At 57.5% G+C, this 57499-nt stretch carries 53 protein-coding genes; 34 read left to right on the top strand and 19 right to left on the bottom strand.

Annotation, left to right across the window (positions count from 1 at the left end):
• Nucleotides 1-24 precede the first annotated feature (24 nt).
• The 23 genes from GXP58_02515 (at nucleotide 25) to GXP58_02405 (ending at nucleotide 23382) form a co-directional block, all read left to right on the top strand.
• The gene (locus GXP58_02515; protein ID NOY52475.1) at nucleotides 25-468 is read left to right on the top strand and encodes an STAS domain-containing protein; all 444 of its coding nucleotides are present in this window, start codon (nucleotides 25-27) and stop codon (nucleotides 466-468) included.
• Between the two features lie 63 nt (nucleotides 469-531).
• Nucleotides 532-1479: a 16S rRNA (cytosine(1402)-N(4))-methyltransferase RsmH gene (rsmH, locus tag GXP58_02510; GenBank protein NOY52474.1), complete on the top strand. Its 948-nt coding sequence runs from the start codon at nucleotides 532-534 to the stop codon at nucleotides 1477-1479.
• Entirely contained in the window at nucleotides 1476-1811 is a 336-nt protein-coding gene (ftsL, locus tag GXP58_02505; GenBank protein NOY52473.1) for a cell division protein FtsL, read from the top strand. Before rsmH ends, ftsL begins: the two co-directional genes overlap by 4 nt.
• Nucleotides 1812-1847: 36 nt before the next feature.
• Complete coding sequence (locus GXP58_02500; GenBank protein NOY52472.1) at nucleotides 1848-3620, top strand: penicillin-binding protein 2; 1773 nt, start codon at nucleotides 1848-1850, stop codon at nucleotides 3618-3620.
• Complete coding sequence (locus tag GXP58_02495) at nucleotides 3620-5101, top strand: UDP-N-acetylmuramoyl-L-alanyl-D-glutamate--2,6-diaminopimelate ligase (protein ID NOY52471.1); 1482 nt, start codon at nucleotides 3620-3622, stop codon at nucleotides 5099-5101. Before GXP58_02500 ends, GXP58_02495 begins: the two co-directional genes overlap by 1 nt.
• Before the next feature lie 10 nt (nucleotides 5102-5111).
• A complete protein-coding gene (locus GXP58_02490; protein NOY52470.1) occupies nucleotides 5112-6515 on the top strand; it encodes a UDP-N-acetylmuramoyl-tripeptide--D-alanyl-D-alanine ligase in 1404 nt (467 codons plus the stop codon).
• Between the two features lie 89 nt (nucleotides 6516-6604).
• Nucleotides 6605-7687, top strand: a complete 1083-nt coding sequence (locus GXP58_02485; GenBank protein NOY52469.1) for a phospho-N-acetylmuramoyl-pentapeptide-transferase — start codon at nucleotides 6605-6607, stop codon at nucleotides 7685-7687.
• 27 nt (nucleotides 7688-7714) lie between these two features.
• Entirely contained in the window at nucleotides 7715-9103 is a 1389-nt protein-coding gene (murD, locus tag GXP58_02480; protein ID NOY52468.1) for a UDP-N-acetylmuramoyl-L-alanine--D-glutamate ligase, read from the top strand.
• The gene (gene ftsW / locus GXP58_02475) at nucleotides 9100-10194 is read left to right on the top strand and encodes a putative lipid II flippase FtsW (protein NOY52467.1); all 1095 of its coding nucleotides are present in this window, start codon (nucleotides 9100-9102) and stop codon (nucleotides 10192-10194) included. Before murD ends, ftsW begins: the two co-directional genes overlap by 4 nt.
• Nucleotides 10191-11291, top strand: coding sequence for an undecaprenyldiphospho-muramoylpentapeptide beta-N-acetylglucosaminyltransferase (gene murG / locus GXP58_02470; protein NOY52466.1), 1101 nt, complete (start codon nucleotides 10191-10193; stop codon nucleotides 11289-11291). Before ftsW ends, murG begins: the two co-directional genes overlap by 4 nt.
• 59 nt (nucleotides 11292-11350) lie before the next feature.
• Nucleotides 11351-12730, top strand: a complete 1380-nt coding sequence (locus GXP58_02465; protein NOY52465.1) for a UDP-N-acetylmuramate--L-alanine ligase — start codon at nucleotides 11351-11353, stop codon at nucleotides 12728-12730.
• 26 nt (nucleotides 12731-12756) lie between these two features.
• Entirely contained in the window at nucleotides 12757-13614 is an 858-nt protein-coding gene (gene murB / locus GXP58_02460; GenBank protein ID NOY52464.1) for a UDP-N-acetylmuramate dehydrogenase, read from the top strand.
• A 46-nt stretch (nucleotides 13615-13660) separates the two neighbouring features.
• A complete protein-coding gene (locus GXP58_02455; protein ID NOY52463.1) occupies nucleotides 13661-14581 on the top strand; it encodes a D-alanine--D-alanine ligase in 921 nt (306 codons plus the stop codon).
• Nucleotides 14582-14691: 110 nt separating this feature from the next.
• Nucleotides 14692-15537 (top strand): FtsQ-type POTRA domain-containing protein, encoded by an 846-nt coding sequence (locus tag GXP58_02450; protein ID NOY52462.1) that lies wholly within the window; start codon nucleotides 14692-14694, stop codon nucleotides 15535-15537.
• Between the two features lie 69 nt (nucleotides 15538-15606).
• Complete coding sequence (ftsA, locus tag GXP58_02445) at nucleotides 15607-16836, top strand: cell division protein FtsA (GenBank protein NOY52461.1); 1230 nt, start codon at nucleotides 15607-15609, stop codon at nucleotides 16834-16836.
• A gap of 81 nt (nucleotides 16837-16917) precedes the next feature.
• Nucleotides 16918-18063 carry a cell division protein FtsZ gene (ftsZ, locus tag GXP58_02440; GenBank protein NOY52460.1) on the top strand — a complete coding sequence of 382 codons (1146 nt, stop codon included), beginning with the start codon at nucleotides 16918-16920 and terminating at the stop codon, nucleotides 18061-18063.
• Between the two features lie 37 nt (nucleotides 18064-18100).
• On the top strand, nucleotides 18101-19876 hold the full coding sequence (locus GXP58_02435) for a radical SAM protein (GenBank protein NOY52459.1): 1776 nt from the start codon (nucleotides 18101-18103) through the stop codon (nucleotides 19874-19876).
• Complete coding sequence (gene pgeF, locus GXP58_02430) at nucleotides 19873-20688, top strand: peptidoglycan editing factor PgeF (GenBank protein NOY52458.1); 816 nt, start codon at nucleotides 19873-19875, stop codon at nucleotides 20686-20688. The genes GXP58_02435 and pgeF overlap by 4 nt, the downstream gene beginning before the upstream one ends.
• Nucleotides 20689-20719: 31 nt before the next feature.
• Entirely contained in the window at nucleotides 20720-21406 is a 687-nt protein-coding gene (locus GXP58_02425; protein NOY52457.1) for a YggS family pyridoxal phosphate-dependent enzyme, read from the top strand.
• A gap of 39 nt (nucleotides 21407-21445) precedes the next feature.
• Nucleotides 21446-22264, top strand: coding sequence for a pyrroline-5-carboxylate reductase (locus GXP58_02420; GenBank protein ID NOY52456.1), 819 nt, complete (start codon nucleotides 21446-21448; stop codon nucleotides 22262-22264).
• A complete protein-coding gene (locus tag GXP58_02415; protein ID NOY52455.1) occupies nucleotides 22265-22561 on the top strand; it encodes a YggT family protein in 297 nt (98 codons plus the stop codon).
• Nucleotides 22562-22582: 21 nt separating this feature from the next.
• Nucleotides 22583-23092, top strand: a complete 510-nt coding sequence (locus tag GXP58_02410; GenBank protein ID NOY52454.1) for a DivIVA domain-containing protein — start codon at nucleotides 22583-22585, stop codon at nucleotides 23090-23092.
• On the top strand, nucleotides 23092-23382 hold the full coding sequence (locus GXP58_02405; GenBank protein NOY52453.1) for a YggU family protein: 291 nt from the start codon (nucleotides 23092-23094) through the stop codon (nucleotides 23380-23382). Before GXP58_02410 ends, GXP58_02405 begins: the two co-directional genes overlap by 1 nt.
• 19 nt (nucleotides 23383-23401) lie before the next feature.
• On the opposite strand, the gene GXP58_02400 is transcribed toward GXP58_02405, so the two are convergent.
• The 15 genes from GXP58_02400 to ychF all read right to left on the bottom strand — a co-directional run bounded on the left by GXP58_02400 (nucleotide 23402) and on the right by ychF (nucleotide 42028).
• A complete protein-coding gene (locus tag GXP58_02400) occupies nucleotides 23402-24649 on the bottom strand; it encodes a transcription termination factor Rho (GenBank protein ID NOY52452.1) in 1248 nt (415 codons plus the stop codon).
• A gap of 503 nt (nucleotides 24650-25152) precedes the next feature.
• The gene (locus GXP58_02395) at nucleotides 25153-25875 is read right to left on the bottom strand and encodes a UPF0280 family protein (protein NOY52451.1); all 723 of its coding nucleotides are present in this window, start codon (nucleotides 25873-25875) and stop codon (nucleotides 25153-25155) included.
• A 36-nt stretch (nucleotides 25876-25911) separates the two neighbouring features.
• Nucleotides 25912-27612 carry a DNA repair protein RecN gene (recN, locus tag GXP58_02390; protein NOY52450.1) on the bottom strand — a complete coding sequence of 567 codons (1701 nt, stop codon included), beginning with the start codon at nucleotides 27610-27612 and terminating at the stop codon, nucleotides 25912-25914.
• 42 nt (nucleotides 27613-27654) lie between these two features.
• Nucleotides 27655-29022, bottom strand: a complete 1368-nt coding sequence (gene radA / locus GXP58_02385; protein NOY52449.1) for a DNA repair protein RadA — start codon at nucleotides 29020-29022, stop codon at nucleotides 27655-27657.
• A gap of 160 nt (nucleotides 29023-29182) precedes the next feature.
• Nucleotides 29183-30100, bottom strand: coding sequence for a site-specific DNA-methyltransferase (locus tag GXP58_02380; protein ID NOY52448.1), 918 nt, complete (start codon nucleotides 30098-30100; stop codon nucleotides 29183-29185).
• Nucleotides 30101-30112: 12 nt separating this feature from the next.
• Nucleotides 30113-31528 (bottom strand): MCE family protein, encoded by a 1416-nt coding sequence (locus GXP58_02375; protein ID NOY52447.1) that lies wholly within the window; start codon nucleotides 31526-31528, stop codon nucleotides 30113-30115.
• A complete protein-coding gene (locus tag GXP58_02370) occupies nucleotides 31525-32304 on the bottom strand; it encodes an ABC transporter ATP-binding protein (GenBank protein ID NOY52446.1) in 780 nt (259 codons plus the stop codon). The genes GXP58_02375 and GXP58_02370 overlap by 4 nt, the downstream gene beginning before the upstream one ends.
• 28 nt (nucleotides 32305-32332) lie before the next feature.
• On the bottom strand, nucleotides 32333-33085 hold the full coding sequence (locus GXP58_02365) for an ABC transporter permease (protein ID NOY52445.1): 753 nt from the start codon (nucleotides 33083-33085) through the stop codon (nucleotides 32333-32335).
• 29 nt (nucleotides 33086-33114) lie between these two features.
• The gene (gene alr, locus GXP58_02360; protein ID NOY52444.1) at nucleotides 33115-34257 is read right to left on the bottom strand and encodes an alanine racemase; all 1143 of its coding nucleotides are present in this window, start codon (nucleotides 34255-34257) and stop codon (nucleotides 33115-33117) included.
• A complete protein-coding gene (locus GXP58_02355; GenBank protein ID NOY52443.1) occupies nucleotides 34229-36874 on the bottom strand; it encodes a replicative DNA helicase in 2646 nt (881 codons plus the stop codon). Before GXP58_02355 ends, alr begins: the two co-directional genes overlap by 29 nt.
• Before the next feature lie 201 nt (nucleotides 36875-37075).
• Nucleotides 37076-37522 carry a 50S ribosomal protein L9 gene (locus GXP58_02350; GenBank protein NOY52442.1) on the bottom strand — a complete coding sequence of 149 codons (447 nt, stop codon included), beginning with the start codon at nucleotides 37520-37522 and terminating at the stop codon, nucleotides 37076-37078.
• Between the two features lie 66 nt (nucleotides 37523-37588).
• A complete protein-coding gene (locus tag GXP58_02345) occupies nucleotides 37589-38584 on the bottom strand; it encodes an RluA family pseudouridine synthase (GenBank protein ID NOY52441.1) in 996 nt (331 codons plus the stop codon).
• Nucleotides 38581-39087: an NYN domain-containing protein gene (locus GXP58_02340; GenBank protein NOY52440.1), complete on the bottom strand. Its 507-nt coding sequence runs from the start codon at nucleotides 39085-39087 to the stop codon at nucleotides 38581-38583. Before GXP58_02340 ends, GXP58_02345 begins: the two co-directional genes overlap by 4 nt.
• A gap of 31 nt (nucleotides 39088-39118) precedes the next feature.
• A complete protein-coding gene (locus tag GXP58_02335) occupies nucleotides 39119-40909 on the bottom strand; it encodes a M3 family oligoendopeptidase (GenBank protein ID NOY52439.1) in 1791 nt (596 codons plus the stop codon).
• A gap of 18 nt (nucleotides 40910-40927) precedes the next feature.
• Nucleotides 40928-42028: a redox-regulated ATPase YchF gene (gene ychF / locus GXP58_02330; GenBank protein ID NOY52438.1), complete on the bottom strand. Its 1101-nt coding sequence runs from the start codon at nucleotides 42026-42028 to the stop codon at nucleotides 40928-40930.
• A gap of 205 nt (nucleotides 42029-42233) precedes the next feature.
• Between ychF and GXP58_02325 the strand changes: the two genes are divergently transcribed.
• The 5 genes from GXP58_02325 to GXP58_02305 all read left to right on the top strand — a co-directional run bounded on the left by GXP58_02325 (nucleotide 42234) and on the right by GXP58_02305 (nucleotide 48083).
• Nucleotides 42234-44162 carry a PAS domain-containing protein gene (locus tag GXP58_02325; protein NOY52437.1) on the top strand — a complete coding sequence of 643 codons (1929 nt, stop codon included), beginning with the start codon at nucleotides 42234-42236 and terminating at the stop codon, nucleotides 44160-44162.
• A gap of 142 nt (nucleotides 44163-44304) precedes the next feature.
• A complete protein-coding gene (locus GXP58_02320) occupies nucleotides 44305-45108 on the top strand; it encodes a fumarylacetoacetate hydrolase family protein (GenBank protein ID NOY52436.1) in 804 nt (267 codons plus the stop codon).
• Nucleotides 45105-45707 (top strand): hypothetical protein, encoded by a 603-nt coding sequence (locus tag GXP58_02315; protein NOY52435.1) that lies wholly within the window; start codon nucleotides 45105-45107, stop codon nucleotides 45705-45707. Before GXP58_02320 ends, GXP58_02315 begins: the two co-directional genes overlap by 4 nt.
• A gap of 13 nt (nucleotides 45708-45720) precedes the next feature.
• On the top strand, nucleotides 45721-46848 hold the full coding sequence (locus tag GXP58_02310; protein ID NOY52434.1) for an AI-2E family transporter: 1128 nt from the start codon (nucleotides 45721-45723) through the stop codon (nucleotides 46846-46848).
• Nucleotides 46845-48083: a DNA helicase UvrD gene (locus GXP58_02305; protein NOY52433.1), complete on the top strand. Its 1239-nt coding sequence runs from the start codon at nucleotides 46845-46847 to the stop codon at nucleotides 48081-48083. Before GXP58_02310 ends, GXP58_02305 begins: the two co-directional genes overlap by 4 nt.
• 7 nt (nucleotides 48084-48090) lie before the next feature.
• Here the strand turns inward: GXP58_02305 and GXP58_02300 are convergent, their stop codons facing one another.
• On the bottom strand, nucleotides 48091-49305 hold the full coding sequence (locus GXP58_02300) for a class I SAM-dependent RNA methyltransferase (GenBank protein NOY52432.1): 1215 nt from the start codon (nucleotides 49303-49305) through the stop codon (nucleotides 48091-48093).
• Nucleotides 49305-49955: a methyltransferase domain-containing protein gene (locus GXP58_02295; GenBank protein NOY52431.1), complete on the bottom strand. Its 651-nt coding sequence runs from the start codon at nucleotides 49953-49955 to the stop codon at nucleotides 49305-49307. The genes GXP58_02300 and GXP58_02295 overlap by 1 nt, the downstream gene beginning before the upstream one ends.
• Before the next feature lie 137 nt (nucleotides 49956-50092).
• On the opposite strand from GXP58_02295, the gene GXP58_02290 reads away from it, so the two are divergent.
• Nucleotides 50093-50356, top strand: coding sequence for a zf-TFIIB domain-containing protein (locus GXP58_02290; protein ID NOY52430.1), 264 nt, complete (start codon nucleotides 50093-50095; stop codon nucleotides 50354-50356).
• Here GXP58_02290 and GXP58_02285 read toward each other — a convergent pair.
• Together GXP58_02285 and GXP58_02280 are read right to left on the bottom strand one after the other, a co-directional pair.
• Nucleotides 50351-50896, bottom strand: a complete 546-nt coding sequence (locus GXP58_02285; GenBank protein NOY52429.1) for an arginine decarboxylase, pyruvoyl-dependent — start codon at nucleotides 50894-50896, stop codon at nucleotides 50351-50353. The genes GXP58_02290 and GXP58_02285 overlap by 6 nt on opposite strands.
• Before the next feature lie 180 nt (nucleotides 50897-51076).
• Nucleotides 51077-51910, bottom strand: coding sequence for a menaquinone biosynthesis protein (locus GXP58_02280; GenBank protein ID NOY52428.1), 834 nt, complete (start codon nucleotides 51908-51910; stop codon nucleotides 51077-51079).
• A 147-nt stretch (nucleotides 51911-52057) separates the two neighbouring features.
• Between GXP58_02280 and GXP58_02275 the strand changes: the two genes are divergently transcribed.
• From GXP58_02275 to GXP58_02255, 5 genes are all read left to right on the top strand, one after another.
• The gene (locus GXP58_02275; GenBank protein ID NOY52427.1) at nucleotides 52058-53437 is read left to right on the top strand and encodes a hypothetical protein; all 1380 of its coding nucleotides are present in this window, start codon (nucleotides 52058-52060) and stop codon (nucleotides 53435-53437) included.
• A gap of 74 nt (nucleotides 53438-53511) precedes the next feature.
• Nucleotides 53512-54168: a TrkA family potassium uptake protein gene (locus GXP58_02270; protein NOY52426.1), complete on the top strand. Its 657-nt coding sequence runs from the start codon at nucleotides 53512-53514 to the stop codon at nucleotides 54166-54168.
• A gap of 229 nt (nucleotides 54169-54397) precedes the next feature.
• Entirely contained in the window at nucleotides 54398-54616 is a 219-nt protein-coding gene (locus tag GXP58_02265; protein ID NOY52425.1) for a hypothetical protein, read from the top strand.
• Between the two features lie 265 nt (nucleotides 54617-54881).
• Nucleotides 54882-55304: a response regulator gene (locus GXP58_02260; GenBank protein ID NOY52424.1), complete on the top strand. Its 423-nt coding sequence runs from the start codon at nucleotides 54882-54884 to the stop codon at nucleotides 55302-55304.
• Between the two features lie 250 nt (nucleotides 55305-55554).
• Complete coding sequence (locus GXP58_02255; GenBank protein NOY52423.1) at nucleotides 55555-57378, top strand: Dynamin family protein; 1824 nt, start codon at nucleotides 55555-55557, stop codon at nucleotides 57376-57378.
• Nucleotides 57379-57499 lie beyond the last annotated feature (121 nt).

Here is a 57499-nt window from a genome sequence, read left to right as displayed (position 1 = left end):
GTTTCTTGCGGAATGGAACGATGAATGGTCCGGTTCGGAAAGCATCCGGGCAGGGAGGGCGATGGAATGGGAAGCCTGAATCAGGACAAGGTGAAGGTCATGGTCCTCAAGCTCGATCGTGATATCGACGTAGAGGACATGAAGAGGATTTGCTCCATTATTGATCGTTACCGTTTGAGGGGGTATGCCTTTTCCATTCTCGATCTCGGGGCTGTGAGCCATGTGAATTTCCTGAGTCTGAAGCAATTGTCGCAGACCGCCGGCAAGCAGAAGGATGCCGGCGGGGGTCTTGCTCTTTCCGGTATGAGTGGATACCTGAAGAATATCTTCCAGATCGTCGGTGTTTACAGCGACTTCAAATACTTCTCCAACTGCAGCCGGGGTATCCAGGCGATCCAAAAAGAGCGACTGGCAACGGATCTTGATGTAGCCGTCATCCATGGCAAAAACCTGCAAACGATCTATTAGTCCGGTAAACCGATCGTTCCTGGCGGTCCTTATGATACAGGGAGCGAAAACGTTTCATGCCGAATGCCCATGAAGCATCTGCCGGTGTTGTGGAAGGAGTCGATCGAGGGCTTGCGGATCGATCCGGACGGGATCTATGTCGACTGCACCCTGGGGGGCGGGGGCCATGCAGAGAGAATTCTCAACCGGCTCTCCCCGGAGGGACGGCTGGTCGGTTTCGACAGCGATTCCGAGGCGGTTGTCCGGGTTGCGGAACGACTTGCCCCGTTCGGTTCTCAATTTACGCCGGTTCAGGGAAATTTCCGGGAGATTCGCTCCCGGATGGAGACCCTGGGTATCGAAGTTGTCGACGGGATCCTGATGGACCTCGGTGTTTCCACCTTTCAGTTGGCTTCGCCGGAACGGGGGTTCAGCTTCCTTCACGATGCGCCTCTCGATATGCGGATGGACCAGCAGGCCGAAATCCCTACCGCCTGCGATCTGGTGAATCGGGAGGATCGGGATACGCTGAAGGGGATTCTCATCCGTTTCGGTGAGGAGAGACGGTGGCGTCCCATCGTGGATGCTATCTGCCGGGTCCGGGAGGATCATCCCATCCGGACCACAAAGGAGCTGGCGGACCTGGTGGAGAAGGCGCTGCCCGGGGCGCGTCGGTTCAGGATTCATCCGGCGACCCGGACCTTTCAGGCCCTGCGGATTGCCGTCAATGGAGAGCTTGCGGCGCTGGAGGAGGGTTTGGCCGGGGCCGTCGATCTCCTTCGGGAGGGTGGAAGGCTCTGTGTTATTTCCTTTCATTCTCTTGAGGACCGGATTGTAAAACGGTTTTTTCATCGGCTGGCGAAGGGGTGTGTCTGTCCCCCCGATTTTCCGGTCTGTGTCTGTAAGGAAGAGCCGGTCCTGCGGCGGGTCACAAGGCGACCGATCCTCCCCACCGAGGAAGAGGTGCGGGAGAACCTTTCCGCTCGTAGCGCGAAGCTCCGGATTGCAGAAAAAAGAGGGAAGAAAAAATGAATTATGCCCCCAGGGTTTTCACGGGGACCCAGAAAATCGACATCCTTTCCAAGCGGGACCGTACCCCGCTCCGGGTGCGCCTTCCCATTCTCTTCGTGGTATTTTTCTGTGTTCTGGTCGGGGTTTGTTCCGTCTGGGAACGGACGCAGTATGTCCGGGTTGGTTATGAGATTGCCTGTCTGAAAGAGCAGAACCGGAAGTTGAAACAGGAGAAGCGCAATCTGCTTCTGGAATATGCGACTTCGATCTCACTCGATCGGGTGGAGAGTCGTGCCCGAAAGAAATTGCATCTGCACCTGCCCGAAGAGGGGCAGATCCTGTATGTCAAGTAGCCGCACCCCCGATCGTATCCCGTGGGGAGAGTCAGGATGAGAAAAAAAGCCTCGAAAGATTATTTTCCAGTCAAGGCGTATCTCGTGATGGCTCTCTTTGCCGTCGGATATGCCCTGGTGGTCTATCGTCTTTACGCTCTCCAGATTCGCGATCACCGGAAGTTACGGGAACGGGCGGAGAAACAGCAGATGCGAATTGTCAAGATCATGCCCAAGCGGGGTACGATCTACGACCGGGAGATGCGGGAACTGGCCATCAGTGTGGATACGGTTTCCCTCTATGCCGTTCCATCGCAGGTCGGGAACAAGCCGGCCGCCGCCCGGATCCTGGCGCGTATGACCGGGAAGCGCCGCCGTCGGATCCTGAAAAGCCTGATGAAGAAGAAACAGTTTGTATGGATCGCCCGGAAATGTAACCCCTCCATTCTGAAAAGATTGGGGCAGGCCGGCCTCAACGGAATTCATGCCCTCTATGAAAGCAAGCGGTTTTATCCCAACCGCACGATGGCCGCAGGCGTCCTCGGGATTGTCGGGATGGACAATGAAGGTCTCGAAGGGATCGAATACAAGTATGATGCCCTTCTCAAGGGGAAACCGGGATACTTTCTGGCCAGTGTGGATGCCAAGCGGCGGAAGATCATGGATGAAGGGGAAGGATTTATCAAACCTGCAGGGGCGAATCACCTGGTCCTGACCCTCGACCGGGTGATCCAGCACATTGCGGAGGAGGAACTGAAAAATGCCGTCGAAGAGAACCAGGCCCTCTCCGGGACGGCGGTGATGATCCGTCCGCAAACCGGCGAGATCCTCGCCATGGCGAGCTATCCCGGGTTCGACCCGAACAAGTTTTGTGAAGCTTCTGCCCGGGATCGCAGAAATCTGGCGATCCAGGAAAACTTCGAGCCCGGTTCCACCTTTAAACTTGTGACACTGGCTGCCGCTCTCGACCGGGGTGTGATTCATCCGAAGGATATCTTTTACTGCGAAAACGGCGCCTATCGGTTCCGTACCACCATCTATCATGATACCCATGAATATGGATGGCTCACCGTCCGGCAGATCCTCCAGCGGAGCAGTAACATCGGAGCGATCAAGATCGGAGAACATCTTGATGAAAAGGATTTTTACCGTTACATCACCGACTTCGGTTTCGGGAAGAAGACCGGGATCGATCTCCCCGGCGAGGCAAACGGCATGGTGCGTCCCACGAAAGAGTGGTCGGGACTCTCCGAGGCCTCGCTTTCCATGGGGCAGGAGCTTTCGGTGACGGCGCTCCAGGTTGTTTCCGCCGTGGCCACCATTGCCAACGAAGGGGTCCGGATGCAGCCCTATGTGGTTTCACGGGTGATCGACGAGGACCGAAACGTCGTGCGGAAATTCCCTCCCCAGGTTCGTCGGCGGGTGATCTCGCGTCAGACGGCGGATTTCCTCATCCGGTGTATGGAGGCGGTGGTCTCGGAAGGGGGGACGGCGCCGAAAGCCGGGGTTCCGGGATTCCGGGTGGCCGGGAAGACGGGGACGGCCCAGAAATTCGATCCCGAACTGGGACGGTATTCCCGGAAGGATTATATCGGCTCCTTTGTCGGTTTTGTCCCGGTCGACCGGCCGGAATTCGCACTGATCGTCGTGGTGAATGAACCTCATGGAAGATACTACTACGGCGGCCTTGTGGCGGCGCCGGCTTTTCGGCGGATTGCGGAACGGACCCTCCGTTACCTCCGGGTGGTCCCGCCGCAATCACCGGAATGGGTCCTGACTCGGTGCAACAACCGGAAGGCAACCTTGGCACAGGTCAATGGGAGCGGGTGATGCTGTTAGTGGATCTTCTGCAGGCGCTTCCGGGTGCGGAGGTTCAGGGCGAAGCGGAGGGCATTGAGATCTCTTCCATCCGGGATGACTCCCGGCAGGTGGAGCCGGGCGATCTCTTTGTGGCGGTGAAAGGGGAGCATACCGATGGACATGCACATATCGGGGAAGCGATTGAAAGAGGGGCTGTGGCGGTGATCCTGCAAGAAGCGAAACCTTTAGAGCGCGTTGCCGCCGTCCGTGTCCCTGATACGGTCGATGCCCTGGCCCGGGTTTCCGCGGCTTTCTGGGGATATCCTTCCCGGGAATTGACCACCGTCGGGATTACCGGGACCAACGGGAAAACGACGGTCTCTCTCTTGATCCAGAGCATTCTGAAGGCCGCCGGTCGTCCGGCGGGGTTGATCGGGACGCTTCGTTACGAGGTGGGTGGTAAGACCCTGCCGGCCCCCAATACCACGCCCCGGTCGTTACAGGTGCAGCAGTTGCTCCACCGGATGAAGGAAACGGGGATGACGGCGGCTGTTCTGGAGGTCTCCTCCCATGCCCTGGCGATCGGACGGGTGCGGGAATGTTGTTTTGATCTTCGGGTCTTCACGAACCTGACCCGGGACCACCTGGACTTTCATGAAACCATGGAGAACTACTATCATGCCAAGGCTGAACTTTTCACGGAAACCTATGTCAAGGAAGAGACGGTCTCCCTGATCAATGTTGATGATCCCTGGGGACGTCGGCTGGTGCAGGAGACGAAAGGAGAGGTCCGGACCTTTGCCTTGTACGAGAAGGCGGATTTCCAGGTTGAGCAGTTTCACAATACCATCGATGGCCTGACCCTGACGGTCAAAACGCCGGTCGGTACGATCGCAATCGAATCGACTCTGAGCGGGAGTTACAATGTTGCCAACCTGTTGGCTGCGGTGGCAGCCGGTGTGACTCTCGGTCTTCCGGCGAAGATCCTGCAGGAAGGGATTGCCGGTCTTTCCGTCGTGCCGGGGAGGTTTGAAAAGATTTCCGGGGCGGGTTTTACGGTGGTGGTGGACTATGCCCATACCGACGATGCCCTGCGGAATTTGTTGAAGACGGTTCGGGAAGTCTGCCGGGGTCGGGTGATTACCGTCTTCGGGTGCGGCGGGGACCGGGACCGGGGGAAGCGGCCTCTCATGGGAGCGGTAGCCGCCCGGCTCTCCGACCGGGTGATCGTGACGTCCGATAATCCGAGGACCGAGGACCCCGGCGCCATTCTTGGGGAGATCCTCACCGGGATCGGAGAAGATCGACGATCTGCCGTGGAGGTGATCGGGGACCGTCGGGAGGCGATTCGGCAGGGAGTCTCGTCGGCGGAAGCGGGGGACATCGTGGTCGTGGCCGGGAAGGGGCATGAAGACTACCAGATTATCGGGGAGAAGCGGTTTCATTTTGACGATCGGGAAGAGGTGAGAAAAGTCATTGCACAAGATTACGGATGCAGGTTTACGTTATGAGGAACGAAAGTTGCTGACGACGGCGGATGTCCTGAAGGCGACGGGCGGAAAGCTCCTCCGGGGAGGGAAGGATCTCCGTTTCACCGGCGTGGAGATCAACTCGAGGACCATCCGGGGCGGTGAACTCTTCGTCGCGATTCGCGGGGAACGTTTTGACGGCCATGATTTTTCCGGGGAGGCCCTGAAGAAGGGGGCACTGGGCCGGATCGTGCGGGAGGGGTGGGCGCCGGAGGCGCCGGACCCGGAGCATGCCTCCCTCAGCGAAGCGAGCCTGATTGCCGTTCCCGACACGCTGCGGGCGCTGCAGGACCTGGCCCATTATCACCGGATGCAGTTTTCGCTCCCCTTGGTGGCGGTCACGGGGACCAACGGCAAGACCTCAACCAAAGAGATGATCTACTCCATCCTCAGGATCGGCCGTAAGACCCACCGTTCCCTGGGGAACCTGAACAATCATATCGGGGTTCCCTTGAGTCTTTTCGGCCTCGGGCCGGAAACCCGGGCGGCGGTAGTGGAATTCGGGATGAGCGGGAGCGGAGAGATTACTCGTCTTCGGGAGATCGCCCGGCCCAACATTGTGGTGATTACCAACGTTTCGGCGGCGCACCTGATGATCCTGAAAAACGTTGAGGAGATTGCCCGGGCCAAGGCGGAGATCCTCGATGATCTTCCCGAAGATGGCTGGGCGGTCCTGAACCGGGACGATCCCAGGGTTTATGCCCTGGCGGAGAAGGTTCGGGGACGGGTGATCACTTTCGGGATCCATCCTTCATCGGATGTAAGGGCGGCGGAGATTACCTCCGGAGAGGGAGGGGCGGTTCATTTTCGACTCTCTTATCAAGGGGAAGAGGTTGCCGTTCGGCTGTCGAAACCGGGACGGCACCAGGTCGGTAACGCTCTGGCTGCGGCCGCCGCCTCGCTGGTTGCAGGAGTCCCACTTCCCGAGATCCAACAAGGGCTTGCTGACTGTACTCTCCCCGGGATGCGGTGGGAATCCTTCCTCCTGCCCGGAGGAACCGAAGTGATCAACGATGCCTACAATGCCAATCCGGCTTCGGTGACGGCGGCCCTGCAGACCGTGGCGGACCTTGGCGGGAACCGGAGAAATATCGCCGTCTTGGGCGACATGCTGGAATTAGGTGACTTCAGTGAAACGGCACACCGGACGGTCGGCCGGATGATCGCCGAAGGTCCGATTGCCCGTCTCATTGCCGTGGGGACGCAGGCCCGATGGATTGCCGACGAGGCGCAACGCTGCGGGATGGATGAACATCATGTGGCATGCTGTGCGGATGCACGGGAAGCCTTTGATAATCTGGTGAAGATCCTGGAAACCCGGGACCGGGTCCTGATCAAGGCCTCCCGGGGAGTGGGGTTGGAAAAGATTGTGGAAGAATTGAGAAATACGGAGTAAGGCAATTGTTCGGGAACCGGGAGGGGCAGCGCCGGGAGGCGGTGTTTTGTCCTCTTTTTGTGTGCATCCGGAAGGGTTGAGAAACAGAAATGCTCTATCATCTCCTCTATCCATTACATGAATCGATTAAGATTTTCAACGTCTTCCGGTATATCACCTTCCGGACCGTTGTTGCGGCCCTGACCTCTCTGCTGGTCAGCCTGGCCGTCGGTCCCTTCCTGATCAATCGTCTGAAACAGTATCATGTCGGGCAGAAGATCCGGATGCTCGGTCCGCAGAACCATCAGAAAAAATCGGGGACCCCGACCATGGGGGGACTGCTGATCCTGATCTCCATTTTTGTCTCGATGCTCCTCTGGGCGGATCTGACCAACCGGTATGTCTGGTTGGTCCTGACGGCCACTCTCGGATTCGGGCTGATCGGTTTACTCGACGATTCCATCAAACTTGCGAAGAATCGTTCCGAAGGTCTTCGCCCCCGGGAGAAGTTCGCCCTTCAGATTGTTCTCTCCTTTGTGATCTGCCTGATCCTGATCCTTTATCCGGAGGACTCCATTACCACCAGCCTGCCTCTTCCGTTTTTCAAGAAGGCGATGCCCGACCTGGGATGGTTCTATCTTCCCTTTGCCATGTTCGTTATTGTGGGAACGTCCAACGCCGTGAATCTTACCGACGGACTTGACGGACTTGCCATCGGGCCGGTGATGATCGCCTCTCTCGTCTATGCCGTCATCGTCTATGCCACCGGGAATGTGAAGTTCGCCAATTATCTCCAGATCCCCTATGTCAAGGGGGTGGGGGAACTCACCCTCTTCTGCTTTTCCATGACCGGCGCCAGTCTCGGTTTTCTCTGGTTCAATACCTATCCCGCCTCGGTTTTTATGGGGGATATCGGGTCCCTTGCGTTGGGCGCGGCGATCGGTACGGTGGCGGTGATCAGCAAGCATGAGATCCTGTTGATCCTGATCGGCGGGATCTTTGTGATCGAGGCATTATCGGTGATCATCCAGGTGGCCAGTTTTAAGCTGACGGGCAGGCGGGTCTTCAAAATGGCGCCGATCCATCACCACTATGAACTGAAGGGATGGGCGGAGCCGAAAATCATTGTGCGGTTCTGGATCATTTCGATCATCCTGGCCCTCATGGCCCTGGGAACACTGAAGCTGCGATAACCGCCGGAATAAGGAAGACGAACCGAAGTGCAGACCTTAAACGTGGAAGGCCGATTGGAGATGGACGTCCGGGAAAAGAAGATCGTTGTGGTGGGGCTGGCCCGTTCCGGGATTGCCGCGGCCAACGTCCTTCTGGATCGAGGTGCGCACGTCCGGGTGACCGATGCCAAACCGAGGGATCTTCTTTCGTCCGCTCTGGCGCAACTTTCTCCGGGTATTTCCGTGGAGACGGGCGGCCACGGAGAGACGGACTTCATGGATGCGGACCTGATCGTGGTAAGTCCCGGCGTTCCCCTGTCAACCGGCCCTCTCATGGAAGCCCGAAAGAAAGGGGTGGAGATCATCAGCGAGGTTGAGCTTGGCTATCGTCTCCTTCCGGGAACCTACATCGGGGTGACCGGCACGAACGGAAAATCGACGACGACCTCGCTGATCGGCGCCATGCTGCGGGCGGATGGACGCGAAGTCGACGTTTGCGGGAACATCGGGACCCCCCTGACGAGTCTTGTCGGGAACGAGGGAGCGCCTCCCGACCGGGTGGTTGAACTGAGCAGTTTTCAGTTGGAAGGGATCGCCTCCTTCCGTTCCCATGTGGCGGTCCTGTTGAACCTGTCGCCGGACCATCTCAATCGTTATCCAGGGATGGAAGAGTATGCCGCCGCCAAGGCCCGCATCTTCAGGAATCAGGGGGAAGGTGACTTTGCCGTGATGAATTTTGATGACGACCGCTGTGTCGCTCTGGCCGGAGACCTTCGGGCACAGGTTGTGCCGGTGAGCCGGCAGCGGGAAGTTGCCGGGGGAGTTTATGCCGCAGGAGGCAAAATGATCTCCGAACTTCCGCTGTTCCGGGGAGAGATCCTTCCCGTTGAGGCGATCCGGATCCCCGGTCTCCATAACCTGGAGAATGCCCTGGCCGCTTCCGCCGCGGCCCTGGTCTCCGGCTGCACGCTTTCGGCGGTCCGGTCGGCTTTGCAGGAATTTCCGGGTCTGCCCCACCGGATGGAGTCGGTCGGGGAAGTGGCGGGGGTCCGGTTCATCAACGATTCCAAGGGGACCAATGTGGGCGCCGTGGTCCGTTCCCTGGAGAGCATCAAGGTCCCGGTCCACCTCATTGCGGGGGGGCAGGGCAAGGGGAGCGATTACCGGGATCTGCGGACGGCCGTAACCGAAAGGGTCGCGACGCTCGTTCTGATCGGGGAGGCGGCGAACCGGATGGAGCAGGACCTGACCGGTACGACGAGGATTGAACGTGCGGCGTCGATGGAAGAGGCCGTGCGGAGAGCTTTTGAGTCGGCCCATCCGGGTGATGTCGTTCTCCTTTCTCCGGGGTGCGCCAGTTTTGACATGTTCACCGATTTCGAGGAACGGGGAGCGGTTTTCTGCGCCGAGGTCGCGCGCTTGAAGGGTGAACAATGAAGAAGTCCTTTGACAAGATTCTCATGGCCGATGTTCTCTTCCTCTGTGTTCTGGGGGTGGTCATGGTCTATTCAGCCAGCGCCTACATGGCCATGGACCTCTACCACGATGAATACTTTTTTCTGAAGCGGGAGATGATCTTCGCACTCCTCGGGCTTTGCGGGATGTTCCTCGCTGCAAATTTCAACTATGTCCATCTTCGTTATTTCGTTTTTCCCTTTCTGGGACTCTGTCTGTTCCTGATGATCCTGGTCCTGATCCCCGGCATCGGGGTCAAGGTCGGCGGAGCCCAGCGGTGGCTGCAGGTCGGCGGGGTGAAGTTCCAGCCGTCGGAGATGACCAAGCTGGGCTTGATCCTCTACATGGCGCATTCCCTGAAGAAAAAGGAGGGAAAGATCAAGGACTTCGCCTACGGTTTTACCCCCTACGTGGTCATCCTGGGAGTCTTTTTCATGCTCATGCTTTTGCAGCCCGATCTCGGGACGGCCGTCAGTCTTGCTGCGGTGGTCATGCTGATGCTCTTCATGGCGGGGACGCGGCTTCGCTACCTCTTTTCGCTCGTTCTCGTGTCGATTCCTCTCCTCTATGTTCTGATCATGGGAGCGGCCTACCGGCGCCGCCGTTTCATGGCCTTTCTGCATCCCTGGAAGGATGCCGCCGGTGCGGGGTTCCAGATTATCCAGTCCTTTCTCGCCATCGGCAGCGGGGGGGTGATCGGGACAGGTCTTGCCCAGGGACATCAGGAACGACTGTTCCTGCCGGAGCCGCACACCGATTTCATCTTTGCCATCATCGGAGAGGAACTCGGCTTTATCGGGGCGGTCATCGTGGTGGCGGCCTTTGCGATCTTTTTGTACCGGGGGATGCTGATCGCCCTTCGGTCCGTCGACCCCTTCGGCCGCTATCTCGCCCTTGGGTTGACGGGGATGGTTTCCATCCAGGCACTGTTAAACCTGAGCGTGGTTGTCGGCCTGCTGCCGACGAAGGGGTTGACCCTGCCGCTGCTCAGTTATGGAGGATCTTCGCTCCTCATGACCTTTATCGGAGTCGGGATTCTTTTGAATATCTCGAAGTGGACGCGGGAAAGATGAGGGCCGTTATTGCCGGCGGGGGAACGGGAGGTCATCTCTATCCGGGGATCACGCTGGCCCGGGAGATCCTCCGCCGGGATCCCGAAGGTGCGATCCTTTTTGTCGGTACGGAGGGAGGACTGGAAACCCGGATCCTCCCGAAAGAGGGGTTTGATTTGGAAACGATTCCCGTGAGTGGTCTGAAGGGAAAGAGAAAAGGGGAACAGCTGCGGGCGTTTCTGCAACTTCCCTTTGCCCTTCTCCGTTCCCTGTCGATCCTGAGGTCCTTCCGGCCCGATGTGGTGGTCGGCGTCGGCGGGTATGCCTCGGGTCCTCTGGCTTTCGGGGGGTTTTTGTCCGGCCGGAGGATCGTTCTTCAGGAACAGAACAGTGTCCCCGGTTTGACGAACCGCCTCCTGGGATGGATTGCAGACCGGGTTTATACCGCCTACGACGAAGCGGCGGAATCTTTTCCGAAGCGGAAGGTGCGGAAGCTCGGCAATCCGATCCGATCGCTTCAATGGGAAGGGGACTCCGGATCGGCCAGAACCTTCTTCGGTCTGGACCCGGAACTTCCCTTGGTCCTGGTCATCGGCGGAAGCCGGGGAGCGCATGCAGTGAACACGGCGGTGATGGAGATGGTGCGGAAAATGAAAGGAAACGATCCGGAGATTCAGTTCCTCCATCAGACCGGGGATGCCGATGCGGAAGCGGCAGGACAGGCTTACCGGGAGGCCGGAGTCCGGGCGGTGGTGAAAGCTTATCTCTACGAAATGGCGCCGGCCTATCAGGCGGCGGATCTGGCCATCTCCCGTGCCGGGGCGATCGCTCTTTCCGAACTGTGTGCGGCGGGACTTCCTGCGGTACTGATCCCCTTTCCTTATGCGGCCGACGATCATCAGTTCAAGAACGCCCGGGTGCTGGAAGAGGCCGGTGCCGCCAGGCTGATTGCCGAGGAGGAGTTGGCCCCGGAGCGCTTGTCTGCCGAAGTTCGGGAGTTGCTGGGAAACCGGGAGGTGCTGGCCCGGATGAGCAATGCTGCCCGGCAGTGTGCGCGGCCTGCGGCTGCAAAAGATCTGGTGGACGATCTGGAACGGATGATGGCAGAGGAACGATGAATGGAATGAGCCGGGAAGGCGGACGTTTCAAAAACGGGAAAAAGGTTTTGGGAGTGTAGATGAACCGATACAAGAAGGCCCGGAAAGTCCATTTCGTCGGGATCGGCGGCTCGGGAATGAACGGAATCGCCGAGGTGCTGATCAATCTGGGACACCGTGTCAGCGGGTCCGATCTCAAGGAGACGGCGGTGACGGAGCGGCTCCGGGATCTGGGGGCACAGGTTTATCTCGGCCATTGTGAGGCCAATGTCAAGGATGTGGACGTGGTGGTGATCTCTTCGGCGGTCTCCCGGGACAATCCGGAGGTTCGGTCGGCCGAGGCCCGGTTAATCCCGGTCATCCGCCGGGCGGAGATGTTGGCGGAGCTGATGCGGATGAAATACGGGATTGCCGTGGCCGGCGCCCATGGAAAGACGACGACGACCTCCATGATTGCGACGGTCCTCGGATACGGGGGGATCGACCCGACCATCGTAATCGGCGGACGGCTGAACAGTCTCGGAAGCAACGCACGGCTCGGGCAGAGCGATTTTCTGGTCGCCGAGGCCGACGAGTCGGACGGCTCTTTCCTGCAGCTTTCTCCCACCGTCGCCGTGGTGACCAACATCGATGCGGAGCATCTCGATTTTTACGGGAGCCTGGAGAAGATCGAAAGTACCTTTCTTGAATTTATCAACAAGGTCCCTTTTTACGGGCTCTCCATACTCTGCGTCGACGACCTGCACGTACAGGGGCTGATCCCCGGCGTGAAGAAGCGGTTCTTTACCTACGGCACATCCGCCCAGGTTGATCTGAGGGCTTCCCGTATCCGTCAGAACGGTTTGAAAAGTTTTTTTGAAGTGACCTTGTGCGGGAAATCAATCGGAGAATTCGAACTGGGAGCCCCCGGACTCCACAACGTTCTCAACGCCTTGGCGGCCATTGCCGTAGGGGTGGAACTGGGGCTGACCCCGGACGTGATCCGGGAGGGACTCACGACCTATGCCGGTGTGCAGCGCCGCTTCACGCTTGTCGGAGAGGCCGGAGGGATCCGGATCGTCGATGATTACGGTCACCACCCTACGGAGATTCAGGCGACCCTGTCGGTGGCGAGAGGAATGCAGGCCGGTCGCGTGGTCACGATTTTTCAGCCGCATCGCTACACCCGGACACGGGACCACCTCGAAGAGTTTGCCACCGCCTTCAATCAGACCGATCTTCTCGTGCTGACGGAAATCTATGCGGCGGGAGAGACCCCGATTCCCGGTGTGACCGCCGAGGGACTGATGCGGGGGATCCAGGGACATGGGCACCGGGATGTGACCTTGATCCCGAAGAAGGAGGAGATCGTGGATCACCTTCTTTCCCGTCTGCAGCCGGGAGACCTTGTCTTGACCCTGGGGGCCGGCGATATCTATAAGGTTGGAGAGGAATTGCTGCGGAGATTGGGCGAGGCGTGAGCGGGGAGATCCTTTTTGATGAGCCGATGGCATGGCATACGACCTGGAGAATCGGGGGGCCGGCCGATCGTTTCCACCGCCCCGCCGCGATTTCGGATCTTGCCGAACTTCTTCGCGGGCTCCCGCCGGGGGAGGAGATCGTCGTTGTCGGCGGGGGGAGCAACCTGCTTGTGGCCGATGCCGGGATCCGGGGGAGGGTGATTATGATGCGTGCCTTGAAGGCAATGGACCGTGAAGGAGAGAATCTTCGGGTCGGCGCCGGGATGCTTCTGCCGGAACTTCTGCAGTCCCTGGCCCGGGAGGGATGGGGGGGGCTGGAGTTTCTTGCCGGGATCCCCGGGACGGTCGGGGGGGCCGTCCGGATGAATGCCGGAACAGGTGACGGGTCGATCTCGGATCGCCTGACGGCGGTCACGATGATGGACCGGAACGGTCGGCTCGAACGATGGGAGGCCGACCGGATCGACTTCGGATATCGCAAGTCGGGACTCCCGGACGACCGCCTGATCGTGGAGGCGGAATTGATTCTGGAACAAGGGGACCCCGGCGTGATTCTCAGGACGATCCGAAAACTTTGGGCCGAACGAAAGAAGAAGCAGCCCCTTTCGCTCCCCTCGGCCGGCTGTGTCTTTAAAAACCCCCCCGGCAAGACGGCGGGACGGTTGATTGATCTCTGCGGAATGAAGGGGGTTCGGGTGGGGGATGCCGAGGTCTCGGAGGTTCATGCCAATTTCATTGTCAACCGGGGTCATGCCCGGGCCGTGGATGTGCTGGAATTGATCGGGAAGGTACGGGAAAAAGTGAAGGGGCGCTTCGGCATTGTGCTGAAACCGGAGATCCGTCTGGTAGGAGATTTTCCCCCCGGCGGGTGTTGTCAGGAATGAGGGACCTTTTGTGAAAGCAAAGCGGAAAAAGCGCAGCCTGAAATCGATGCAGGTCGGTGTCCTGATGGGCGGGGCCTCGTCGGAGCGGGAGGTCTCCCTGAAGAGCGGTACGGCCGTCCTTCAAGCCTTGCGGAAAAAGGGTTACAAAGCCGTTTCCCTCGATGCGGCCGAAAATCTTGTCTCGCTGATCCGGCGGCACGGCATTGAGGTTGCCTTTATCTGCCTCCACGGGAAGGCGGGAGAGGACGGGACCGTGCAGGGGCTTCTCGAAGTCCTGGGCATTCCTTATACCGGCTCCGGCGTGAAATCCAGCGCCGTTGCCATGGACAAGATCCTTACAAAGAAGCTCCTCCGTTATCACGGGATCCCTACGCCCGATTTCGTTGTCATCGAGGAGCGGAGGAAGCGTTATTCCGGTATCCCCTATCCGGCCGTCGTGAAACCGGCCGACGAAGGATCGACCATCGGAATCGCCCGGGTTGCAACCTTCCGTGAATTGCAGGAGGCTGTCGGGCAGGCGCTGGCCTATTCCGATCAGGTCCTGGTGGAACAATATGTCCCCGGACGGGAGGTGACGGTCGGGATTCTTGACCAGACCCCCCTGCCGGTGGTGGAGGTCCGGCCCGCAGGAGGCTTTTATGATTTTGCCGCCAAGTATGAATCGGGGGATACGGAATACCTGGTTCCGGCGCCCCTCTCCCCGGCGGTGACCCGGAAGGTTCAGCAGGCGGCTCTTCGGGTTCATCGCCTGATCGGCTGTTCGGGCGTAAGCCGGGTCGACCTGATCCTGGCCAAAGGGATGCGGCCTTCCGTCCTTGAGGTCAACACCATCCCCGGGATGACGGCGACCAGTCTGCTGCCCAAGGCGGCGCAGGCGGCGGGGATCCCTTTCGGGGAATTGGTGGAGCGGATTTTAGAAACAGCGTTGCGCGGGAATAAGGCCGGCGGGGAGTCAAAGGAAAAATAAAAAGGGATTCACCATGAGGAACATGGAGAAAAGCAAGGCATGGAAAAGGCAAGGTTAAAGACGAAAAGTAATCACTATAATAAACCGGATCACCGAAATGGTACGTTGCGATGAGAGATTATCATACCAAGCGGATCCGGAATTCAAGAAGACTCCTTCTCCGGAAGGTCCGCAAACAGAAGACGGGTCAAAATAAACGTCGCGAAACATTGTGGCGATGGGGGGTGCAGGGGGGCAAGGTCCTGTCGGCTCTGCTGGTCCTTTCGGTTTTTGCCGCGGGCGTTCATGCTCTGCTGACCTCGCCTTATTTTGAAGTGAAAGAGATTACCATCGTGGGCGATCATCACTTGCCGGAAGAGGTGGCCCGGCGTTATGAAAGGCGCCTGAAGACCAATATCTTTCGGCTCCCTCTGCGGCAGGTGCAGCAGGACCTCGAACGTGAGCCTTACGTAAAAGAGGCCTTCCTGCGGCGGGAACTGCCGGATCATGTCTATCTGAAGATTTGGGAAAGGCGTCCCTTTGCCCGCCTCCGGACCGCGGAAGGTGACCGGCTGGTTGACCGGGAAGGCCGGGTCCTGGAGCGTATCCGGGGGAAAAGGAGTTCCCCTCTTCCGTTGCTCCATGTCCGGGAGAAAGGGAAACCGTCAACGGAAGAGTTGCGGGCGGCCCTGTGTCTGGTGGAGACCATGGAGAATTTCGGTTACCCTCCGCCGTCGGAGATCGGGGAGATCGAATTGTCCTCCCGCCGGGGGCTCATTCTCCATCCCTCGACCGGTGGTTTTGAGATCTGCTGCGGATCGGAGGATTTTCTGCAGAAGCTTGTCCGGCTGAAACGGGTCGTGGAAGACCTGGCGGACCGCAAATGGAAGGTCAAGTCGATTGATCTCCGTTTCCGGAATCAGGTGGTGGTCCGAACGGCAAGACCGGTCCGGGTTGTCCGAAAGGTGGCCTCATGAAGGAATGGCCGTTCCAAACTGGAAAGAGAAGGGACGGGGAAGTTGTGACCCCGTAGGGAGGAAGAGACATTGCCGAAGAAGGATCGCCTCGTCGTAGGGCTTGACATCGGGACCACCAAGGTCTGTGCGATGATCGGTGAAAAAAACGCCGAAGGGAAGATTGAGATCATCGGGCTGGGGACCAGCCCCTCCAAGGGCTTGCGGAAGGGGGTCGTCGTTAATATCGACAGCACGGTCGAGACGATCAAGCGGGCCGTCGAAGAGGCGGAACTGATGGCGGGAACGGAGATCAATTCCGTTTATGCCGGGATCGCCGGCGGGCATATCAAAGGTTTGAACAGCCGGGGTGTGGTGGCCGTGAAGGACCGGGAGGTCAGCCGCGGGGATGTAGCCCGCGTGATCGATGCGGCCCGGGCCATCTCCATTCCTCTCGATCGTGAGGTCCTCCATGTCTTCCCCCAGGAATATATTGTCGACGACCAGGACGGGATCAAGGACCCCGTCGGGATCTCCGGTGTCCGGCTGGAGGCGGAGGTCCATATCGTCACCGGAGCCGTTGCGTCGGTCCACAACATTATTAAGAGCTGCAACCGGGCGGGGTTGGAGGTCAAGGGTATTGTGCTGGAACCCTTTGCCTCAAGCCTTGCCGTTTTAACACCGGAGGAGCAGGAATTAGGGGTGGCCCTCGTCGATTTAGGAGGCGGGACATCGGACATGGTGATCTTCCTCGACGGGAGTATCTGGCATACGTCGGTCCTCTCCCTCGGCGGGAACAATGTTTCCAATGACATCTCCGTCGGGATCCGGACGCCGATCAGTGAGGCCGAACGGATCAAGATCAAATACGGCTGTGCCAAGACCGCTCTGGTCCGGGATGACGAGACGATTGAGGTGCCCAGTGTCGGGGGACGGGATCCTCGCATCCTCTCCCGACAAATTTTGAGCGAGATCATTGAACCCCGTGTGGAAGAACTGTTCAGCCTGATCAAGCGGGAAATCGTCAAAACCGGATATGAAGACATGATTGCCTCCGGCCTTGTTGTGACGGGGGGAACGGCCCTCCTGGAGGGGGTCGTGGAGATCGCCGAAGAGGTCATGCAGTTGCCGGCGCGCCTGGGGAAACCCCGGGACATCGGCGGGCTGGTGGATGTGATTTCCAGCCCTATGTACGCGACGGCGATCGGGCTGGTGCAGTATGGGTTTGAAAACCTGGCCGATTCGGCCCTGTCCCCTTCCGGCGAAGGCCTGTTCAATAAGACCTGGGTACGAATGAAACGATGGCTGGGGGAATTCTTCTGAAAGGGTCGGCGGAGAAGCACCCGTTGAGCGGGGGCTCCGCCGGGAATGATTTTTTTAACTTTATAGAAAGGGGGAGAGCCGATGAAGTTTGAATTTGCGGAAGAAGTGATGCGGCAGGCACAAATCACCGTCATCGGGGCGGGAGGCGGCGGGAACAATGCCGTCAACACCATGATTCACTCCGCACTGGAGGGGGTCGATTTTGTCGCGGTGAACACCGATTCCCAGGTACTGGGAAGCAATCTGGCACCGTTGAAACTCCAGATCGGTGCGAAGGTGACCAAGGGGCTGGGGGCCGGGGCGAACCCGGAGATCGGCCGCCAGGCGGCGCTGGAGGATCAGGAGCGGATTAAGGAGTGTGTCCAGGACGCGGACATGGTCTTCATCACCGCGGGTCTGGGAGGGGGGACCGGCACGGGCGCCGCGCCGGTGATCGGGCGGCTGGCGCGGGAGGCCGGGGCGCTGACCGTTGGTGTGGTGACGAAGCCCTTCAACTTCGAGGGGAAGAAGCGGGCACTCCAGGCCGAACAGGGATTGGCCGACCTGAAGGAGGTCGTCGATACGGTGATTGTCATTCCGAACCAGCGTCTGTTGGGGATCATCGACAAGACCACCCCCCTCTTTGATGCCTTCAAGATCGCCGATGACGTCCTTTGCCAGGCGGTGCAGGGGATCTCGGACCTGATCACCACGCCGGGGCTGGTGAATGTCGACTTCGCCGATGTCCGGGCCATCATGACCGGCCGGGGCCGTGCCGTCATGGGGACGGGGATTGCCACCGGCGAAGGGCGGGCCGTCGAGGCATCGCACAAGGCGATCTCTTCGCCCCTCCTTGAAGACGGTTCCATGGACGGGGCCCGTCGGGTCCTCATCAATATCACCGGGACGGAAGAGATGACCCTCTATGAGATCAATGAGGCAACCAGTATTATCCAGGAAGAGGCCCATGAAGAAGCCAACATCATCTTCGGCTCCGCCATCAACCCGAACCTGGGGGATTCCCTGAAGGTGACGGTGATCGCCACCGGTTTCGAGGAAGCTCCGGCGGATGCGGAGGAGACGGTATTGAAGAAGGCGGTCAACTTTGAAACCTTCGCCGGCGGAAAGGCCGTCGAGACACCGACCTACCTGCGAAAAGGGAGATTGAACCTGGACCTGGACACGCGGGGGAATTATGATGCGAATGACCTGGATGTCCCCACTTTTCTGAGAAAGCAGCTGGATTGATTGCATGGTTGCAATGCAATGAATCCGGCCGTGAAGCATGTTTCGTACCTTTGAGGAGAAACGGAGAGGACGCCTTGCCTCCGAATACGGCGAGAGATGGAACCCCGTGCCGGGCGGGCTCCGCGTGGCCCTGGTCTATCCGAACACCTATCCTGTGGGGATGTCCAACCTCGGATTCCAGACGATTTATCATCTGCTGAATCTGCGGTCCGATATTTCCTGTGAGCGGGTTTTTCTGCCGGACCGGGAAGAGAGGGAGAAAACCGGAAATGTACGGGAGCTGTACCGGTCCCTTGAATCGGGAAGTCTCCTTGCCTCCTTTGATGTCCTGGCCTTTTCCGTCTCTTTCGAGCTCGATTACGTTCACCTGGCGGAGATTCTGGTGGGGGGCGCAGTCCCGCCGCTCCGGGAGGAGAGACGCCCCGGCCGCGATCCGCAGGTCTGGATCGGCGGCGTGGCCGTGACCCTTAACCCGGAACCGATAGCCGATTTTGCCGATCTGATCTTCGTGGGAGAAGGAGAAGAACTTCTTCCGGAAGTGCTGGACCGGATTGCCGGAGTTTCCGCATCCTCGTTTCCCCCCACGGATGAAATTTTTCCCGTTTTACGAAATCTTCCCGGGGTCTACATTCCTTCTGCCTATACCTTTAATTTTGATTCTTACGGTCGGATAAGCAGGGTTGAACCGTCGCCCGGTTTCCCGGAGCGGATTTCCCGCCGCCGGATTACAGACCTTTCCCGTTTTCCCACGGTTTCCAGGATTCTCACTCCCGAAACGGAACTGAACGATATGTTCCTGATCGAACTCGACCGGGGGTGCGGCCGGCACTGCCGTTTCTGTGCCGCAGGGTATCTCTATCGCCCTCCCCGTTTCCGACCACTTTCCGCCGTCCTCGAGTCGGTTCGGGCCGGGTTGACACTTTCCGACCGGATCGGCCTCGTCGGTACGGCGGTTTCCGATTATCCGTACATGGAGGGTCTGCTCAAAAGCCTGCGGCGGCAGGGGGCGGGAATTTCCGTCTCCTCCCTCCGTGCCGATTCACTGACCCCGACCCTTCTTGATGCACTGGTGGAGAGTGGGCACAAGACCGTTACGCTGGCGCCGGAAGGGGGGAGCCGGCGGATGCGGGACCGGATGAACAAGGACCTGACGGAGGAGACGATCCTCGGTGCGGCAAAACGGGTCTTTGCTGCGGGGGTCCTGAATCTCAAGCTTTACTTCATGGTGGGGCTCCCTTTTGAGGAAGAATCGGACATCCATGCCATTGTCGAACTGGTGCGGAAGATGAAGAAGGTCCAGCTTGATGAAGGGAAACCCCGGGGGCGGATCGGCAGGATTACGGTGAGTCTGAACTGTTTCGTGCCGAAGCCGGCCACTCCATTCCAGTGGTTTCCCATGAATAAAAAAGATGCATTGACGAATAAAATAGGATATATTAAAAAAAATCTGCGCCGTGAAGGGAATATTACGGTGATTCATGATCTCCCGAAATGGGCGATCATCCAGGGGATGTTTGCGCGTGGAGATCGAAGGCTCTCGGCACTGATCTTGTCCGTGGTTCGGGACCGGGGAAACTGGAGCCGGGTTCTCCGCCGGGATCCCTTGGGGGCCGGGGACTGGCCCTTCCGGCCGAGAGAGCGGGAGGAGATTTTTCCCTGGGATATTGTCGGGGAGGGGTGCCGGAGAGACTACCTCTTTCGCGAGTACGAAAGGGCGAATACGGGCAGTTATACGCCACCCTGTCCGGAGGACCTGCGTTGCGGGCGTTGCGGTGTCTGCCGGGGACCGGAAGAAACGGAAGCGGAAGAATGAAGCAATACAATGTTCATGTGCATGAAGGTGTGAAGTTCTATTCCGTTCCGGTCCTGGAGGCGTTGCCGGAGATCCGTCACGGCTTCAGCACCCGCATCGGAGGTGTCAGCGCGGGGGCCTACGGGACCATGAACCTGAGCCTCAATGTCGGGGAGGATCCGGACCTGGTGGAGATCAACCGGTGCGTGTTTATCAAGGCACTCGAAGCGGGGAATCCGGAGGTCTACACGGTGAAACAGGTTCATGGCAGCCGGGTGATCCGGATTGAACGAAAGGAGACGCCCGCCGTGGAATTCCGGCAGGCGGAAGCGGATGCCATCGTAACGGACCAGCCGGGAGTGGCCGTCGGGGTACTCACGGCCGATTGTGTTCCGGTCCTTCTTTACGATCCGGTCCATCGGGTCATCGCTGCGGTCCACGCAGGGCGGGCAGGGAGTCTTCGATCGATCCTGTCTCATGTGGTCCGGCGGATGGCCGGAGACTTCCACTCCTTGCCGGCGGAACTTTATGCAGCCGTCGGCCCGGCCATTGAACGGGACTGTTACGAAGTGGGAGAGGAGATTGCAGAAGAGGTGGAACACCTTTTGCCGGAGGCCGGGGAGGTTCTGTCCCGCAGGAAGGGTTCCGTCTATCTCGATCTGCGGAAAATGAATCACCTTGCGTTGCTCGGAAGCGGGCTGGAGGAAGACCGTATCTTTCATGTCGATCTCTGTACCGCCTGTCATCCACGGACCTTTTATTCCTACCGGAAAAACGGGGGAGGGGAGACCGGTCGGATGATGGCCTTGATCATGCTCCGGGAAGAGGAGTAGTTGACTCCCCCGGGGGAAGAAAGGCGAACCCTTGTCGATTGTCCGCAATCTGGAAGAGATTCAAACCCGGATTTTCCGGGCGTCCCGGAAGGTCGGTTGCAACCCCGATTCGGTGACCCTTGTCGCGGTCAGCAAGACCGTCCCGGTCTCCCGCATAGAGGAGGCGATTGCCGCGGGAGTTGAGGTCCTGGGGGAGAACCGGGTCCAGGAGGCTCGGCAAAAAATCGCATCAATCGGGAAGAAAATCCCCTGGCATCTGATCGGCCACCTTCAGACCAATAAGGCCTCCCTGGCCGTGTCCCTTTTTGAAATGGTCCAATCCGTCGATAGTCTGCGTGTAGCGGAGGCACTGGAACGGGAGGCCGGCAAGCGGGAGAAGCGTCTTCCCGTCCTGGTGCAGGTCAATATCTCGGGAGAAACGAGTAAGTCGGGTGTGGCGGCGGACGAGGCGCCGGATCTGATTGAAGCGGTTGCCGGGATGCCGCATCTTCAGCTTCAGGGGTTGATGACCATTCCTCCGTATTCCGCTGACCCTGAATCAGGAAGGCCGATTTATCGGCGGCTCCGGGAACTCCGGGACCGGGTCAATGCCGAAGGACTTATCGGGACGCCCATGACGCATCTCTCCATGGGGATGAGCCACGATTTTGAAGTCGCCGTAGAAGAGGGGGCAACGATGGTTCGTGTGGGAACCCTTCTCTTTGGTGAACGCCGCTGACCGGCCGGAGTTCCCGGCTCCGGTGGAGATGAGACGAAGATGAAAAAAACGAAGATCGGATTGATCGGGACCGGCAATATGGGAGGTGCCCTCCTCGCAGGGTGGCTTTCGGCGAAGGTTGCTTCTGCCGGCGATATCCGGGTCCATGATCCGGATCCGGAAAAACTTCGGGCCACGACGGGCGGATTCAAGGTCAAGGCCGCGAAAGACAATGTGGAACTGACGGCCTGGGCCGATGTCGTTGTCCTGGCCGTCAAACCCCAGGTAATCGATGCCGTGCTTCGCGAGATTGCCCCGGCGGTGACGGCGAAAAAACTGGTCATTTCCATTGCCGCCGGCGTTCCCATCGCACGGATAGAGGAAGAATTGGCAAGTCCGGTCTCTGTTGTGCGGGTGATGCCGAATACCCCGGCCCTGATCGGAGAGGGAGTTTCGGCACTGGCCTATAACGGTCGGGTCAAGAGCGCCGGGAAGAAGACGGCCCTGCAACTGCTCGATGCCGTCGGTGAGACGGTGGAAGTCCCCGAAAAGATGATTGATGCGGTGACCGGTCTTTCCGGTTCGGGACCGGCCTATGTCTTCGTCCTTTTGGAGGCCCTTTCCGATGCCGGTGTGCGGCAGGGACTCCCCAGGGAGACGGCAAACCGACTGGCCGTCTGGACCGTCCGGGGGGCGGCGGGAATGGCCCTTCAAAGCGGGCGTCATCCCGGTGAACTCAAAGACATGGTGACGTCGCCGGGGGGGACCACGATCGCGGGGCTCCATGCGTTGGAGAAGGGAAAATTCCGTGCGGTTCTCTCCAATGCGGTGGCGGCGGCGACGCAACGGTCAATCGAACTGGGAAAGGAGAAGAAATAGATGTTTGTCTTCGGTAATTTTCTGGGCGCATTTGCCCAGATCCTCCATATGATCCTTCAAGCCTATATCTGGATTGTGATTATTGCCGCGCTGGTTACCTGGGTGAATCCGGATCCCTACAATCCGATCATCCGCTTTCTGCGGGGGGCGACGGAACCGGCACTTTACCGGATCCGGCGCTATCTTCCCATGGCCGGCGGGATTGATTTTTCTCCTTTTGTCCTGATCCTGTTGCTCTATTTTGTGGATCTTTTTGTTGTGAAAACCTTGAGTGAAATCGCCTTCCGGATACGGTAGGCGGCACAAGAGGAGGTTTCTATGTCGGCAGAAAACCTTACGAGCCTAAGTCCCCTCGAGATCAAAAAGAAACAGTTTTCCACGGCCTTCCGCGGTTTCGATGTGAAAGAGGTGGAGACCTTTCTGGAGATGATCACGTTGGAGATGGAGGGACTGATCATCAAGAAAAATTCCCTGAAGGAGGCTCTGGAAAAGAAGGAACGGGAGTTCTCGGAGATCAAGGAGCGGGAGGACTCCATGCGCAAGACCTTGGAGGGGTTGCAACAACTCCTCGAGGAAGAACGGAAACGGGCTGAAGAAAAGGGGAGGCAGATCGTCCGGGAGGCGGAACTCAAGGCCGCGGAGATCCTCCAGGGGGCACGGGAGGAGGAGGCCGCCTTGAAAAACGGGATCGATCACCTCAAACGGATACGTCGGGAATTCCTTGCCAAAGTGGGGAGTCTTGTTGATTCCTACAAGAAGATCCTCGATCAGGACCAGAAGGTCATCGAGGAGGAACTGCGTATCGACAGCGATGTCCGGATGATCTGATGCTGGATTGTGTGATGAAAGAAGATCCGGAGGGGATGACGCTGCGGGTCCGGATCCAGCCCGGCGCCTCGCGGGATCAGGTTGTGGGCGTTGCGGAAGCCGTCCTTCGACTGCGAATTACCGCGCCCCCCGTGGAGGGGGCCGCCAACCGGCAGTGCATCAAATTCCTTGCCAAGAAACTCCGTATCGCCAAGTCAAAGATTACCCTCCTCAAGGGAGAACACTCGAGAGTGAAAGTCCTCCGAATCAACGGCATCTCTTCCGACGACTTGGAAAAACTCCTTCCCTGAGTCAATGTCCCGCCGGTTGTTACTGGTTCATGGCGGCCAGGAATTCCTTGTTGTCCTTGGTTCCCTTCAGCTTGTCGAGAAGAAATTCCATGCTTTCTACGACACCCATGGGGTGAAGGAGCTTCCGCAGGATCCAGATCCGGTTGAGATCGTCCTTGTCAACCAGGAGTTCCTCTTTCCGGGTTCCCGAGCGGGGAATGTCGATGGCCGGGAAGATCCGTTTTTCCAGGAGTTTCCGCTCCAGATGAATCTCCATGTTCCCGGTCCCTTTGAACTCTTCGTAGATAATGTCGTCCATCCGGCTTCCCGTATCGATGAGGGCCGTCGCAATGATGGTGAGACTGCCGCCCCCTTCGATATTCCGGGCGGCGCCGAAAAAACGCTTCGGTTTGTGAAGGGCGTTGGAGTCGACCCCGCCGGAAAGAATCTTCCCGCTTGAAGGAACGACGGTGTTATAGGCTCGGGCCAGGCGGGTAATGCTGTCGAGAAGGATGACGACATCCTTGTTATGTTCCACGAGGCGCTTTGCTTTCTCGCTTACCATTTCGGCCACCTGCACATGGCGCTGGGCCGGCTCATCGAAGGTGGAACTGACCACCTCGCCCTGGACGCTGCGGGCCATGTCCGTCACTTCCTCCGGCCGTTCGTCGATGAGAAGTACGATCAGAACACATTCGGGATGGTTCTGTGTAATCGAGTTGGCGATATTCTGAAGGAGCATGGTCTTGCCGGCCTTCGGCGGAGAGACGATCAGGCCTCTTTGTCCCTTGCCGATGGGAGCCAGAAGATCGACCACCCGGGTGGAGGGTTCTTCACTCTCCCGTTCCAGGGTAAGGCGTTCATCCGGATAGAGCGGGGTCAGGTTGTCGAACAGGATCTTGTCCTTGGCCCGTTCCGGGTCTTCATAGTTAACGGCCTCGACCTTGAGGAGGGCGAAATAACGCTCCGTCTCCTTGGGTGGCCGGATCTGGCCGGAGATGGTATCTCCCGTCCGGAGATTAAACCGCCGGATCTGGGAAGGCGAGACATAGATATCGTCGGGGCCCGGCAGGTAGTTGTAGTCCTGGGACCGGAGGAATCCGAAACCGTCGGGCAGGGTTTCCAGGACCCCTTCGCCGAAGATGAAGCCGCTCTTTTCCGTCTGTGCCTGAAGGATCGCAAAGATCAACTCCTGCTTCCGCATTCCGCTGGCCCCTTCGACCTTCATGCTCTTGGCAACCTTGTTGAGGTCGGCGATACTCTTTTCTTTCAAGGCCACGATGTTCAGGCTGTTCTCGTTGAAGACAATATCCCGTTTCGATCCGTTGCTCCGTTTCTCGGGAGGCCGGACAATTTCGGGGGGAGAAGATTCCTCTTCCGGATCGGCATCCGTATTTTTCGGCACATCTGCGACTTCTTTCCCTTTGTCCGGATCGACCTTGATCCTTCTCCTTACGCTTTTCTCTTTAATCGACATGCATACTCCTCCAAAAGGTTGTGCGTGAAGCGGATATTAAAAAAAATTCTGTTTTTATGTAAGTTCCTTCCGGCAATCGTTGAGGCGGTATACTAAACTTCGGTTTGAATGATGGACGTTCAAGAATGAGTTTGTGGAAGTTTGGAAACCTCTTGGACTTGTTCGGTAGATCCGGCAGACGGAAAAGTTATGATTCTAAGGATTTATCGGATCAGGTATACCTCCACTATACACACTCGGATTTGATCTTGTCAACTCTTTTTTTTTCGTAGGGATTTTCTTCCTTCCGAAACTCCGCGAAGGTTCCCTGTTGCTCAGAGTTTGACCAGTTCCACCTCTCCCCATGCCCCCATTTTTTTTCCGAAAACAATGAGTCCGCCGGAGATCCCCGGGATCTGTGCGAGAAAATCGAGGGCTTCCCGGAGATCCCCCGGTCCCTGTACGCGGTTTCCGGCGGCGGTCGCCGCTGCGTCGGCCAGGGCTGCCGACGGGGCGAGGACACAGACGGCGTCACTCTTTCCGAAGCTGATGGAATGGCCGACGGTCCCGGAGGATGTACAGATTCCAAGGGGAGAGGCCTTCCCGATCCGGATCCCGATGTGTCGGCTGAAGGGGGAATCCCCGGCCTCAATCGAGATGATCCGTTCCCGTTTCGAAACAAGAAAGATGTCCCCCCCGTTTTCCACGATGACCTCAGGGCTTTGCGCCAGCAGTTTCCGCCCGACGGCCTCGGCCACGGCTCCGGCGACGGCGGCCATGGGACCGACACCGGCCGCCTCTCCCGCTTTGGCCATCTCCCGGATCAGGGGAGGTGCATCCGGGTTTACGGTCAAAGGTTCCATGGCGGAGAGAAATTCCGGATGTTTCCGGAGATACTGCTCCAGCCCCCTGCGAATCTCCCGGAGGTGTCGGTGGGCCTCTTCGCTCAGGTCCGAGACGGCCGAGATTGCAAGATCGGTCTCCTTGATCATTACCTGGAAAGAGACCAGGTCTTTCGTTTCCATCCGGTTTCTGTAGTCCCGAGCTTCGTAGGCCATTGCCCTCTTCTTTTTGACTGGTTCCAGGACGGGAGATCATGCGGTCCGGTTGAGCATCTCTTCAGCATGACGGATCGTAGTCTCCGTGATTTCGACTCCGCCCAGCATTCGTGCGATCTCCCGGACCCGTTCTTCTTGCGTCAGGGGGTGTGCCGAGACGGAGGTTCTCCCTCGAATGACCTCTTTTGCGATATGGGTGTGATGCTGTCCCTGGCTTGCGACCTGGGGGATATGGGTGATGCAGATGACCTGTCGTCCTTCGGCGACCTCCCGGAGCCTTTTTCCCAGGATTTCAGCAATTCCGCCTCCGACACCGGAATCGACTTCGTCGAAGATCAGGACGCCGACCCGATCCACACCGGCCAGGACGGTTTTGATGGAGAGCATGATCCTGGAAAGCTCTCCTCCGGAGGCAATCCGCACCAGGGGCTTGGCCTCCTCTCCCGGGTTTGGTGAGACCATAAATTCGACCCGGTCGTATCCGGTCGGGGTCAGGGTCCCTCCCTTCCCGTCTTGTAAGTCCTTGCCTCCCGGTTTTACGGGAACGATTTCGACGGCGAAGCGGGTCCCGGCCATGGCCAGACCGGCCAGCTCCTGTTCCAGACGTTCTTCCAGTCGTTGTGAAGCCCGGTGCCGTTTGGCGGAGAGTTTGCCGGCCAGGTCGACCGTTCGGGCAAGCCGGTTCCGGAAATCTTCTTCCAGGCGGGATCGGTTTTCTCCGGCCCTGTGCAGGCGGTGGAGTTCTTCTTCCGCTTTTCGCCGGTAGTCAAAGACTTCGGCGAGCGTCCCCCCGTATTTCCGTTTCAGCGTTCTCAGTTTCTCCAGTCGGTCTTCCCGGTCGGCCAGTTTTGCCGGATCGGACTCGATCCCCCCGGCATGGTCCCGCAGGGAATGGGCCATATCTTCCAGGCGGAACTTCACCTCCTCGCACGCATCGGCAATCCCGCTTGCCCGTCCGTCGAACTCGGAGAGGGACGAAAGCAGCGCCGAAAGCCTCCCTGCCCGGTCGTACAGAGAGTCTTCCTCTTCATAGAGGAGCCTGTAGGACTCCGCTGCCAGTTCGGTGATCCGTTCGGCATGGGAGAGGAGGCGGACCTCCTCTTCCAGAGCTTCGTCCTCTTCCGGTACCGGGGCCACGGCATCGATCTCGTCGATCTGGAATTGGAGGAAATCAATGCGGCGTTCCCGGTCTTGCTCCTCCTGATCGAGTTTCTCCAGCTCCTTCTGCAATCCGGTCAGTTCGTCATAGGCGGCGCGGTATGCGGATCGAAGATCGCCGCTGCCGCCGAAGGCATCTAAAAGGGCCAGGTGATTCTCCCGTTTGAGGAGGGAGTGATGTTCATGTTGGCCATGGATATCGACGAGACCTTCGCCGATTTGGGTGAGCATCCTTACCGTGGCAGGGTCCCCGTTCACGGCCACACGGCCCTTTCCGTTTCGGCTCAAGGCTCGATGAATGATCAGTTCATCTTCGTCGACTTCTAATCCGAGGGCGGCAAGGGATGCTGCCTTTTCCGGATGGCCTGAGAGATCGAAACGGGCCGTAATCCGTGCCTCCTCCGCACCGGTGCGGATCATGTCGACGGATCCCCGTCCTCCCAGGATCAGGCCGAGCGCCTCGATGAGGATCGACTTCCCGGCTCCCGTATCGCCGGTGATAATATTGAGGCCGGCGTCAAAGGTCAAAAGGAGGTCTTCGATAATGGCAAAGTCACGGATGCGCAGGTCCCGCAGCATCGGTACTCCTTGAAAGAGAAGCGTCGGGCGGATGCGCCGACACTACAGAGCGTCAAGTGCTTCTGAGATGTTCCCGACGCCGATGATTTCCATGTCGGCTCCGGGACGTTTCGGGAGATTGGCCTTCGGGAGGATCGCCTTTTTGAAGCCGTGTTTACAGGCTTCATGGATCCGGCTCTCTCCGTTCGGGACCGGACGGATCTCCCCGGAAAGACCGACCTCACCGAAGACGAAAAGGTCATGAGGGATCGCCACGTCCCGGTAGCTGGAAACAATCCCCAAGATCACGGCCAGATCGGCGCTTGTTTCGCTGACACGAATGCCTCCCACACAATTCACGAAGACGTCCTGGTCCGCGGTAGAGAGTCCGCCATGCCTCGTCAATACCGCCAGCAGCATCGCGATCCGGTTTTGTTCCACGCCTACACCGAGCCGTCGGGCGTTGCCGTACTGTGATTCTACGACCAGGGCCTGGATCTCCACCAACAGGGGGCGACTTCCCTCCCAGAGAACATTGACGACACTGCCCGGTTTCGGATCATCGGAGCGGCTCAGAAACATGGCCGAAGGATTCTTGACTTCCTTTAGTCCCTTGCCGGTCATGGCGAAAAGCCCGACCTCATTGACGGCCCCGAAACGGTTTTTCGTGGCCCGCATGATCCTGAAGCGTGAGTCGTCCGTGGAGGACAACATGATCTGCGTATCGACGATATGACTCAGTGTCATCGGCCCCGCAAGGTTCTGGTCCTTTGTCACGTGCCCGATGAGAAGCAGAATCATATTGTTTGCCTTGGCATAGCGGGTCAGGAAGGCGGTGCATTCCCGGACCTGGGAGACTCCGCCGGGGGCGGCATCGACGCCCTCGTGATACATGACCTGAATGGAGTCGATGACCATGATCGCCGGTTTCTCCCGGTCTGCGATTTCACAGATCCTCTCCGCGGAAGTGTCCGAAAGCATCCGGAGATTTTCCGTCGGCAGGCCGATCCGGCGGGCCCTGCCCGCAATCTGTTCCAGCGATTCCTCTCCCGATACATAGAGCGTACGGTATTGGCGGGAGGCATGGGCCAGGATCTGCAGCAGGGCGGTACTCTTGCCCGAGCCGGGAGCGCCGGCCAGCAGAATGACCGCCCCCGGGATAAACCCGCCGCCGATGACGCGATCGAATTCCCCCATCCCGCTTGTGATCCGGAGATGGTCCGGTTCCCCGACCTGACTGAGGATTTCCACCCTGGGTTCGGTGCCGGCGTATCCCGTGGTCCAGCTTCTTTCCGTACCATTCCCGCCGCCGGGATGGAACTCCTTCAGTGTGTTCCAGCCGTTGCAGTTCGTACACTGCCCGACCCATTTCAGATGATCGGCGCCGCACTCCGAACAGACATAGGCGGTTTTTGATTTTTTTGCGGACATCCGGTATTTCCTTGATGAAGTCGTAAAAAGTCGCGAAGCCCTTCGACCCTTCGGCCGGCTCAGGACAGGCCCTTCGGCCGGCTCAGGACGAACGGAATCCGGAAAACGACTTTTTACGACACCATCTTCCTTTATTGTTGATAAACCATAAGATCCGACGTCATTGTTGAGATGATTGTAACTGATTGGTATAGTCGGCAATTCTTTTCTCCGCCGATTTTACATATTCAGAATCGATATCGTATCCCACATAATTTCGTTCGTCTTTTACCGCGGAAAGGCAGGTTGATCCACTTCCAACAAAGGGATCCAAAACAACATCGTCCTTGAACGTATATAACTGAATCAGTCGGTGGGGCAATTCTTCAGGGAAGGGAGCCGGATGTCCGATTTGTCTTGCTGAAACGGCCTGAAAGGTCCATACGCTTTTTGTCCATTCAAGAAATTCTTCTTTTTTAATGGTGTTTTCCGGATCGTTTTTCTTTCTTGAAAATGTTTTTTTGGAAAAAACCAGAATATATTCGTGAATATCCCTTAGCACGGGATTCGCGGCGGAAAGCCAACTTCCCCAAGCTGTTGAAGGACTTGCGCTTGAAGCCTTGTTCCATATGATTTCACCACGCATAAGATAACCAATTTTTTGCATGCCTTCTATGATGTAGCCATGAAGCGGGATGTAAGGTTTTCTGCCAAGATTGGCAACATTGATACATGCACGGCCGCCGGGAACCAAAACACGATACGTTTCACGCCAAACAGTATTGAGTAAATTTAAGTGTTCGTTCAAACTCAAATTATCATCATATTCTTTGGATACATTATAGGGAGGTGAAGTCACCATTAAATGGATACTGTTATCAGGCAACTCGTCCATTTTTTCACTGGATTTGCAGAAGATCTTGTTGATGTTTTTTGCAGGAATTTTGTTTTCAATATATCGGACCTTCTTGGTATCACGTAAGCCTTCATACAATCTGCTTTTATAAAATTTGGTGGCATCGTGACTGATACGTCCCGGACTCCCGAATGCGCTGGTCCCGGTACCGGATCTTTTTTGTGTATATTTTTCGTTTGCCATGTTACTTTCTTTTCAGCGTTTGAGCGGGAGGAGGCTGAAAAGGTCCTTGATATCCTCGTCGTTGAATTTGATCCCGGCCCCGTAAAAGAGGGAGGAGTCCTCGTTGTTCAGAAAGTTGTCGTATCCGGCGTTGAGGTAGAAATATTTCAGGAAGTTGAAGTCGGCCCGGACCTTGGCATGGGCGCTGCCGCCGAAGCTGTTATCTCCCTGAAAATCCCAGAGATCCAGGTGGAGTCCCAGCCGGTTTCCGAAGAAGGTGTGGTCGATTCCGATTCCGCCGGCACTCTCCTCCAGACCGAGCCTGAGCGAAGTATGACCGAAGCGCCTGCCGAACATGGCCGTGTACATGAGGCGGTCTGAGGTTTTTTCTTTTACGACGGTTTGGGTGACGTCAACAGGGAAGAATGCGGACCCGGCGCCGGGGCCGCTGTTCGTGATATGGCTTACCGTCCGGCTTTGCGACCGATTTCCCTTGGTCCCTTCGGGACTGACCAGCTCGAAAAGATAGAACTTGTCCTTCCTCGGGAGAAGCTCCAGCGAGACATATCCCTTGGCGTCTTTCGCCTCCACCAGATCTTCCGTCCGTAGCCCGACGTAGGTGCGGTACTTCTTCTTGACCCCCAGTACGTCGTTGGCGGAAACGAGGGCCTGATTCAGGTTCTCCGAGAGGTCGTCTTCGTTGATGAGTCTCCCCATCGTCCCCTGCCCCTCATCGACCTTTCGGAAGATGCTGTCCAGGGAGGTGCTCGCCGAGCGTGCGTTGGTGAGGGTCTGATCGATGTCCGCCCGGTGTGCTCCAAGGGTTTGGTTGAGCGTTCCGCTTAATTGATCGATATTTTCCATAATGTGGGTGAAGCGTTCTTCGTTTCGGCCGACCATGCGGTTGAGGGTGATGCCGAGGTCCCGGAAATTTTTCAGGATCTGCCGGATGGAGGCCTCCCCTTCGGTACCGCCCAATGTGTTTCTCAAGGATGAAGAGACCTCCTTGAAATCGTCGGCGATGGAGGAGAGCTTGCCCACGAGTTTCCCGATGTCTTCACTCTCCGGCGGGGAGATGAGGGTGCCGCCGTCTTTCAGATAACTTCCGGAATTTCCCAGGGCGATGTCGATATACTTGTCGCCCAGAAGTCCCACCGACCGGATATAGGCACGGGATTTCCGGTCGATATTGAGATCGGCATAAATCCGGACATTGACGTGAGCTTTTCCGTTGACGAGGCTGATCTTGTATACCTTGCCGACCTCGACGCCCGCGACCTGCACGGAGGCGTCTTTGCTCAGCCCGGCCACGGAGTCGAAGATGAGGTTAATCGATTTCCCGACATTTTTGGAAACCCGGAATTCCCCGACCTGGAAGGACATGTAGGTCAGAATCATGATCCCGAGAAATACGATGATGCCCACCTTGGTTTCAGGTGTCAGTTTCATTTGCCGCTCCTCTCCATCAGTGCTTTTTCCAGATCTTCCGTAATGGGTCCCTCGGCGTTGCCCGAAATGAATTGACGAACGTAGGGGTTGTCGGTGGTCCGGATCTCTTCGGGCGTTCCCACTTCAATAATTTTCCCCTGGTGAATCATGGCGATCCGGTCGGCGATCTTGTAGGCGCTGACCATGTCGTGGGTAATCGCCACGGAGGTGACCTTTAATTTCTCCCGCATCTCGATGATCAGGTTGTTGATCATGTCGGCGTTAATCGGATCGAGTCCGGTCGTCGGTTCGTCGTAGAGAAGGATCTCCGGTTCCATGGCGATGGCGCGGGCCAGGCCGACCCTTTTTTGCATCCCCCCGGAAAGTTCCGACGGACGGAGTTCCTCCACCCCGTAGAGCCCGACCATGGCAAGCTTTTCCGTGGCGATTTCAAAGATTTCATCATTCGATAGTGCGGAATGTTGCTTAAGTCCGAATCCGACATTTTCCCAGACACTGAGCGAATCGAAGAGGGCGGCGCCCTGGAAGAGCATCCCGAACTTTTTTCGCATGTCGTTCAGCTCCTGCTCGTTCATCAGGGTGACCTCGTCTCCCGTAACATAGATCCGACCGCTGTCGGGACGCAGAATCCCGATGATATGCTTGATGAGAACGCTCTTTCCCGTACCGCTCCCGCCGATGATCACCATGCTCTCGCCGTCCCGGATGTCGAGATTCACACCCTGCAGGACCGGTTTTGCCTGAAAAGATTTATAGAGATCGACGATTTTGATCATTTGTTCGCGCTGTCCCTTTTCCTCGGCCTTAAAAGAGAACGGCCGTCAGGATGTAGTCGGAAATCAAGATCACCATGGAGGAGATCACCACGGAACCGGTGGTGGCCCGTCCGACCCCCTCTGCGCCGCCGCGGGTGTAAAATCCCTTATAACATCCGATCAGTGAAATGACCAGACCGAAGAAGGCTGCTTTGACGAGACCGCTGTAGATGTCGCTGAATTGCAGGAAGTCCCAGGTCCGTCGCAGATAGATGGTCCGGTTGGCATCCAGAACCCGGACGCTGACAAAGAAGCCGCCGTAGATCCCGACGATGTCGGACAGCACGGTCATCACCGGCAGCATGAGGATTCCCGCGATGAGACGGGGGACCACGAGGTATTTGACCGGGTTCGTCGCCAGGGTGTAGAGGGCGTCGATTTGTTCCGTCACCCGCATGGTTCCCAGCTCCGCGGCCATGGCGGAACCGGCCCGTCCGGCAACGATCAGCCCCGTCAACACCGGTCCTAATTCCCGGGTCATGGAGAGGGCGACGACCGTGCCCACGAGGCTTTCCGCGTTGAATCGCTGGAAGCCGGTGTGGGTCTGCAGGGCCAGGACCATCCCGGTAAAGGTGGCCGTGATCAAAACGACCGGGATGGAATTAACGCCCACTTCCAACATCTGCCGGATGATAAGCCGGGCGTAAAGGGGGCGGCGAAGGCTCCACCGCAGGGCCTGACCGAAGAGGAGGAAAACCTTCCCCGTCTCTTCCAAAAAGCTCATGATCAGTTGACCCAGCATTTCAAGCAGATGCAGCACGAAAAACTCCTTCAGACCGGACGGTCCGGCGACGGATCATGATAGATACGCGGGACCCGGCGCCGGATACCGCAGAGAATCTCATAGGCAATGGAGTCGTTCCATCGGGCGAGCTCCCAGGCCGTGATTTCCTCTCCACCGTCTTTTCCGAGGAGGGTCACACGGTCCCCCAGCGCTGTTTCGTGAATTCCGGTTACATCGATTAGGGTCATGTCCATGGTGACCCGGCCGACCACGGGGGCCCGGTGGCCGTGGAGAAGAACCTGTGCCCGGTTGGAAAGGCGGCGGGGGTAGCCGTCGGCATATCCGACCGGGAGTGTGGCGATCCGGCTCGGTCGTCCGGTGACGAAGGTGTGACCGTAGCTCAGGGGAGTCCCGGCCGGGACCTCCTTGAGATGGATGATCCGGGTCTCCCAGGAGAGGACCGGGGCAAGGGGTTCTTGCAGAGAGAAGTCTTCCGAAGGAGCGATTCCGTAGAGCATGATTCCCGGTCGGACCATGTTGAACAGGGCGGACGGAAAGGCCAGAACGGCGCCGCTGTTTGAGAGGTGCCAGAAGGGGATGGAGATGCCCTTCTCCCCCACCGTTTTCTGTATCCGGGAAAGGGCTGCGGATTGCGCCTGTACGCATTCCGGATTGTCCAGGTCGGCAAAGGCAAAATGGGAGAAGACCCCCATGATCTTCAGACCGGGGAGGTCGGTGATGGCGGCGATCCGTTCCGGGGCCTCCCCGGCGGAAAACCCGAGACGCCCCATGCCGGTGTCCACCTTGATCTGTACCGGAATTGTCTTGCGGTGCCGGACGGCCTTCCGGGAGAGGCGTTCGGCCCATTCCATGTTATAGACGGCCGGGGTCAGGTCATATTCAAACAGGCCCTCGAACTGATCGGGAAGGAGTCCCCCTAAGATCGTGATCGAGCCTGTAATCCCGTTCCGGCGGAGTTCCGTTCCCTCTTCCAAGGTCGCCACACCGAAGTGGCTGATTCCCTCCGACTGCAGAACTCGTCCGACCTCCATCGCTCCGTGACCGTAGGCATTGGCCTTGACGACGGCAAAGATCTCCCTGGTTTCGCCGATCCGATTTCGTACCGTCTGCAGATTCCGGCGGAGGGCCTGGAGGTTGATCTTAGCTGTGGTAGGGCGCTGAATCGGCATAGACACTTTCCTGGTCACGGGGGCTGAAGTTCTGGAAGAGCGTGTATCTCTTTTCGAAATGAAGAGGAACCATTCCGGTAGGGCCGTTTCGCTGTTTTCCGATGATGATTTCCGCCTTGCCCCGGTTCTCCTCCGATTCTTTGTAGGCCTCTTCGCGGTAAACGAAGAGAATGACGTCCGCGTCCTGCTCGATGGCGCCCGAGTTATGACTCACGATCCCGTCCGCCAGCCATGTTGAATACTTCGGCACAGTCAAATCGTAGACCTCCTCTTCCCTTTCCGGCCGGATCGAGGCGATGCGGTCCCAAAAAAGGTCATTGGTACAGTGGTTCCGTAAGAGGTCATCATCGAGAATCTCGGCATAGTCGGACAAGGTGGAACGGGAGGGTGCGAACCTGAAATGAGAGGCGCCTCCGTAAGAAGTGCCCCGCATCTTTGCCATGGTGCGCTGGGAAATGCCCTGTTCTTTCATGAGTCTCCTGACCCGTCCGAAGAGTTCATTCGGCAGGGTGTCTACGTTCGGGTTGGGCCGGACTTCCTCCAGAACCTTCCGGAGTCTTTCCGCCTGAACCTTGCGAGGACCGACCGGTTCCACAAGAGAGAGAAAAGCCTTCTGGGCTTCAACTCCGGTAATCTGTACCATGTAGGTGGGCCGATAGTTCCCTTTTTGAACCTTCTGGATCCGTGCGACGATGCCGAGCCGCAGAAGAAGAGCTGCAACATCTGCGGCAAGATCCGGACTGTTCGTGCTGTAATGAATGGCATTTCCCCCCCGCTGTCCCGGTTTCCGGGTGTAGATCGTCCCATCTGTTGCCCACATATGGCTCAGCAGGAGAGCCAGTTGGCGGTTGCCGAGACGAAACACTTTGCGGGGAATCCTTTTTTCATGTGAGCGTTGATTAAAGACCCCTAATTCGTGCAACCACTTGTTTACGCCGCCGGGATGCCAACGGTTTCCATTGCCGGAGAGGAGCAGTTGATGCCGGGATCCCTTTCCCGGATAGCGACGGACTGTCATCCCGAATGCCTCGGCAGCAGCCCCTTCGACAGTGCGGCTGTTCTCTTCGGAGTTTGTGGTGTATCGGATCGGCTGCCCCTTCAGATAGCTTCCATCACCGATGAGCTGTCCCAGGAGGATGACATGGTTATCGGGCCAATGTTCCGTGACCGGAGGGACAGGTAGACGGTGGGCCATCGCCAACCGGTCACCCACATTCAATTCCGCCGTCCGTTTCCATCCGTCCACCCCTAAAAGACGGTGGTCTGCCGTGACCCGGATAGTTCGGCCGCTCGAGAGATGAAGGGCATAGACCTTGCGGACGCCGACCTTCCAGACGATTTCGCTTTGTGCCGACCGGAAATGCCCCTCTTCATCCATGGTGATGACCTCCGGGCGGGTTCCGACAAGTTCCCGGATGGGTACTCGTTCGCCGTTCTTCAGGAGTACGAGCGTATCCCCCGTGACGCACTCTCTGAGATCTGCGAGCATGGGACGCTTATCCGTACGGGATTCCACGCTCCGGTTCAACTGGGACAACGCGATGACCGGAACGTTCAGTTCCTTGGCCAGCGCCTTCAGAGAACGGGAGATTTCGGAGATTTCCTGTTCCCTGCGTTCGGCGCCGGCCTGCCCGCGCATCAACTGAAGATAATCGACCATGATCATCGACAGGCCGTGTTCGAGCATGAGCCTGCGGCTTTTGGCCCGCATTTCAAGAACGGAGATGGCCGGGGTGTCGTCGATATAGATCGGGGCCTCCGAGAGTTCCCCCGCTGCGGTGGTCAGTTTCGGCCAGTCGGTCTTGCCGAGCTGCCCCGTCCGGAGCCGGTGGGCATCCACCCGGGCTTCGGCGCAGAGCATGCGAATCACGAGCTGCTCTTTGGACATTTCCAGAGAAAAAATGGCCACGGGCTGTTTCTTTTTGATTCCCACGTGCTGGGCGATGTTCAGGCACAAGGCGGTCTTTCCCATGGAAGGTCGGCCCGCCACAATAATGAGATCGGAAGGTTGAAAGCCTGATGTTTTGGTGTCGAGATCGGTGAATCCGGTGGGGACGCCGGTGACGAGTTCCTTCTTGGCGTAGAGCTTTTCGATGACTTCAAAACTGTCATTGACGATCGTTCGGATGTCGACAAACCCCTGGCGGACCTTCTCCCCGGTGATCTCAAAGATCCTCTTTTCCGCCATCTCGAGGAGTTCTTCCACGGACAGTTCTTCCTTGAATCCTTCCTGAACGATTTCCGTCGCGGTACTGATCAGTTTTCGGGAGAGGGACTTTTCCTTGACGATCCGGATATAGTGGAGAACGTTCGCTGCGGTCGGGACGACATCGGTGAGCTGTCCCAGGTAGGCCGCCCCGCCGACGGCATCAATGTGCTCCGTGCGAAGAAGATAGTCCCGCAGAGTCACCAGGTCGATCGCCTCACCGGCCTTACTCATCTCCACCATGGCGGCAAAGATCTTCCGATGGGCGGTTTTGTAGAAATCGTCGTCCCGGATGACCTCCATCGCCTTGTTCAGCGAGGAGTTCTGAAGCAGAATAGCCCCCAGGATGGCCTGTTCCGCCTCGATGTTCTGGGGGGGGACTTTTTCAAGGATTTTGCCGGACGGGAGCATACCTTTTCCCTCACAGTTGTGCTCCCTGCACCGTAGCACAGGGGGTACGCCTCAGTCGCACGCCTTGATGAGACTGTCCTGCAACCCTCTCGGTGCGTCACAGCATTTACGGACAGGACCACTTAGATCTTATTCAGCGCAATCCGGAAAGAAAGCGCTTTGTCAAGAAATATTGATTGCCGGTGACGAAGGTGTTTCAGATCACTTCTCTTCCACAACCCAGACTTTCAGATTGGCGGTGACCTCGGAATGCAGTTTAATGGGGACCGTGTAAACACCCAGCTGTTTGATCTGTTCCTCTAACTGAATCTGCCTCTTGTCGATCTCAAGCCCTTCTTCCTGCAGGGCGGCGGCGATATTCATCGAGGTGACCGAGCCGAAGAGACGGTCGTTTTCGCCCACCCGCTGCGAGAGGGTCACAGAGAGCGCCTCAATCCGTTTTGCGACCACTTCGGCGTCCTTGAGGTTTTTGTAAACCCGGTCCTGTACCATTTTTTTCTGGTGTTCCAACTGTTTGACGTTCCGGACCGTGGCTTCAATGGCCTTTTTGGATGGAATCAGATAATTCCTGGCATAACCGGGTTTTACCTTGACCATATCGCCGATCTTGCCAAGGTTGTCCACATTTTCTCTTAAAATCACATTCATCTGTCCTGCTCCTTCACGAAAAAAATTTTGATGAAATATATAATAGGAGCGGGGGAGGTGTCAAGGTCAAATCGTTCCCTGCCGGAGAAAGAGAAGAATCTCCTCCATGTCCGGCGGGATTGGTGCGGCGAATTCCCGGTATTCTCCCGTCGTGGGGTGGGTAAACCCGAGTATATGGGCATGAAGCATCTGCCGGGAGACGGCGATCTCCAGGTTCCCCATGCGGACTCTTCCGGCATTTTTCCCGCCGTAAACGGAATCACCGACGATGGGATAGTGGAGATGGGAGAGGTGGACCCGGATCTGGTGGGTCCGGCCGGTTTTAAGACGGAGCGAAAGGAGGGTGAATCCGTCGAAACGTTTCTCCACCCGGTAGAGGGTCAGCGCCGTTCGTCCATGCGATGGATGAACGGTCATCTTCTTCCGGTGATGGTCGTGGCGGCCGATCGGTTCCTCAATCTTCCCGGAGTCACTCCGGACATTCCCCCGGACGATAGCGAGATAGATCTTCTTCACCTGCCGGTTCTTGAGCTGGGCCGAAAGATTCCGGTGGGTCGGATCGTTTTTGGCAACCACCATAATTCCCGAGGTTTCTCGGTCGAGACGATGGACAATCCCCGGCCGTTCCACGCCCCCGATTCCGGAGAGATCGCTGCAGTGATGGAGCAGGGCGTTGACCAGGGTTCCGCAGGGGTTTCCGGGTGCGGGGTGGACGACCATTCCTGCCGGTTTGTCCAGGACGATCAGGTCGGCGTCTTCATACAGGATCTCGAGGGGGATCGCTTCGGGAAGGAGATCAAGGGGCCGGGGTTCCGGCAAGGTAACGTGGATGGTCTCGCCGCCCGCGAGTCTTGCATGGCTCTTCACGGGGGACCCGTTTACGAGGATATGCCCGCTTCCGATCAGTTCCTGGATCCGGGAGCGGGAGAGTTCCGCCGTTGGCTCGAATCGAGAGAGGAAGAGGTCGATTCGCTGTCCCTTCCCCTCCGGAGGGATACGGAAGGTTATCTCCTGCGGCACGGTACTTTTTTCTCCTTCCTTGCGGGGGTCTGCCGATGTCATAGTTTTTTCAGCCTGCGTGCCTTCGCCCGCTCCCGCTTCGACCGGCGGCGGGGATTTCCCTTCTTTCGCGTATTGAGTCTTCCCCCCTCTTGTTCCTCTGCCTCCGCTCCTCCCTTCAGGGTAAGATATTCCACCATCTCCAGTCGCTCCATGAAATCGGGAGAGCCGATCACCGCGGCGCCGGAGCGTTCCACGTCATCGGCGACCTCCCGGTCGGAGGTGACCACCACGCAGGAGCCGCCCCATTCCCGGGCGATCCGCATAATGACCTGGTCGGCCTTCTCCCCCAACTTCGAGTAGATGACGGTGATTCCCTTGATTCGTTCTTTCCCTTCCAGCGGCATCCCCCCCTCGTAGCCGTCGAAGACCACGGTGATACGGTGCCCTCGGTACCGTTTGTAGCGGCGGAGTTTTTCCAGCAGGACCTCCGTTTCCTCTCGTTTCTGCGTACCGGAGGGGGAGGTATGGAGCAGGTTGTAGCCGTCGATTAAAAGCCGCGACATGGCATCTCCCGGTGGGCCGGTTCGGTCTCCTCTACCGGTCCCGGAGGGTTGTTTTTAATTCCTCCAGCAGGTCCCGGACGAGATCGTAACCCATCTTCCAGAAGGCCCGGTCGTTCACATCGATCCCGATTTTTGCCAGCAGGTTCGGCGGGCTGTCGGAGCCTCCGGAGGCGAGGAGGTCGAGATAGCGGGGGACGAAGGCCGTTCCCTCTTCCTGGTATTTTCTGTAGAGGGAGAGGACGAGCAGTTCGCCGAAGACGTAGCTATAGCAGTAGAAACGGGCGTGGATGAAGTGGCTGATGTAGCTCCATCCCCATCGGTAGGCGGGGATCATCTCCACGGTATCGCCGAAGAGACGGCCGTTTTCCTCCCACCAGAAATCGCAGAATTCCTCGGGACTGAGGAGCTTCTCGCTCCGTTTGTCGTGGGTCTTCTGTTCGAAACGGGTGAGGACATTCTGGCGGAAGGTGGTGGCGATAATGTCCTCGATCCTCGCACAGAGAATGGCCGTTCGGACCGCCGGGTCTTTTTCCTGTGAGAGGAGCCGTTTCGTCAGGAGCATCTCACCGAAGACGGAGGCCGTCTCGGCCATGGGGAGAACGGCGTCGTAATTCATCAGCCGCTGTCTCCCGGCGAGGGTGAAATGGATCCCGTGTCCTAATTCGTGGGCCAGGGTCGCCACGTCCCGGAGATTCCCGGTAAAGTTCAGCAGGACATAGGGGGGGAGCGTCGGGGTCAGCCCGGCGCAGAAGGCGCCGCCCGTCTTCCCCGGGCGTATGGCGGAATCGATGCGGGCCTCGTCGAAAAATCCCTTGGCGATCCGTTTCATCTGAGGATCGAAGGTCTCAAAGGCCGCAAGGACCATCTCCCGGGCTTCGGGAAAGGTATAGTTCCGGTTGACCTCGGCCACCGGCGCATAGACATCGCAGTTTTTCAGTTTTTTTATTCCCAACAGTTCGGCCTTCAGACGGAAATATTCCCGGGCCAGGGGGTAATTCTCTTCAGTGACCGACATCATCGATTCGATGGTCTCGTCACTCAACTCATTTGTGAGGTGCGTGGCCGTGATGGGGGAGTCGTAACCCCGGAGATTGCACTCCCCGCCGTGATCGAGGAAGATGTTATTGAAGACCGACGAGAGAACCAGGCTGTTTTCCCCGTGCCGTTCGAGAAAGGCGGTAAAGGCCTGCTCCCGAAGTTCGGCCTCGGGACGGTGGAGCATGGACAGAAGCTCCTCGCCGGTGTACTCCCGCTCTTCTCCTTCGAGGTTCAGGCGGTAGCGGAAGGAGGCAGTCAACTCCTCAAAGAGCTGCGAGAAGGCCTCCTTGCCGGTGACGTCCTTCAGGTTGATCACTTGCTCTTCCTTCTCGGAAAGGGTGTAGGGCTTGAAAATCCGGAGATGGCGGAGGTAGTGCCGGTATTCCGACAGGAGATCACCCCCCACCAATTTTTCGAAGCGGTCATTGGGGATGGCGATGATCTCCAGTTCGAAAAAGAGAATCTCGTTTCTGAGGGCGGCGAAGAACTCCCGGCACTTCTGGACCAGCTCTTTATGAACGGCGGTCTCCGTGTCGGCGGCGAAGAGGAGCTGGGCGTACCCGTAGGGTTTCAGTGCCTGTTCCTGGATCGCCTCGATCTGTTGTACCGAGTCGAGCAGTTCCTGCGAGGTAAATCCCTCGGCGGCGATTTTGCCGTGGTAGCTCTCCCGGAAAGAGCGGACCCCCTTTTTCGCTTCTTCCATATCGCGATCAATGGCGGGGTCGGTCGGTGAGGCGTAGAGTCTCGTCAGGTTCCAGCGAATGTTCTCTGATTTGTCGGTCATAGTCTCCTCGGTTCCGATTTATACATTGAACTTGAAATGGACGATCTCTCCGTCCCGGACGATGTAGTCCCTCCCCTCGAGACGGAGCGTCCCTGCCTCCCGAGCCTTGGCAAAGGAACCGACGGCGATGAAGTCGTTGAATGTGATCGCCTCCGCCTTGATGAAACCCCGCTCGATGTCGGAGTGGATCGCACCGGCGGCCTGAACGGCCGGGGTTTCTTTGGGGATTGTCCAGGCCCGGACCTCATCCTCCCCGGCGGTGAGGAAGGAGATCCGTCCTAAAAGATCGTAACAGGTATGGATCAGCCGCTCCATCGCCGACTCGGTCAAACCCAGGTCCTCCATAAAGAGAGTTGCCTCGTCGGCGGGAAGCTGCCCCATCTCCATCTCGATCTTTGCGGAAAGAAGTTCGACCCGGCTCTTTTCACCTGGAAAGCGGGAGGCTACATCCTTTGCAAGAAGATCGGCCTTTTCCGATCCGATCTCCCCCTCCCCGACGTTGAGTACGATAATGAGGGGCTGAAGAGTCAGGAAGCGGTAGCCCCGGATCAGTTTTTCCTCCGCCTCTTCGATGACGATATTTCGGAGCGGTTTTTCCTCCTCCAGTGCCGTACGAAAGCGGTCGAGGATCGCCTTCTCCTTTTCGTGTTTGCCCTTTTCCACCCCTTTTTTCAGGGCCGCCTCTACCCGCTCCAACCGCTTTTCGATAATGGCCAGGTCACTCAGGATCAGCTCCACCTCAAGATCTTCCACGTCCCGGAGGGGATCGACCGAGCCCGCCGGATGGGGGACGGTGTCGTCTTCAAAGGCCCGGACCACATGAACCAGGGCGTCTACCTCCCGGGCCCGCTTCAGAAAGTCGGTAACCTTTGTTCCTTCGGCCACGCTTCCCCGGGGGAGCCCCGGAAGATCGACGAATTCTACCGTGGCATGGGTCGTCTTCTTCGGCTTGAAAATTTCGCTCAGCCGGTCGACCCGGGCATCCGGAACCTTGACGATCCCGATATTGGCCTCCGCACCGGCCTGGTGATAGGGAGCGGTCTCGGCCTCTCCCTTCGTCAGCGCGTTGAAGAGGGTGGTCTTGCCGCAGTTGGGAAGGCCGACGATTCCGATAATCATTTTTGCTCCAAGGAAAAACCAATAAAGTGAATAAACTGGATCATCTTAACTGATTCATAATTTCATCTCAATTAAAAAAGCAATCTCAGAAAAGAGTCCCTTGGCTGATAAATACCCGTTAAGAGTTGTTTGTTGACCAAGTCTTGCGAAGATCTGGAATCTTCGTTACTTTTCAAACAGATACCATGGAAGGAGAATTCTTGAAATGGAGGGAATTCCACTCCGGACCATCCTTGACGGTCTTGACGAACCGGTCCTGATGATCGGCTCCGATCATCGGGTCCGAATGATGAACCGGGCCGCCCGAATCTTTACAGGTGCCGGGCGTGAAGGTGATTACTGTCACTCGGTTCTTCATGGTTCGAAAGATTGCTGTGTCGGGGTGGATGGCCCGTGTCCGATCAAATCAGTCCGGGAAGAGGGGGGGCCGGTTCGGATGGAACATCGCCATCTTCGGGAAGATGGTAGAGAACGTATCTGCGAGTTGATCGCTTCTCCTCTCCATGACGAGGTTGGGAGATTCCTCGGAATTCTTGAAAGTTTCCGGGATATAACGGAACGAAAGGAGATGGAAACCGATCTGGAACGCGCTGCCTCGGAGTGGCGGGAAACCTTTGATGCGATTCCTGATTTTGTCTCGATACAGGACCCGTCCTGTCGTATCGTCCGGGTGAACAAGGCGCTGGCCGATTTTCTGGGTGAAAGGCCGGAGGAAATCGTCGGCCGATACTGTTACGAGATCTATCACGGGTTGTCGGAGCCTTTTGAAGGTTGCCCTCACAAAGAGATGCTGGAGCGAGGGGAGACGGTCACCGCCGAGTTGGAAAACAGCCACATGGGTCTCCCGCTCCTGGTAACCTCCTCTCCGATCCGGGGGTCGGGAGGAGAAATGTCCGCCTCCGTTTATGTTGCCAAAGATCTTACACTCCGGAAGAGGATGGAGGCGGAAACGCTGAAGTGCAGGAATCTCGAGTCGCTCGGGCACCTCGCCGGAGGAATTGCCCATGATATTAATAATCTACTGACCCCGATCATCGGTAATCTTTCTTTTGTCCGCACCCTCCTTCCCGCCGGGGCGGAGGTCAATGATCTGCTCAAATATGCCGAAGGGGCCGCCTACCAGATCAAGGATCTTGCCGACCGATTTCTCACCTTTTCCGCCGGCGGTGCTCCCGTCAAGGAGGAAGTCTCCCTGCCGATGTTCCTGACCGAGGCCTGTTCCTCGGTCCTTGAGGACGGACCGGTTCGGGGGCGCTACCGATTCTCCGAGGGGCTTGCCCCCGTCTTCGTCGACCCCCACCAAGTGGGTCAGGCCATCAGAAATCTTATTCAGAACGCCTGCGAGGCAATGCCGAAGGGGGGAGATGTGTATGTTGAAGGAGAGAATGTTTTCCTTAAAGAAAATGATGTTTCTCCCCTTCCCGGGGGCGATTATGTTCGCGTCACCGTTCGTGACGAAGGACCCGGAATCTCCCGCAAGGATCTGCCCATGATTTTTGATCCCTACTTCTCGACCAAGCCGAAAGGATCCAGGAAAGGAATGGGGTTGGGTTTGGTGATCAGCTATTCCATTATAGCGAAACACGGTGGAACGATTACCGTTGAATCGGAGCTTGGAAAAGGGAGCTGTTTTACCATCTATATCCCTGCCTTCAGGGAGGAACCATTTCCGAAATTAACCGCTTCAGCCCCGGGATCTTTTGCTCATGTTCGGGAAGGGAGGAGGAGAATCCTTGTGATGGACGATGACGAGGGAGTTCGTTCTGTGACGGGGATGCTACTTCGTTATGAGCATTTCGAGGCGGAATTTGCCGCCGATGGTCGGGAGGCGATGCAGATCTATCGTGAAGCCCTGGAAGAAGGCCGTCCGTTTGATGCTGTGATCCTTGACCTGACCGTTTTAGGCGGGATGGGAGGGGAGGAAACGATTCGGGAGCTTCGTGCCCTTGATCCCTCCGTGCGGGGGATCGTCTCCAGCGGCTATTCCGACAGTCCTGTCCTCTCCGATTACCGTGCCTACGGTTTTATGGGAGTACTCCGAAAACCCTACGGAAGAGTGCTGCTGCGCGATACTCTTCGGAGAGTCCTCGGGGAAAATCAGAAACCGGATACGTTGGACTACGGGAAACAGTAGGTTCTTAACCCAAAGCAACCCCAAAAGGGGTCAAGTCTGCTCTTGGCTTTTTTAGTTAGCATCTTTTTCAATAAGAGCCAAGAGCAGACTTGACCCCTTTTGGGGTTGACATCCCACTGCCGGATAGCATAAAGTTTGTACCATGCGAATCATCCGTTTTCTTGATGAGAAGGGCTGTGTCTGTTACGGGTTGCCCCGGGAGGAAGGTGTTGCCGATGTAGTGACGGGGGATCTTGCTTCCGGCTTCAATTCGGTCGGCAGAACCGTCCGGGTCGGAAAACTCCTCGCGCCTGTCAATCCGTCGGCCATCCTTTGTGTCGGGCTCAACTATCATTGCCATGCCGAGGAGTTCGGATTGCCGCTGCCGTCTCATCCGATCCTTTTCATGAAGAATCCGGCCAGCGTCGTCCATCCCGGCGATCCGGTCGTCCTGCCGTCGTCCTGTCTTGATCCGCCGCAGGTCGATTATGAGATGGAGTTAGCCGTGGTGATCGGCCGGGCGGTGAAAGACGTTCCGGTTGATTCCGCCCTTGAATATGTCTTCGGTTATACCATCGGTAACGATGTCTCGGCCCGTATCTGGCAGAAGGAGGGCGGGGGCGGACAGTGGGTTCGGGGGAAGAGCTTCGACACCTTCTGCCCCTTGGGACCGGCCCTGGTAACGGCCGACGAGATCCCCGATCCACAGGATCTCTCCCTTCGCTGCACCATCAATGGGAAGACCATGCAGGAGGGCCACACTTCCGACATGATCTATCCCGTTCGTGAACTGATTGCCTATCTTTCCGAGGGGACGACGCTGCTGCCGGGAACGGTGATCCTTACGGGGACGCCGTCCGGCGTCGGATTCGCCAGGACGCCGCCGGTCTTTCTCTCGCCGGGGGATCTCATCGAGATGACCATCGAGGAGATCGGGATACTGAAGAATCCTGTGGTGAAAGTATGAAGAAGAACTCCCGTCGGAAAGACTTTCTGATGCTTAGGAGTTTTGGACAAGAACTGATTTCGACAAACCATCTTGACTTTGTAGAGTGGGTCCTGATATCCGGCATGTTATTCGGTGCGGAAGAGGAATGGTGGGGGGAGGGGAGATGCCGCCCACTTCCCCATGAGGGGATCGATCTTGCCCTCTACCGGGACTGTCGTGGTAAAACTGTTTCTCTGAAGGGGAGGACCCGGATTCCCGTTGCGGCAGCGGGAGAGGTTGTCGCTGTTATAAAAGATTTCCTGGGGCGGTCGATTTTTGTCCACCATGTTCAGTATGATGAAGAAGATGTACGGCTGTTTACTCTCTATGGCCATACCCGGCCTTATCCGGGGGTCGTCCCCGGCTGTTTCCTTCAGGCAGGGGAAGTAATGGCGACGCTGGCCGAAGTGAGAAATCCGGTGCCGGGGCTTCTTCCCCATCTTCATCTCTCCGTTGCCCTAATTCCCCGATCGATTTCCCAAGAGGAGCTGTGTTGGGAGCGGCTGACCCTGCGGGACGATGTGGTTTTCATCGATCCGGTAGAGTTGTTGGAAGGTCGTTATATTATTGAATCATAAAGGAGTGCCGGCGATGAACCTTGGCAAAAGTCCCTACACCTTCGACCGGGTGGTCCGGATCGTCCTTGCCGCAGGACTTCTCTGGGGTGGTATCCGCCTCCTCGGCCTTCTCAGCGATGTCCTGATCCCTTTTGCCGTGGCGCTCCTGCTGGCCTACCTGATCAATCCCCTCGTGGTCCGGGTCCAGCGGAAGATCTCTCACCGCGGTACGGCGGTGGTTGTAAGCCTCATTCTCATCCTCCTTTTCTCGGGACTCCTTGCGGCATGGCTTACCCCCATGGTGACGAAAGAGATCTCTCATATGGGGAGCCTTCTCTCCGGCTTGGTGAACAATTCCGATATTGCCGAACGGGCATCGAAAGAGCTTCCGCCCGATCTCTGGAAGGCGGTGCGGGAATACGCTTCCCAAAAGGAGATCCAGGACCTCTTCAATACGGCGAATCTCTGGAAGATTGCCGTCGAAACGGTCCGGAAGGTCCTGCCGGGGATCTGGGGGCTCATTACCGGGACGGCGAGCTTTCTCCTCGGCCTGGCGGGGTTGGTGGTGATCCTCCTCTACCTGATCTTTCTTCTCATCGATTTTCCGAGGGTCCGGGAGGGGTGGAAGTCGATGATCCCCCCGGGTTATCGGGAACAGGTGGTGGCGTTCGTTCATGATTTCGATGCCGCCATGAACCGTTATTTCCGGGCCCAGGCGGCCGTAGCGGCCCTGGTCGGGGTCCTCTTTGCCACGGGGTTCACCCTCATCGGCCTTCCGTTGGGGATCCTGCTCGGCCTTTTCATCGGCCTTCTGAACATGATCCCCTATCTCCAGCTGATCGGGCTGATTCCCGCTTTTCTCCTCGCCGTGATCCATGCCCTGGAGACGGGAGGGAGCCTCCCCGTGACCCTGGCGCTGACGGGGTTGGTATTCGTTGGGGTCCAGTTAATCCAGGATACGATCCTCGTGCCGAGGCTGATGGGAAAGGTGACCGGGTTGAGTCCGGCCATGATCCTTTTGTCCCTTTCGATCTGGGGGAAACTCCTGGGGATCTTCGGCCTGATCATTGCCCTCCCCATGACTTGTCTCCTCCTTGCCTATTATCAGAGATTCCTGCTCGGCCCTGCGGAGGTCCCGGCCGGAGAGTCGGAGGGGTCGTGAGATTCCTGGCCGATCTCCATCTCCACTCCCCCGCCTCCCGTTCGACCAGCCCGGCCATGACCCTGGAAAACCTTCATCTTTGGGCACAGCTCAAGGGAGTGACCCTCCTGGGGACGGGCGATTTCACTCATCCGGTGCGGCTGGCTGAAATCAGGAAAAAACTGGCCCCGGCGGAACCCGGACTCTACCGGTTGAAAAAGCCCTTCATCAACGATGGAGAGGTTCCTCAACGCTGCCGACGGAAGATCCGTTTCCTCCTTTCCGCCGAGATATCGACGATCTATTCCCGTGAAGGAAGGACACGGAAGGTTCATCACCTCCTGCTGGCCCGGGACCTTTCTTCTGTTGCCCGGATCAACCGCGCCCTGGCCCGGATCGGGAATCTCGAATCGGACGGCCGCCCGATCCTCGGACTCGATTCCCGGGATCTGCTCAGGATCGTTCTCGAAAGCCATCCCGAAAATATCCTGATCCCGGCCCATGCCTGGACGCCCCACTTCTCCGTCTTCGGCGCTTTTTCTTCCTTTTCCTCTCTTGAGGAATGTTACGGGGAACCGGCATCACAGATCCCGGCGATCGAAACGGGGCTTTCCTCCGATCCTCCGATGAACCGGCGTCTGACACAGCTGGATGGAATACGCCTGATCTCCAACTCCGATGCCCACTCCCTGCCGAAACTGATGCGGGAGGCGACAATCTTCGAGACGGGCCTTTCCTATCCCGCCGTGCGGGAGGCCCTCCGGGGAGGCTGGGAGAAGGGACTGGGCGGGACGGTCGAGTTCTTCCCGGAGGAGGGGAAGTACCATTTCGATGGACACCGGAAATGCGGGATCTGCCTTTCCCCGGCGGAGACGAGAAAGCACAAGGGACTCTGCCCCGTCTGTGGAAAGAGGCTTACTCTCGGGGTCCTGCACCGGGTGGAGGAACTGGCCGACCGGGATCATCCGGCAGGTCCTGCCGATGGGACGGGCTTTCAGTCCCTGATCCCGCTGGCGGAGATCCTCTCCGGGATTCTCTGCGTCGGTGTCGGGAGCAAGAGGGTGGACCGGGAGTACCGGCGTCTTCTCTCCGTCTTTGGGGACGAATATACGGTCCTGACGAAGACCTCTCTCGCCGCGCTGGCGGAGGAGGGATCATCCCTTCTGGCCGAGGCGGTCGGCCGGGTACGGGAAGGAAGAGTGGAGATCGAGCCGGGCTACGACGGAGTTTACGGCAGGATCGGGATCGGTGTCTGAACGGAAATTATTTCAGTCTCATCAGCGCCAGGGACTCGATATGGTGGGTCTCGGGAAACATGTCGAATAGGCGGATGGATTCTATTGTGTATCCGCCGTCGACGAGGAGGCGCAGGTCCCTGGCCTGGGTCGCCGGGTTACAGGAGAGATAGGCGATCCGGCGGGGGAGGGCCCGGAGTATCTTTTTGATCAGACCGCTGGAAAGTCCCGGCCGGGGCGGATCGAGGACGATCCCGCCGGTGCCTGAGAGATCTGCTTCGGCGGCGGGCCGGCAGAAAAAGGAGAGGTTCCCGATCTTCGCCCGAAGGGCGGCCTTGCGTGCGGATTCGACGGCGGCCGGTGATGTTTCGATCCCGGTGACTTCACCGCATGCCCGGGAGAGAGGGAAGGTGAAATTGCCGCAACCGCAGTAGAGATCGACGACCTTATTTGTTCCCTCCATGAAGGCCCGGATCTCCGGGAGGATCGCTTCGTTGATCTCGCGGTTTGCCTGGACGAAGACGTCGGCGGGAAGATCGATTTGAACGCCTCCGGTTTTGAGTGGGATTGACGGCTTGCCCGTGATCCGGCGCATCTCCCTTTTCCCGAGGATGCAGCCGACGACGGGTGGTCTCATCGACTCACTCAGGGCCATGGCCTGCTGCAAGGGAAGGTCAAGGAACAGGTGGGCCTTGCCCCCGGCCGCAATGATAGTGACCTCTCCCTCCAAAGCGGATCTTCCCGGTGCTTCCTTTACCCCCTTACGGATCACCTGAAGTGCTTTGTTGATCGTCGGATCTGCGACGGCGCATTCCGTCATGGCACAGATCCGGTTCGTCCTGCGCCGGAAGAGCCCGACCTCCCCGTTTCCGATCTGAAATCGCATCCGGACTCTTTTTGACTTGGAACCGAGGATCTCCGGTGTTTCCGGATCTTCAAACTTCCCGATCCTTTGCATTTGATTGCGGAAAATCTCCTGCTTGATCCGAAGCTGTTCGGGGTAGGTGATGTGCTGGAAGTCGCATCCCCCGCACGCCCCGTACCAGGGGCAGAAGGGATTCCTGCGAGAGGGGGAGGGCTCCAGAATCCGGACGAGGCGGGAGAAGGTGTGGTGTCGCTTCTTCGACACCTCTTCGATCTCAACGACGTCCCCCGTGACGGTCTCCGGGACGAAGTGGACACGTCCTTCGATCCGGGCGATACCAAAGCCGCCGGGTGCCATCGACTCAATTCGGGACTCCATCAGGCCCTTCCCTTCTTTCCTTTAACGGCCGTGACCGCCATTCCTTCTCCTGCCCGCCGGATTGTGATATCGCACAGGTTGAGGGGGACAAGTCTTCGCCGAACGATCCTCCGGACGGGGGCGATGAAGGCGAAGGAGTAGAGAAAGAAGAGGAAGCCGCCGGGACGGAGGACGCGGATCATCTCCTCGGGATATGGGGGCGCGTTCTGGGTCAGGACGAGGTCGAAGGTGTTGTCGGCAAAGGGGAGACGGCCGGAGGGAGAGACAAGGGCCGAGATCCGCTCCCTTTTTGCCGGGGGGATCTTTTTCCGGAATGTTTCGATCATGGCCCGGGAGATATCGGCCCCGGTGATCCGGGCCTCCGGGAAAGTGTCGGCCAGCCGGAAAGCGGCCGGACCCGTGCCGCAGGCAAGATCGGCGATCCGTGCCGGTGGTTTGGGGATCTCCCCTGCCGCCCGATCCAGAGGAGCAAGGACGACGGATGTTCCCATTTTCTCCCAGGCCCGGTCGTAGGAAGGGGCCATCCCGGAAAAGATCCGGTCCATGGCCCGAAGAAAACCGCGCCGTTGCAGAGTCCCCGGCAGGATGAAGGAAAATCCGATCAAATGAGTGGCGACACTCTTTGCTATGAGCGTCTTGGTCTTTCCCATTGGTTCTACCTCTTCTTCGCCTCATTATCGAACACCAATATACCATAATGGAGAGGGAAACTCCTGAGAATTCTTCCTTGACCTCACTTTCCGGAAAGGTTTATCCTCTTCTGAAAGATGAAACATGGGAGGGAGCCGTGAAAAAGAAAGACAAATGGGACGAGGTGGAAAAAGGGAAAGAAGAGGATTACTTCCTGAAGAAGCACCGGGAATGGTTGGAGAAAAAGAGAGGATCCAAAGGAGAAATGGGCACGGAAGAAATCGGATTGTCTCCTGCCTGCCCGCATTGCGGTGCTTCCCTCCGGAAGGTTCCCTTTCAGGGGGGGGCGGTTCTGCAATGCGTGAAATGCCGTGGCGGCTGGCTTGATGCCGAAACCCTTCGGCGGTATGTGGGGTTATAAGATAAAGACCGCCGCCGCTACGACGGAGGTGTAGAACCCCTTCTTGACGATCGCCGACTGGGTGATGTTGCTCGTCCGGACGATCTTCCCGCTGATCTTCCAGATCTCCCGTTTTTCGTCCCAGCTCTTTTCTTCATCGAATTCGATTCCCAGGGTCGAGGCGAGCATGGCCGCCGCCAGGTCCTCGGCGTAATCGCCGGCGGTTCTGTCGGTCATACCGAAAGCGTGGTGTTCGCTGAGGTAGCCGTACATCCGCTTGTCCATGGGGATGGCGCATCCCACGGAGGCGGCCAGGAGTCTGCGAGGTTCATTGGAGGCACAGCGGGCCAGGACGCAGTAGGTGATCTCTCCGGGGTGGAGGAGTTTCAACCCTTCCTTTCGGGAGATCCGTCTGCACCCCGGCGGAAGGATGCTGGAGACGGTGACGAGGTTGCACTTTTCGATTCCGGCATCCCGCAGGGACAGTTCGAAGGATTGAAGTTCTTCCTTGTGAATGCCCACACCGTTGGTAAAAAAGATCTTTTTCGGGACTCGATTCATTGATGACCTTTCTTTTGGGTTGATTTTGAAACGGGAAGATATAACAGAATCCCCAAACGGGGCAAGCAAAAAGAATATCCCGGGATGCTACTTACGTCGGGGACAAACCCCGGCGTTACTCTCTGCTGTGGCCCCATGATACCACAGAAGTGCGGACGGCACATCTGCCGGCCAAGCGCATCATTTGGAAGGCAAAAAGGGAAGAAAGTTCAGGGAAGGGCTTTCCGGGATGAGGCCGAGTTCGCAGGCGTAATCGAGATAGCGTTCCAGACTCTCGATCTTTTTGTCATCGAGATTGTAGGAGAGGGTCTGCCAGTAGCGGACAAGGTCGTCCGCATCGATGCCGACGGCGCTCTTTGCCGCCCGGGCGATTTCCGGGTAATGGCCTTCCGCGTATTTTCGGGCTTCCCGGAGCGTTCCTGCGAGACGCATGATCTCCTCCTTCTTTGTTGCGACGATTTCCCGCCGGATCATCCAGAGGGCAAAAACGAAGGGAAGACCTGTAAAATCCCTCCAGAGGACGGCGAGATCATAGACGAATCCCTCTTCCTTCTTTTGCAGATGGGCCTTGAGCGCCGAGTTCCCGATATCAAGCCGGGCGGCCACATCGGCTGCAGCATGGGCTTTCCCCTCCGTGAGGTGATAATGGCAATCGATACGGTATTGCTTGTGAAGAAGGATCCGCAGGAGTGCATTCGAGGTGGCCGAGGCCGGAGAGAGTTCCAATGTTTTCCCTCCTAATTTTTCGATAGGAACGGTGGAGAGAAGAAGAACACTTTGTATCTCCCGGCCGGAGGAGATGGAGAGATCCGGCATGAGGAGATAGCGGTCCGGATGGAGCCCGTATTCGAAGGAGGAAGAGGGGGCGAGGTCGATCTCTCCTGCAAAGAGCATCCGGTTCAATGTTGCCGGTTCTCCCTGAACAAAGGTAAGGTTTTTTCCGGCCCCGGTTTTTCGCAGGGAATGGAAAAGGGGGGTACAGTTGGCGTAAGGAATTTCTCCAATTCGGATCATGGAATCTCCTGAAAGGCAGCCCATGATAAAAGTTTGCCGCATGGCTGTCAAGGAAGAGAAAGCGGATTCTGCCTTGACCCCTTTCCCCGGATGGTGTAAGTATTTTCTATTTTGAGTTTCCGCTGATCGGCAAAGAGGGGATACCCGATGGCGAATCATATGCTCGGACGGATCAAACGTTTGCACCCCAATACGCTCCTCATCGGCAGCTTTGCCCTGGCGATTCTGGTCGGGGCCGTGTTCCTCCACGCCCGTTTTTCCCTGGCGGGCGGTCCCGTCTCCTTCCTCGACGCCCTCTTTACGGCGACCTCCGCCGTCTGTGTGACGGGTTTGACCGTGGTCGATACCGGGAGTCGTTTTTCCACCACCGGTCAGGGGATTCTGCTTCTGCTGATCCAGATGGGGGGCTTGGGAATCATGACCTACTCAACGGTGGTGATCTTGGTCCTGGGCAGACGGCTGACCTTCAAAGGTCGGGAACTCGTACAGGGAACCCTCTCCCACAAGACCGATCTTTCCGTCTCCACCCTGGTGAAGAACGTCTTTATCATGACCCTCCTTTTTGAAGGGGTGGGATGGGCGCTCCTCTTTTTTCGGTGGCGGACCCTCTTCCCGTTAAAGGAGGCCTTTTTCCAAGCCCTTTTCCATTCCGTATCGGCCTTTTGCAATGCCGGATTTTCCCTCTTCTCCCGAAGCCTTGTCGATTACAGGGGCGATCCCTGGGTGAACGGCGTCATCCTTGTCCTGATCATTGCCGGGGGTCTCGGTTTCCTGGTCCTGCGGGAGCTTCAGAAATTTACGGCGGCGAAATTCCTGCAGAAGAAGAGGATCTCCATCTCCACCCATACCCGAACGGTCCTCGTCATGACGGGTCTTCTCATCATTGCCGGTGCCGCGGGGTTTCTGGTGCTGGAATGGAAGAATGCTCTGGCCGGTGCCTCTTTCGGCGAAAAGGGGCTCATGGCCCTCTTCCAGTCGATTACACCCCGGACGGCCGGATTCAATACCGTCGATTACCATCTGCTGACAAACGGGACCCTCCTCTTCACGATCATTCTCATGTTTATCGGGGCCTCTCCCGGTTCAACCGGCGGCGGGATCAAGACGACCTCCTTTGCCGTACTTCTGGCCATGGCCCATTCAAAATGGAAGGCCCGGGAAGATACGGTCCTCTTTCGAAGGACCGTCCCTTCCGAGACGGTGGCGAGAGCCATCTCCATTATTCTTCTTTCCCTGCTGTTGATCCTGCTCGGGACGATGGCCCTGATGATTACGGAGTTGGGGGATATCCCTCATCCGGCGAGCCGCGGGCTTTTTTTAGAGTATCTCTTTGAGACCGTTTCCGCTTTTGGTACGGTAGGACTGTCCACCGGAGTCACGCCGACCCTTTCGGCGGCAGGCAAGATCATCCTGATGATCCTGATGTTTGTCGGAAGAGTGGGCCCGATCACCGTTGCCTTGGCGATTTCCGGGGAACGGAAGGAAGAACTCTTTTCTTACCCGGAAGAAAACATTATGGTAGGCTGACCGGGACGGCTTTGTCATAAAGTCCGTCTGCTTTTTAACGAGTTTATCAACCCTGACTTTTTAAAGGTGCGGAGATGAAACAGCAATATGTCGTTATCGGATTGGGAATGTTCGGAAGTCATGTGGCCAGGACCCTTTACGAAGCGGGTGCCGATGTGGTGGCCCTCGACCGGGACCGGGATGCCGTACAGAGAGCGAAAGACCATGCCTCCAGGGCGATGGTGGCCGACGTTACCAACAAGGAGTTCCTGAAATCCCTTGGACTGGACCCGGACGACATTGTCATTATTGCCATGGGTGAATCCCTGGAATCGAGTATTCTGGCCACCCTATTCCTCAAGGAGTTAGGGGTCCGGCAGATCATCGCCAAGGCCAACGAAGAGGACCATGGGAAGATCCTTTCCACCCTCGGCGCATCGGAGGTGGTCTTCCCGGAGAAGGATGTCGCAATCCGGCTTGCCCGAAGGATCAGCACGAAGAATATTATCGATTATATCCCCTTCGTCGAGGGGTACAGTATACAGGAGGTGGCACCCTCGAAGAAGATTGTCGGACAGAAGATCCGGGACCTCGACTTCCGGCGGAAATTCGGTCTGCAGATTATTGCCATCAAGGATGTCATCGAGAACAAAGTAGAGTTGATTATCGATCCGGAAAAGGTACTCAAAGACAGTGAGATGATGGTTGTTCTCGGCAGGAACAGCGACCTGGAGCGGATCAAATCGCTGTAATCCGCGAAATTTCTCGATGACAGGATTGTCGCAGAAAGGTCTTGACTGTGACAGTTTTGTCTTTTTTTGCAGCTCCTTCCTTTTCTACGGTTTTCTAACCGGTTGAACTTACATTGGTTTTTCCGTGTGACTCCGGTCGTATCTTTGGCATTCAATTTGCAATATTTTTGTTTCGTAAGATCTTCCTCATTTCAATCTTAAAAAATGCAGGCGAGGGGAAGGAGGTGCCATGATGAATTGCCCGAAATGCGGTGCCGGGAAGATGCAGTGGAACCGTCCGGTTTACTTCAACCGGGAAAACAACGAAGGGGGGTTCCTCTACGATGGAGAGAGTTATCATTGCCGGATCTGCGGCAAGGTTGTGTTTCTCCATCGGGATATCGGTTTCCCCGAAAAAAGATTCATTCATGGCCAGGTCTGTAACGGGACCTGGGAGGAATCCTGGTAACTACTCAGGTCACCACTCTTTTTCCGTATGACTGGTTACGCCTTCGGCGTGCCCCGCCTTAGTTTATCTTTGTCGCTTTCAGCGGCCCTGATGAATAAGGGATCTTGGGGTGTTGCGGTGCTCAAATCCTCAACGTATGAAAAATACGCCGAAGGTGTCCGCGCTCCTCACGCTTTGTCCTGCGGGAAAATAGAAGCAACCTGAGCAGTTACGAATCCTGAAAAACCGTGAGATCTTTCTGTCTGTTCGAAGGAGGGAGGGGAAAATGAGTCGAAAAATAGTGGTTGCCGATCATGCACCTGCCGTGCGTTATACCATCGCCTTTGCCCTGCGGATGAAGGGCTACGAGGTTCAGGAAGCGCAAGATGGTTTGGAAGCCCTGTCAATGATTACCGAGGCGGAAGTGGAAGGGTTGCCCTTTGATCTTCTGATCTCGGAGATTCATATGCCGAAACTTGACGGTGACGATCTGATCCGGCGCCTTCAGAAAGATGGATTCTCGATTCCAAGCATCTTTGTTACGGCCGACCATGAACCGGTGACGTCAAGGCGGCTTATGAAGTACGGTTGCCTTGATATCCTTTACAAGCCCTATGATATCCGCCTGCTGGTGCGGCGAGTGGATCATCTGCTTGGCGGGCGGGTCCTGCCTTGCTCACCCCCCCTCTTGCAGGCAAAGGCTTCTTGATGCCGGTCCGCCGGTGTTCAAATCGGGACCTTCCCGGGTTAACCCGGGATTCCATCCGGAATAATTCTTGACAGATTCCTGCCTGAACGATATAAATTTCAAGAAGGCGATGGAGTCCGCCCGGAAAATGTCGGATTTTCCCGACTGATGACTCCTGCTCGGAAGTTTTGAATCAGGGTGGGAGTTTGCAGAAAGGCAACGGTCTTTACTGCCTCCTTCCCGCAATCCCCCTGGGAGAGGAGGTTCTTTTATGGATTCCTTCAATGAAGGAACCCCGTCCGTCACCCCTGTTGCAGCCCCTGACCTTATTACCCTTTTTGAACGATCCGCCGAACTCATAGAAAAACTGGGGGATGATTTTCTGCCTGACGAAGAACGCCTGGCTCAACTCAGGGAACGGCTCGAAGGAGACCGGTTCCATCTGGCTGTGCTGGGGCAGTTCAAACGGGGGAAAAGCACTTTCCTGAATGCCCTCCTGGGGGAGCCTCTTCTGCCGACGGCCGTCGTTCCCTTGACCGCGATCCCGACCTTTCTCCGGTACGGTCCGAAAAGGTCGGTTTGGGTCTCCTTTGAGGACGGGGAGCGGGAAGAGTGCGTCGGCTGTCCCCATGATGCCCTGGTTGAACTTTTGGAACGCCATGTTACGGAGGAGCGGAACCCCGAGAATCGTCTTGGCGTCACTCAGGTGGATGTGGAGCATCCCTCGGGTCTCCTTTCGCATGGGGTCGTCCTCATTGATACCCCCGGGATCGGTTCCACCTTTCGTCACAATACCGAGTCGACGATCAACTTTCTTTCCCAGTGTGATGCCGCCTTTTTTATTGTTTCGGCCGACCCGCCGATTACGGAGGTGGAGGTGGAATTTCTCCGAGCCGTTCAGGGGCATGTGAAACATCTCTTCTTTATCCTCAACAAGATCGATTATCTCTCTTCGGACGAGCGGAAGCGGTGTGCGAACTTTCTGAAAGATGTGATCCGGAAACAACTTTCCATACAAGAGGTTCCCGAGATCTTTCCCGTTTCGGGACGCGACGGTCTTGCGGCCCGGACCGCCGACGACGAACAGGGATGGAGGGAGAGTGGAATGGAAGCGGTCGAAACCTGTCTCACCGGATTCCTGAAAACGGAAAAGGGTGCAATCCTTCGGCAGGCGATTGCTGCAAAGGCGGGGGACTTGCTGGACGACCTGGGGGGGCGCGTCCGTTTGCGGCGGCGGTCCCTTGAGACCCCCCTCGAGGTACTGGAGGAGAAACTTGCCCTTTTCAACCGACAGGTGGAAGAGGCCGAGGGGATGCGCCGGACGGCGGGGGACCTGCTGGCCGGGGACCGGAAACGGGTGGTCGAATTTCTGGAGGAACAGTCGGGGGACCTCCGGGAGGAGGCCCGGAGCTATTTTAATACTCTGGTCAGCAGAGAGCTGTCGGATGTTCCGAGCCGTGCCGGTCTGGAGGAACGGGCGAAGAAGGCGATCGAGAAAAATATTCCGCTGTTCTTTGAAAAACATCTCGGCGAGTTGTCTCGGGACATGGAGAAGCGGATCGGTGATCTTGTCAACCTGCACCAGGGCCGGGCGAATGAACTCCTCGATACGGTCCACCGTACGGCCTGCGAGCTTTTTGATCTTGCCTATACCCCGCTGAAAGAGAAGGGGACCCCCGACCGTGTTCGAAAACCTTACTGGGTAACCCATCGTTGGAGCAACCGTTTAAGTTCCATCCCGACGGGGATGCTCGACTGGGTACTTCCCCGTCCAGTCCTTACCAAACAGGTCCGAAAACGGATCCTTGCCGAGGTGGAGGACCTTCTGATGCACAATGTGGAGAACCTCCGCTGGGCGACCCTGCAGAATATCGACCGGACCTTCCGTCGGTTTGTTTCCCAATTAGACGAGCACCTGAAGCGGACGATTGAAGGGACCCGGAATGCGATCCTCCATGGGCGTGAACGTCGGAAAGAGGGCCGGGACCGGGTTGCAGGGGAGATTGAAGAGCTTCTGAAACAGGAGGAGGCCATCGCAGAGATTACCGCGGCCCTGCGGGCGCTCGGTGCATTGAAAAAGGAGGAGCAGGGCTGAACGGACCCAACCACGCCGAGGATAAATGCAGTCGGTGCGATCCCGTGTGTGAACAAAAAAGAGAGGCTTCAACCGAATGGTCAAAGCCTCTTGGATATTCCGCCCGGCTTCGCCCTTCGGG

It is taken from the genome of Deltaproteobacteria bacterium, assembly GCA_013151235.1.
Classification (GTDB): domain Bacteria; phylum CG2-30-53-67; class CG2-30-53-67; order CG2-30-53-67; family CG2-30-53-67; genus JAADIO01.
This window is presented reverse-complemented; position numbering and strand designations above follow the sequence as displayed.

Bases quoted from the DNA above. Each gene is read 5' to 3' on its own strand.
- GXP58_02515 (NOY52475.1), top strand. From the start codon at position 25: ATGGTCCGGTTCGGAAAGCATCCGGGCAGGGAGGGCGATGGAATGGGA.
- rsmH (NOY52474.1), top strand. From the start codon at position 532: ATGCCCATGAAGCATCTGCCGGTGTTGTGGAAGGAGTCGATCGAGGGC.
- ftsL (NOY52473.1), top strand. From the start codon at position 1,476: ATGAATTATGCCCCCAGGGTTTTCACGGGGACCCAGAAAATCGACATC.
- GXP58_02500 (NOY52472.1), top strand. From the start codon at position 1,848: ATGAGAAAAAAAGCCTCGAAAGATTATTTTCCAGTCAAGGCGTATCTC.
- GXP58_02495 (NOY52471.1), top strand. From the start codon at position 3,620: ATGCTGTTAGTGGATCTTCTGCAGGCGCTTCCGGGTGCGGAGGTTCAG.
- GXP58_02485 (NOY52469.1), top strand. From the start codon at position 6,605: ATGCTCTATCATCTCCTCTATCCATTACATGAATCGATTAAGATTTTC.
- ftsW (NOY52467.1), top strand. From the start codon at position 9,100: ATGAAGAAGTCCTTTGACAAGATTCTCATGGCCGATGTTCTCTTCCTC.
- murG (NOY52466.1), top strand. From the start codon at position 10,191: ATGAGGGCCGTTATTGCCGGCGGGGGAACGGGAGGTCATCTCTATCCG.
- GXP58_02465 (NOY52465.1), top strand. From the start codon at position 11,351: ATGAACCGATACAAGAAGGCCCGGAAAGTCCATTTCGTCGGGATCGGC.
- murB (NOY52464.1), top strand. From the start codon at position 12,757: ATGGCATGGCATACGACCTGGAGAATCGGGGGGCCGGCCGATCGTTTC.
- GXP58_02455 (NOY52463.1), top strand. From the start codon at position 13,661: ATGCAGGTCGGTGTCCTGATGGGCGGGGCCTCGTCGGAGCGGGAGGTC.
- GXP58_02450 (NOY52462.1), top strand. From the start codon at position 14,692: ATGAGAGATTATCATACCAAGCGGATCCGGAATTCAAGAAGACTCCTT.
- ftsZ (NOY52460.1), top strand. From the start codon at position 16,918: ATGAAGTTTGAATTTGCGGAAGAAGTGATGCGGCAGGCACAAATCACC.
- GXP58_02435 (NOY52459.1), top strand. From the start codon at position 18,101: ATGTTTCGTACCTTTGAGGAGAAACGGAGAGGACGCCTTGCCTCCGAA.
- pgeF (NOY52458.1), top strand. From the start codon at position 19,873: ATGAAGCAATACAATGTTCATGTGCATGAAGGTGTGAAGTTCTATTCC.
- GXP58_02420 (NOY52456.1), top strand. From the start codon at position 21,446: ATGAAAAAAACGAAGATCGGATTGATCGGGACCGGCAATATGGGAGGT.
- GXP58_02415 (NOY52455.1), top strand. From the start codon at position 22,265: ATGTTTGTCTTCGGTAATTTTCTGGGCGCATTTGCCCAGATCCTCCAT.
- GXP58_02410 (NOY52454.1), top strand. From the start codon at position 22,583: ATGTCGGCAGAAAACCTTACGAGCCTAAGTCCCCTCGAGATCAAAAAG.
- GXP58_02405 (NOY52453.1), top strand. From the start codon at position 23,092: ATGCTGGATTGTGTGATGAAAGAAGATCCGGAGGGGATGACGCTGCGG.
- GXP58_02395 (NOY52451.1), bottom strand. From the start codon at position 25,875: ATGGCCTACGAAGCTCGGGACTACAGAAACCGGATGGAAACGAAAGAC.
- recN (NOY52450.1), bottom strand. From the start codon at position 27,612: ATGCTGCGGGACCTGCGCATCCGTGACTTTGCCATTATCGAAGACCTC.
- radA (NOY52449.1), bottom strand. From the start codon at position 29,022: ATGTCCGCAAAAAAATCAAAAACCGCCTATGTCTGTTCGGAGTGCGGC.
- GXP58_02380 (NOY52448.1), bottom strand. From the start codon at position 30,100: ATGGCAAACGAAAAATATACACAAAAAAGATCCGGTACCGGGACCAGC.
- GXP58_02375 (NOY52447.1), bottom strand. From the start codon at position 31,528: ATGAAACTGACACCTGAAACCAAGGTGGGCATCATCGTATTTCTCGGG.
- GXP58_02370 (NOY52446.1), bottom strand. From the start codon at position 32,304: ATGATCAAAATCGTCGATCTCTATAAATCTTTTCAGGCAAAACCGGTC.
- GXP58_02365 (NOY52445.1), bottom strand. From the start codon at position 33,085: ATGCTGGGTCAACTGATCATGAGCTTTTTGGAAGAGACGGGGAAGGTT.
- alr (NOY52444.1), bottom strand. From the start codon at position 34,257: ATGCCGATTCAGCGCCCTACCACAGCTAAGATCAACCTCCAGGCCCTC.
- GXP58_02355 (NOY52443.1), bottom strand. From the start codon at position 36,874: ATGCTCCCGTCCGGCAAAATCCTTGAAAAAGTCCCCCCCCAGAACATC.
- GXP58_02350 (NOY52442.1), bottom strand. From the start codon at position 37,522: ATGAATGTGATTTTAAGAGAAAATGTGGACAACCTTGGCAAGATCGGC.
- GXP58_02345 (NOY52441.1), bottom strand. From the start codon at position 38,584: ATGACATCGGCAGACCCCCGCAAGGAAGGAGAAAAAAGTACCGTGCCG.
- GXP58_02340 (NOY52440.1), bottom strand. From the start codon at position 39,087: ATGTCGCGGCTTTTAATCGACGGCTACAACCTGCTCCATACCTCCCCC.
- GXP58_02335 (NOY52439.1), bottom strand. From the start codon at position 40,909: ATGACCGACAAATCAGAGAACATTCGCTGGAACCTGACGAGACTCTAC.
- ychF (NOY52438.1), bottom strand. From the start codon at position 42,028: ATGATTATCGGAATCGTCGGCCTTCCCAACTGCGGCAAGACCACCCTC.
- GXP58_02325 (NOY52437.1), top strand. From the start codon at position 42,234: ATGGAGGGAATTCCACTCCGGACCATCCTTGACGGTCTTGACGAACCG.
- GXP58_02320 (NOY52436.1), top strand. From the start codon at position 44,305: ATGCGAATCATCCGTTTTCTTGATGAGAAGGGCTGTGTCTGTTACGGG.
- GXP58_02315 (NOY52435.1), top strand. From the start codon at position 45,105: ATGAAGAAGAACTCCCGTCGGAAAGACTTTCTGATGCTTAGGAGTTTT.
- GXP58_02310 (NOY52434.1), top strand. From the start codon at position 45,721: ATGAACCTTGGCAAAAGTCCCTACACCTTCGACCGGGTGGTCCGGATC.
- GXP58_02300 (NOY52432.1), bottom strand. From the start codon at position 49,305: ATGGAGTCCCGAATTGAGTCGATGGCACCCGGCGGCTTTGGTATCGCC.
- GXP58_02295 (NOY52431.1), bottom strand. From the start codon at position 49,955: ATGGGAAAGACCAAGACGCTCATAGCAAAGAGTGTCGCCACTCATTTG.
- GXP58_02285 (NOY52429.1), bottom strand. From the start codon at position 50,896: ATGAATCGAGTCCCGAAAAAGATCTTTTTTACCAACGGTGTGGGCATT.
- GXP58_02280 (NOY52428.1), bottom strand. From the start codon at position 51,910: ATGATCCGAATTGGAGAAATTCCTTACGCCAACTGTACCCCCCTTTTC.
- GXP58_02275 (NOY52427.1), top strand. From the start codon at position 52,058: ATGGCGAATCATATGCTCGGACGGATCAAACGTTTGCACCCCAATACG.
- GXP58_02270 (NOY52426.1), top strand. From the start codon at position 53,512: ATGAAACAGCAATATGTCGTTATCGGATTGGGAATGTTCGGAAGTCAT.
- GXP58_02265 (NOY52425.1), top strand. From the start codon at position 54,398: ATGATGAATTGCCCGAAATGCGGTGCCGGGAAGATGCAGTGGAACCGT.
- GXP58_02260 (NOY52424.1), top strand. From the start codon at position 54,882: ATGAGTCGAAAAATAGTGGTTGCCGATCATGCACCTGCCGTGCGTTAT.
- GXP58_02255 (NOY52423.1), top strand. From the start codon at position 55,555: ATGGATTCCTTCAATGAAGGAACCCCGTCCGTCACCCCTGTTGCAGCC.